The sequence below is a fragment of the Streptomyces sp. NPDC049954 genome, assembly GCF_040656295.1.
Lineage (GTDB): Bacteria > Actinomycetota > Actinomycetes > Streptomycetales > Streptomycetaceae > Streptomyces.
Genome location: NZ_JBFALS010000006.1, coordinates 488,163 through 538,310, shown reverse-complemented (window position 1 = coordinate 538,310; position 50,148 = coordinate 488,163). Strand labels below are relative to the sequence as shown.

40 protein-coding genes are annotated in these 50,148 nt (G+C 73.3%); 13 read left to right on the top strand and 27 right to left on the bottom strand.

Going from position 1 to position 50,148, the window contains the following annotated elements:
• From AB0J21_RS16860 to hemA, 4 genes are all read right to left on the bottom strand, one after another.
• Positions 1–4,692: beta-ketoacyl synthase N-terminal-like domain-containing protein (locus AB0J21_RS16860; protein ID WP_363146714.1), on the bottom strand; the 4,692-nt coding region annotated here is incomplete at its 3' end.
• Between the two features lie 316 nt (positions 4,693–5,008).
• Positions 5,009–6,076 carry an arylcarboxylate reductase gene (locus AB0J21_RS16855; RefSeq protein WP_363146713.1) on the bottom strand — a complete coding sequence of 356 codons (1,068 nt, stop codon included), beginning with the start codon at positions 6,074–6,076 and terminating at the stop codon, positions 5,009–5,011.
• 4 nt (positions 6,077–6,080) lie between these two features.
• Positions 6,081–7,019, bottom strand: a complete 939-nt coding sequence (locus AB0J21_RS16850) for an ACP S-malonyltransferase (RefSeq protein WP_363146712.1) — start codon at positions 7,017–7,019, stop codon at positions 6,081–6,083.
• Positions 7,020–7,273: 254 nt separating this feature from the next.
• On the bottom strand, positions 7,274–8,500 hold the full coding sequence (gene hemA, locus AB0J21_RS16845) for a 5-aminolevulinate synthase (protein ID WP_363146711.1): 1,227 nt from the start codon (positions 8,498–8,500) through the stop codon (positions 7,274–7,276).
• A 367-nt stretch (positions 8,501–8,867) separates the two neighbouring features.
• On the opposite strand from hemA, the gene AB0J21_RS16840 reads away from it, so the two are divergent.
• Together AB0J21_RS16840 and AB0J21_RS16835 are read left to right on the top strand one after the other, a co-directional pair.
• Positions 8,868–10,412, top strand: a complete 1,545-nt coding sequence (locus AB0J21_RS16840) for a fatty acid--CoA ligase family protein (protein ID WP_363146710.1) — start codon at positions 8,868–8,870, stop codon at positions 10,410–10,412.
• Positions 10,409–12,013 carry a long-chain fatty acid--CoA ligase gene (locus tag AB0J21_RS16835; protein WP_363146709.1) on the top strand — a complete coding sequence of 535 codons (1,605 nt, stop codon included), beginning with the start codon at positions 10,409–10,411 and terminating at the stop codon, positions 12,011–12,013. The genes AB0J21_RS16840 and AB0J21_RS16835 overlap by 4 nt, the downstream gene beginning before the upstream one ends.
• A 49-nt stretch (positions 12,014–12,062) precedes the next feature.
• Here the strand turns inward: AB0J21_RS16835 and AB0J21_RS16830 are convergent, their stop codons facing one another.
• The 5 genes from AB0J21_RS16830 to AB0J21_RS16810 form a co-directional block, all read right to left on the bottom strand.
• Positions 12,063–12,866, bottom strand: coding sequence for an alpha/beta fold hydrolase (locus AB0J21_RS16830; RefSeq protein WP_363146708.1), 804 nt, complete (start codon positions 12,864–12,866; stop codon positions 12,063–12,065).
• Between the two features lie 217 nt (positions 12,867–13,083).
• Entirely contained in the window at positions 13,084–13,761 is a 678-nt protein-coding gene (locus AB0J21_RS16825) for a 4'-phosphopantetheinyl transferase superfamily protein (protein WP_363146707.1), read from the bottom strand.
• Positions 13,758–14,612: a metallophosphoesterase gene (locus AB0J21_RS16820; RefSeq protein ID WP_363146706.1), complete on the bottom strand. Its 855-nt coding sequence runs from the start codon at positions 14,610–14,612 to the stop codon at positions 13,758–13,760. Before AB0J21_RS16820 ends, AB0J21_RS16825 begins: the two co-directional genes overlap by 4 nt.
• A gap of 176 nt (positions 14,613–14,788) precedes the next feature.
• On the bottom strand, positions 14,789–16,303 hold the full coding sequence (locus AB0J21_RS16815; RefSeq protein WP_363146705.1) for an aromatic amino acid ammonia-lyase: 1,515 nt from the start codon (positions 16,301–16,303) through the stop codon (positions 14,789–14,791).
• A 111-nt stretch (positions 16,304–16,414) separates the two neighbouring features.
• Positions 16,415–17,365: an ABC transporter substrate-binding protein gene (locus tag AB0J21_RS16810; RefSeq protein WP_363146704.1), complete on the bottom strand. Its 951-nt coding sequence runs from the start codon at positions 17,363–17,365 to the stop codon at positions 16,415–16,417.
• Positions 17,366–17,743: 378 nt separating this feature from the next.
• On the opposite strand from AB0J21_RS16810, the gene AB0J21_RS16805 reads away from it, so the two are divergent.
• The 4 genes from AB0J21_RS16805 (at position 17,744) to AB0J21_RS16790 (ending at position 21,805) form a co-directional block, all read left to right on the top strand.
• A complete protein-coding gene (locus AB0J21_RS16805) occupies positions 17,744–20,311 on the top strand; it encodes a sensor histidine kinase (RefSeq protein ID WP_363146703.1) in 2,568 nt (855 codons plus the stop codon).
• Positions 20,262–20,729, top strand: coding sequence for a roadblock/LC7 domain-containing protein (locus tag AB0J21_RS16800; protein ID WP_363146702.1), 468 nt, complete (start codon positions 20,262–20,264; stop codon positions 20,727–20,729). Before AB0J21_RS16805 ends, AB0J21_RS16800 begins: the two co-directional genes overlap by 50 nt.
• A 40-nt stretch (positions 20,730–20,769) precedes the next feature.
• Entirely contained in the window at positions 20,770–21,183 is a 414-nt protein-coding gene (locus tag AB0J21_RS16795; protein ID WP_363146700.1) for a DUF742 domain-containing protein, read from the top strand.
• A gap of 61 nt (positions 21,184–21,244) precedes the next feature.
• Positions 21,245–21,805 (top strand): ATP/GTP-binding protein, encoded by a 561-nt coding sequence (locus AB0J21_RS16790; RefSeq protein ID WP_363146740.1) that lies wholly within the window; start codon positions 21,245–21,247, stop codon positions 21,803–21,805.
• A gap of 69 nt (positions 21,806–21,874) precedes the next feature.
• Here the strand turns inward: AB0J21_RS16790 and AB0J21_RS16785 are convergent, their stop codons facing one another.
• The 5 genes from AB0J21_RS16785 to AB0J21_RS16765 form a co-directional block, all read right to left on the bottom strand.
• Positions 21,875–22,540 carry an ABC transporter permease gene (locus tag AB0J21_RS16785; RefSeq protein ID WP_363146699.1) on the bottom strand — a complete coding sequence of 222 codons (666 nt, stop codon included), beginning with the start codon at positions 22,538–22,540 and terminating at the stop codon, positions 21,875–21,877.
• Positions 22,537–23,241 carry an ABC transporter permease subunit gene (locus AB0J21_RS16780; protein WP_363146698.1) on the bottom strand — a complete coding sequence of 235 codons (705 nt, stop codon included), beginning with the start codon at positions 23,239–23,241 and terminating at the stop codon, positions 22,537–22,539. Before AB0J21_RS16780 ends, AB0J21_RS16785 begins: the two co-directional genes overlap by 4 nt.
• Positions 23,238–24,413 carry an ABC transporter ATP-binding protein gene (locus AB0J21_RS16775; RefSeq protein ID WP_363146697.1) on the bottom strand — a complete coding sequence of 392 codons (1,176 nt, stop codon included), beginning with the start codon at positions 24,411–24,413 and terminating at the stop codon, positions 23,238–23,240. The genes AB0J21_RS16780 and AB0J21_RS16775 overlap by 4 nt, the downstream gene beginning before the upstream one ends.
• A 121-nt stretch (positions 24,414–24,534) precedes the next feature.
• A complete protein-coding gene (locus AB0J21_RS16770; RefSeq protein WP_363146696.1) occupies positions 24,535–25,713 on the bottom strand; it encodes an FUSC family protein in 1,179 nt (392 codons plus the stop codon).
• Between the two features lie 70 nt (positions 25,714–25,783).
• Positions 25,784–27,607, bottom strand: a complete 1,824-nt coding sequence (locus AB0J21_RS16765; protein WP_363146695.1) for a thiamine pyrophosphate-requiring protein — start codon at positions 27,605–27,607, stop codon at positions 25,784–25,786.
• A gap of 520 nt (positions 27,608–28,127) precedes the next feature.
• Here AB0J21_RS16765 and AB0J21_RS16760 point away from each other — a divergent pair.
• Positions 28,128–28,577: an SsgA family sporulation/cell division regulator gene (locus AB0J21_RS16760; protein ID WP_363146694.1), complete on the top strand. Its 450-nt coding sequence runs from the start codon at positions 28,128–28,130 to the stop codon at positions 28,575–28,577.
• Positions 28,578–28,999: 422 nt separating this feature from the next.
• On the opposite strand, the gene AB0J21_RS16755 is transcribed toward AB0J21_RS16760, so the two are convergent.
• The 10 genes from AB0J21_RS16755 to AB0J21_RS16710 are packed head-to-tail and all read right to left on the bottom strand — an operon-like array spanning position 29,000 to position 39,562.
• Positions 29,000–29,983 (bottom strand): glycosyltransferase family 9 protein, encoded by a 984-nt coding sequence (locus tag AB0J21_RS16755; RefSeq protein WP_363146693.1) that lies wholly within the window; start codon positions 29,981–29,983, stop codon positions 29,000–29,002.
• Entirely contained in the window at positions 29,980–31,461 is a 1,482-nt protein-coding gene (gene rfaE2, locus AB0J21_RS16750; protein ID WP_363146692.1) for a D-glycero-beta-D-manno-heptose 1-phosphate adenylyltransferase, read from the bottom strand. Before rfaE2 ends, AB0J21_RS16755 begins: the two co-directional genes overlap by 4 nt.
• Positions 31,458–32,117: an SIS domain-containing protein gene (locus tag AB0J21_RS16745; RefSeq protein ID WP_363146691.1), complete on the bottom strand. Its 660-nt coding sequence runs from the start codon at positions 32,115–32,117 to the stop codon at positions 31,458–31,460. The genes rfaE2 and AB0J21_RS16745 overlap by 4 nt, the downstream gene beginning before the upstream one ends.
• On the bottom strand, positions 32,114–33,370 hold the full coding sequence (locus AB0J21_RS16740; RefSeq protein ID WP_363146690.1) for a glycosyltransferase: 1,257 nt from the start codon (positions 33,368–33,370) through the stop codon (positions 32,114–32,116). Before AB0J21_RS16740 ends, AB0J21_RS16745 begins: the two co-directional genes overlap by 4 nt.
• A complete protein-coding gene (locus AB0J21_RS16735) occupies positions 33,367–34,329 on the bottom strand; it encodes a glycosyltransferase (RefSeq protein ID WP_363146689.1) in 963 nt (320 codons plus the stop codon). Before AB0J21_RS16735 ends, AB0J21_RS16740 begins: the two co-directional genes overlap by 4 nt.
• Positions 34,326–35,330 (bottom strand): glycosyltransferase family 9 protein, encoded by a 1,005-nt coding sequence (locus tag AB0J21_RS16730; protein ID WP_363146688.1) that lies wholly within the window; start codon positions 35,328–35,330, stop codon positions 34,326–34,328. The genes AB0J21_RS16735 and AB0J21_RS16730 overlap by 4 nt, the downstream gene beginning before the upstream one ends.
• Positions 35,330–35,905, bottom strand: a complete 576-nt coding sequence (locus tag AB0J21_RS16725) for an HAD family hydrolase (protein ID WP_363146687.1) — start codon at positions 35,903–35,905, stop codon at positions 35,330–35,332. The genes AB0J21_RS16730 and AB0J21_RS16725 overlap by 1 nt, the downstream gene beginning before the upstream one ends.
• Entirely contained in the window at positions 35,902–36,906 is a 1,005-nt protein-coding gene (locus AB0J21_RS16720; protein ID WP_363146686.1) for a glycosyltransferase, read from the bottom strand. Before AB0J21_RS16720 ends, AB0J21_RS16725 begins: the two co-directional genes overlap by 4 nt.
• Positions 36,903–38,540, bottom strand: coding sequence for a carbamoyltransferase C-terminal domain-containing protein (locus tag AB0J21_RS16715; protein WP_363146685.1), 1,638 nt, complete (start codon positions 38,538–38,540; stop codon positions 36,903–36,905). The genes AB0J21_RS16720 and AB0J21_RS16715 overlap by 4 nt, the downstream gene beginning before the upstream one ends.
• A gap of 53 nt (positions 38,541–38,593) precedes the next feature.
• On the bottom strand, positions 38,594–39,562 hold the full coding sequence (locus AB0J21_RS16710) for an NAD-dependent epimerase/dehydratase family protein (RefSeq protein ID WP_363146684.1): 969 nt from the start codon (positions 39,560–39,562) through the stop codon (positions 38,594–38,596).
• 264 nt (positions 39,563–39,826) lie between these two features.
• On the opposite strand from AB0J21_RS16710, the gene AB0J21_RS16705 reads away from it, so the two are divergent.
• Positions 39,827–40,756, top strand: a complete 930-nt coding sequence (locus AB0J21_RS16705) for a polysaccharide pyruvyl transferase family protein (protein WP_363146683.1) — start codon at positions 39,827–39,829, stop codon at positions 40,754–40,756.
• Positions 40,757–40,822: 66 nt separating this feature from the next.
• Here the strand turns inward: AB0J21_RS16705 and AB0J21_RS16700 are convergent, their stop codons facing one another.
• Positions 40,823–41,809, bottom strand: a complete 987-nt coding sequence (locus tag AB0J21_RS16700) for a YafY family protein (RefSeq protein ID WP_363146682.1) — start codon at positions 41,807–41,809, stop codon at positions 40,823–40,825.
• A gap of 63 nt (positions 41,810–41,872) precedes the next feature.
• Between AB0J21_RS16700 and AB0J21_RS16695 the strand changes: the two genes are divergently transcribed.
• The 3 genes from AB0J21_RS16695 (at position 41,873) to AB0J21_RS16685 (ending at position 43,757) form a co-directional block, all read left to right on the top strand.
• On the top strand, positions 41,873–42,280 hold the full coding sequence (locus tag AB0J21_RS16695; protein WP_363146681.1) for a VOC family protein: 408 nt from the start codon (positions 41,873–41,875) through the stop codon (positions 42,278–42,280).
• Between the two features lie 60 nt (positions 42,281–42,340).
• A complete protein-coding gene (locus tag AB0J21_RS16690) occupies positions 42,341–42,904 on the top strand; it encodes a hypothetical protein (RefSeq protein ID WP_363146680.1) in 564 nt (187 codons plus the stop codon).
• 118 nt (positions 42,905–43,022) lie between these two features.
• Positions 43,023–43,757, top strand: a complete 735-nt coding sequence (locus AB0J21_RS16685; RefSeq protein ID WP_363146678.1) for a hypothetical protein — start codon at positions 43,023–43,025, stop codon at positions 43,755–43,757.
• Positions 43,758–43,816: 59 nt separating this feature from the next.
• On the opposite strand, the gene AB0J21_RS16680 is transcribed toward AB0J21_RS16685, so the two are convergent.
• Entirely contained in the window at positions 43,817–45,397 is a 1,581-nt protein-coding gene (locus AB0J21_RS16680; protein WP_363146677.1) for an IS1182 family transposase, read from the bottom strand.
• A gap of 227 nt (positions 45,398–45,624) precedes the next feature.
• Between AB0J21_RS16680 and AB0J21_RS16675 the strand changes: the two genes are divergently transcribed.
• Together AB0J21_RS16675 and AB0J21_RS16670 are read left to right on the top strand one after the other, a co-directional pair.
• A complete protein-coding gene (locus AB0J21_RS16675; RefSeq protein ID WP_363146676.1) occupies positions 45,625–46,050 on the top strand; it encodes an acyl-CoA thioesterase in 426 nt (141 codons plus the stop codon).
• Between the two features lie 217 nt (positions 46,051–46,267).
• Positions 46,268–48,511, top strand: coding sequence for an alpha-N-acetylglucosaminidase (locus AB0J21_RS16670; protein WP_363146675.1), 2,244 nt, complete (start codon positions 46,268–46,270; stop codon positions 48,509–48,511).
• Between the two features lie 182 nt (positions 48,512–48,693).
• Here the strand turns inward: AB0J21_RS16670 and AB0J21_RS16665 are convergent, their stop codons facing one another.
• Positions 48,694–50,103, bottom strand: coding sequence for an 8-oxoguanine deaminase (locus AB0J21_RS16665; RefSeq protein ID WP_363146674.1), 1,410 nt, complete (start codon positions 50,101–50,103; stop codon positions 48,694–48,696).
• Between the last annotated feature and the right edge of the window lie 45 nt (positions 50,104–50,148).

Below are 50,148 nucleotides of genomic sequence, written 5' to 3'. Positions count from 1 at the left end.
ACCCGCCACCACAGCGGACAACCCAGCCCCGAAACCAGCAACATCACCCGCCAGCACCACAGCACGATGCTCAAACACCGACCGACCGGACACCAGAGCAGACCCGACATCCACCGGCGACAAGCCCGGCCGCTCCGCCACGAACGACGCCAGCCGACCCGCCTGCGCCTCCAAAGCCGCCCCGGACCGACCCGACACCACCCACGGCACCACCGACAACGACGACACCGGAACCGAACCCGAACCCGGCTGCCCTGCGACCTTTGCTGTGTCAGGAACCTCAAGCACCTGCTCCAGCACCACATGCGCGTTCGTCCCACTGATACCGAACGACGACACACCCGCCCGACGAGGACGGCCGTTCTCGGGCCACGGCGTGCTCTCGGTGAGCAGTTCGACGGCGCCCTCGGACCAGTCCACATGCGAAGACGGCTCATCGACGTGCAGGGTGCGCGGCAGTACGCCGTGCCGCATCGCCAGCACCATCTTGATGATCCCGGCGACCCCGGCAGCGGCCTGGGTGTGCCCGATGTTCGACTTCACCGAACCCAGCCACAACGGCCGGTCCCCCGGCCGGTCCTGCCCATAGGTGGCCAGCAACGCCTGCGCCTCGATCGGGTCACCCAACCGCGTACCCGTACCGTGCGCCTCGACCGCGTCCACCTCAGCCGCCGCGACCCCGGCGCTCTCCAACGCCGCCCGAATCACCCGCTGCTGCGAAGGACCGTTCGGCGCCGTCAGACCATTACTCGCACCGTCCTGATTGACCGCCGAACCCCGCACCACCGCCAACACCCGATGCCCATGACGCCGGGCATCCGACAACCGCTCCAGCAACAACATGCCGACGCCCTCGGCCCAGCCGGTGCCGTCCGCGGCAGCCGCGAACGGCTTGCAGCGTCCGTCCGACGCGACGCCCTGCTGCCGGCTGAACTCCACGAAGATGCCGGGTGTGGCCATCACTGTCACGCCACCGGCCAGGGCCAGGGAGCACTCGCCCTGCCGCAGCGACTGGGCGGCCAGGTGCAGCGCCACCAGCGAGGACGAACACGCCGTGTCCACCGTTACCGCGGGACCCTCGAAACCGAACGTGTAGGAGATACGGCCCGAGGCTGCGCTGATGCTGCTGCCAGTGAGGAGGTAACCCTGAAGCCCGTCCGAGGCATCGTGCATCCGCGGCCCGTAATCCTGCGCCATCGCACCGGTGAAGACGCCGGTCCGGCTGCCCCGTACCGACGCGGGATCGATACCGGCACGCTCGAAAGTCTCCCAGGAGGTCTCCAGGAGCAGCCGCTGCTGCGGGTCCATCGCCAGCGCCTCACGCGGCGCGATACCGAAGAACGCGGGGTCGAACTCGGCCGCGTCGTAGAGGAATCCGCCCTCGCGGGCGTAGGTCCTGCCCGGCCTGGCGGGCTCCGGTGAGTAAAGGCCGGTCAGGTCCCAGCCGCGGTCGGCCGGGAAGGCGCCGATCGCGTCGCCCTCCGAGGCGAGGAGCTGCCAGAACTCCTCCGGCGACCGTACACCGCCCGGGAGTCGGCAGCTCATGCCCACGATCGCGATGGGCTCGTCGGACGGCATGACGGCCGGCGCCGGGGTGTCGTCCGGACGCTGCTCGCCGGAGAGCGCCGTCCGCAGATGGCGCACGAGTGCAGCCGGCGTGGGGTAGTCGAACAGCAGGGTGGTCTGGAGCCGCAAACCCAGGGCGGAGTTCAGGTGGTTCCGGAACTCGACGGCACCCAGCGAGTCGAACCCGAGTTCCTTGAACGTACGCTCGGGGTCGACGGCGCCCGGCCCGTCGTAGCCCAGCGTGGCGGCGACCTGCGCGCGAACGAGTTCCATGAGAGCGGCCGCCTGGTCCGTCTCGTCGCGCGGAGTCATCGTGCGCGACGGGGGCGCGGAGAGGGCAACCGGCTCACGTCCGGGCTGCTGCTTCCGCGTATCGGCCACCGTGTCCAGCCAGTAGCGGTCGCGCTGGAAGGCGTACGTGGGCAGCTCGACGCGGCGCGCACCCGTCCCCTCGAACACGGTGGCCCAGTCCACGGACGCGCCACCGACGAAAGCCTCGGCGGCCGAGGTGAGGAAGCGCTCCACGCCGCCCTCGCCCCGCCGCAGAGAACCCACCGCCGTCACCGCGACCTCATGCGCCTCGGCGGTCTGCTCGACCCCCATCGTCAACACCGGATGGGCACTGGACTCCACGAACAACCGGAAACCATCAGCCAGCAGCGCGTCCACCGTCTCCGCGAAACGCACCGTCTGCCGCAGATTCCGATACCAGTAACCGGCATCCAGACCGGCAGTGTCCAGCACCCCACCAGTCACCGTCGAATAGAACGGCACCGACGCCGAACGCGGCGCGACACCCGCCAACTCCCGCGCCAGAACTGCCTCGATCTCCTCCACGTGCGCGCAGTGCGAGGCGTAGTCCACCGCCACCCGCCGCGCCCTGATCCCGTCCGCCTCACAGACGGACAGCAACTCGTCCAGGGCATCCGCGTCACCCGACACCACCACCATGCCAGGGCCGTTCACCGCAGCCAGCGACAGCCGGCCCTCCCACCGGGCGAGCAGGTCACCGATCACGTCCGCACCCAGCGAGACCGACACCATGCCGCCACGCCCGGACAGAACGCGCAGCGCCCTACTCCGCAGCGCCACCACCCGCGCCCCGTCCTCCAACGACAGAGCACCCGCCACACACGCAGCCGCGATCTCACCCTGCGAATGACCCACCACCGCAGCCGGCACCACACCCACCGACCGCCACACCTCGGCCAACGACACCATCACAGCCCACAACACCGGCTGCACCACATCCACCTGACCCAGCCAGGCATCATCACCAGAGGCATCACGCAGAATCTCGGTCAACGACCAGTCCACGAACGGAACCAACGCCGCACCACACTCCGCCACCCGAGCAGCGAACACCGGGGACGAATCCAACAACTTCGCGGCCATACCCAGCCACTGCGAACCCTGACCCGGGAACACCAACACCACACGACCGTCCGCACCGACCGCATCGCCCCGCACCACGTCCTGCGATACGCCGCCCTCGGCCAGCGCACCGAGGCCGGCGACCAGTCCCTCGCGGTCCCCTGCCAGCACCACCGCGCGATGCTCGAAGACCGAACGGGTCGTCACCAGCGAGGACGCCACGTCCGCGACCCCGAGCTGCCCGAGGGCGCCCACGAACGTCCGCAACCGGTCGGCCTGTGCCCGCAACGCCGCCGGGGACTTGCCCGACACCACCCACGGAACCAGCGCCGACGACGCCACCACCCGCGAGGACACACCTTCCGAACCCGTACCGGCCCCCGTGTCGGCATCCGCGTCGACGACCGGGGCAGGTGCTCCGGAGAGGACGACGTGGCAGTTCGTCCCGCCCACGCCGAAGGCGCTGACTCCGGCGGTGAGCGGTGCGTTCGTGTCCGGGTCGGGGGTCCAGGGCCGGGTGTCGGTCTGGACCCGCAGGTTCAGGGCGTCCAGCGGGATGTCGGGGTGGGGGGTTTGGTGGTTGAGGCTGGGGAAGAGTTCGCCGTGCTTCATGCCGAGGGCCGTCTTGATGAGGCCGACGATGCCCGCGGCCCCCTCCAGGTGGCCGACGTTGGTCTTGGCCGAGCCGACCAGGAGGGGCGCGCCGGTGTGCCGCCGGGCCGAGCCGAGGACCGCGCCGAGCGCGGCGGCCTCCACCGGATCTCCGGCCTTCGTGCCCGTTCCGTGCAGTTCGACGTACTGGACCCGGGCCGGGTCCACTCCGGCCTGCCGGTAGGCGTGCCGCAGGACCTCCTCCTGTGCCGCCTGATGAGGCGACGTGAGGTGGGCTCCCCCGCCGTCGTTGTTGACGGCGCTGCCGCGGATGACGCAGTACACGGGATCGCCGTCGGCGAGGGCGGCCGGCAGGGGCTTCAGGACGACGGCGCCGCCGCCCTCCCCCCGGACGTAACCGTTGGCCCGCGCGTCGAAGGTGTAGCTGAGGCCGTCGGGGGACAGTCCACCGAACCTGGCGACGCTGACGCTGCTCTCGGGTGCCAGTACGAGGTTGACACCACCCGCGACGGCGAGCGTGCTCTCGCCCCGGCGCAGGCTCTCGCAGGCCAGGTGCACGGCCACCAGGGACGATGCCTGGCCCGCGTCCAGGGTCAGGCTGGGGCCGCGCAGTCCGAGGTGGTAGGAGACCCGGTTGGCGATGATGCTGCGGTGCAGTCCGGTGAAACTGTGCCGGTCGATGGCCTCAAGGCCCCGCCGGCGTTGCAGGGTGGCGTAGTCGTCGGCGATGACCCCGATGTACACGCCCGCCGAGCTGCCCCGGAGCCGGTCGGCGACGATGCCCGCGTCCTCCAGGGCCTCCCAGGCCAGTTCCAGTACGAGACGCTGCTGCGGGTCCATCGCGGCGGCCTCGCGGGGAGAGATGCCGAAGAAGCCGGCGTCGAAGTGGTCCACCTGCCTCTGTTCGAGGAAGCCCCCGCGCCGGGGGGTGACGGTGCCCGGCCCCGAGGTGTCACCACCGTCGTGCGGGTCGCCCGTGTTCCAGCGCTCGTCCGGCACCTCGGTGATGGCGTCGAGGCCGTTGCGGAGCAGGTCCCGGAAGGCCGCGGGGTCGGGTGCCCCAGGGAGGCGGCAAGAGACTCCGACCACTGCGATCGAGGTGTCCGCCGTGTGCGCGGAGGCGGCTTCGGAACCCTTCATGAGCGTGACTCCCTGGGACCAGGACGTGGAGGTGCCGGGCGCGGCAGGACGCGCTCCCGGCTCCGCCAGGCGTGATGATGGTGTGATTCCGACGTACGGGGGGGGCACCTCACGGTGCCCGGTCGGCGTAGGGCGACACGGTCGCCGACCTGTGAGGCGTACTCCACTGTGGCGAGGCGCGCCGTTGCGCCCCGTGAAGGGGATGGAGTGGTGGTGGGCGGGAGACGGTGACGACCGGCGGGCCCGTGAGGGAACCGCTGGGTGCTTGCGTCGGCCGTCGAGCCCGCGTGGGCCGTGTGGTCCGGACCGGGCCGGCTTAGTAGATGCCCTCAGGAGCCGCTCGTACGACCTGTAGCGGCCGGACGTTGGCGACGCCGTCGCACGGCCAGTCCTCGCCGGTGTCGTACCGCACGGCGAGATCGCGTTCGAGGACGTTCGGCAGGAAGAGGTCCTCGTGCAGGACGGTCAGCCGGACCTGGCCGTGTTCGCCGTACGCCACCACCTTGGACCAGTCGTCCTTGTCGACCACAGCCATGGTCACCTGCGGGTAGTTGGGCAGGTAGGGCATCAGGGCGCCCTCGGCCTCCACGGGCAGTCCCACGGTGTTGCCGAAGGTGTTGGCGTAGGTGACGACGACCGGGCCACCGCCGAGCGCCTTGCGGAAGGAGCGCCACATGGCGGGGGTGGCGTGGGTGCCGCTGAGTCTTGCTCCGCGCAGTCTCGCCACCAGGTCCGGTCTGGCCTTGACGAGGGCCTGTAGGAGCGCCGGAGTGGTGACGAGGTAGTCGACGGGCTGGCTTTCCAGCACGGCGGACATCTGGTCGACCAGGTGGGCCGTGTACTCCTGGGCCTCCTTCAGCCTGCCGTTGCGCAGGAGCCGCTTGACCCAGCGGGGGTCGAAGTCGATGCCGTAGACGCGCCCGTCGTAGAGCTGGGCCAGGTCCACGGCGCCGTGACCGATGAGGTGCGGGCCGGTGGGTGTGGCCTGGAGCCAGCAGCGGCCCCGCTCGAAGCCCTCGCGTTCGAGGACCCAGCGCCGCCAGGCGGCGCGCTGCACGAGCATCGGCTCGGTGTAGTAGACGCGGCACGGGCTGCCGGTGGTGCCGCCGGAGTCCCAGACCCGGCCGGTCAGGGGCCGGGGCACGGCCTGGGGTACCAGCTCGGCCGGGTCGAGCGTGCGCAGCTCGCCCAGCGGCATCGGGCCGAAGGCCGTCAGGTCGGTGTACCGGGTGATGTCCCGCGGGTCGAGCGCGAGTTCGGTGGCTCGCTTGAGCCAGTAGGGGCTGCCCGTGTCGGGGTCGAAGTGGCGGCGTACGACGCGGCGTGTCCACGCGTCGATGTCCTCGGCCAGCCATGCCTCGACGAGGGCGGTCTCGTGCGTCATCACGTCACCCCGCCAGCGCGTCGTCGGTGGGCAGTTCGATGCCGAAGTCGTAGACCGCGGTCATCGCCTCGAAGACGTGGTCGGGGCTTTCGACGTGAACCACCGGGAAGTCGGCGTTCTGGAAGGTGCCGAAGGCCGCGGGGCCGAGAACCAGCCCGAGCTGGGTGCCGGCGTCCTCCAGTCCGCCGATCATGTGCGGCACGCTCACCGGGTCGGTCGGGTTGCGGCGGAACAGGTCGCGGATCTCGTCCGCCGTGGTGAGCGTCCGGCGCTCCATACAGGAGTGGACGGGTACACGGGGGTCCTGGAAGGTCATGCTCTCCAGGACGGGTTCGAGGAAGTCCGTGACGTGTTGTTGCAGCGGCGAGTGGAAGGCCGCGCCGTGTTCCTCGGAGACGTGCAGGGCACCCGGTGGCAGAGTCGCGCCGAACTCGTCGAGGGAGGTCCGGTATCCGCCCAGCAGGACCATGCGTTCGCTGCCCGTGCCCACACGGCCGAGGTCGGCCGAGAGGTGGACGTCGCTGACGTCGGCGACCAGGGTCGCCGGGTCGGTGTCGAAGGGAATTCTCACCATGGCGACGGCTTGACGCGGAGTGCTGGCGGCGGGGGCGGGAACGTCGCGCAGGCGCATCAGGAGTGTGAAGAGTTCCTCGCGTTCCACAGCGCCCGCGAGGCAGGCCGCGACCAGTGCGCCGAAACTGAGGCCGCACGTGGAGCCGGGGACTATTCCGTATTCCTCGGCGAGTACGTCGGAGATCCCAAGAATGGCTGCCGCCTGACGAATGGCGCCGACTCCCTGGCGGTGTTCCTGTCCCGGCTGTCTCTGCTCGTTGAATATGCGAGGGACTTCTATACCGGTCCACTCGGCTATTCGCGTATAACTGCGCTGCACGCTCGGGAATAGCTCGTAAAGCTCGGCACCGGCTCCTGGTTGGTCATTCATGCCGCCGTCGAGAACATACGCAAGCGTCACCCAGAACCCCCGTTCCCGCTCTCCCCGTCGGGCAGAGCAACACCGCATTGCGGTGATTGTCGATCCAGCTCCCTCGTAGCGTCTCCCTCCGCCCGGAGGTCGCTTAGCTGTTCGGTTATTTCATCCAACCCCCGTACGTGATCTCGTGTCAAGGAAATATTGCCGCAGCCCAGCGAGGCATGCGCAACTACTGTGCCCAGGCGGGTAGTTGCGCTGCCCGCGGATCAGCCCTGTGCGGCCTCGGGGACCCGCGCCGCTCCCGACTCCTCCCACACCCGGTCCAGGGCGTCGACGAATCCCCGCACCTCCTCGGCGCTGTGCACGGCACCGGGGGCGACCCGGAGGATCTCCTCGCCGACCCGCACGCTCGGCGCGTTGATCGCCTGCACGTAGATCCCGTGATCGTCGAGGAGCCGCGCGGACATGTGCTTGCACAGCGCCTCGTCCCGCACGAGGACGGAGACGATGTGGGTCAGGTCCGAAATGAAGGGTATGCATCGCTCTTTCAGCAGTTGGTGCATCAACGAAGCGCTTTTCCACAGACGTTCGCGTTCGTCCTCGGCCGAGCGCAGATGCCGTACGGCGGCGAGGGCGCCTGCCGCGACCGCCGGCGGCAGAGCGGTGGTGAAGATGAACGAACGGGCGAACATGCGGACGGCCTCGATCACCTCGGTGGGCCCCGCGATGTAGCCACCGGTGGTGCCGTAGCCCTTGGCCAGGGTGCCCATGATGACCGTGAACTCCTCGGCCAGGCCCTCCCGTGCGGCGATACCGGCCCCTTCGGGCCCGTACATGCCCACCGCGTGCACCTCGTCGAGGTAGGTCATCGCCCCGTAGCGTTTCGCGAGGTCGGCGAGTTCGGCGAGCGGCGCGATGTCACCGTTCATCGAGTACACCGACTCGGCCACGACGAGCTTCGGGGCGTCCGGGTCCGCGGCCGCCAGGAGCTCTTCGAGGTGGGCGGTGTCGTTGTGCCGGAAGATGCGCTTCTGGGCTCCGCTGTGACGCAGGCCGTCGATGATGGAGGCGTGGTTGAGGGCGTCGGAGAAGACGAGACACCCCTCCATGCGGCCGGCGATGACGGACAGCGCGCCGTCGTTGGCGGTGTAGCCCGAGGTGAAGAGCAGGGCGTCGTCCTTGCCGTGCAGCGCCGCCAGCTCCTTCTCCAGCAGCACGTGGTAGTGGTTGGTGCCGCCGATGTTGCGTGAACCACCGGAGCCCGCGCCGTACTTGTCGACGGCCGTCTTCATCGCCTGGAGCACCGCGGGGTGCTGACCCATGCCGAGGTAGTCATTGCTGCACCAGACGCTGATGCTGCCCGCGTCCGTGCCTGCGCTCACGCTGGCCGCGGGGAACTTCCCTGCGAGCCGTCCGATCTCCAGGAACTCCCTCTTTCCGCCGTCAGAGCCTTCGACGAGGCGCGAAAAAAGGTCCAGGTATTGGGTCGTCACGTCTACTCGCTTCACTTTTGGGCTGTTTGAGGCCACGAGCAACTGCAGGAGACTGCGTGGAACCGAGTGAGGCCGCGGGGCGACGGCGGCTCTTTCCGGCCGCTTTCGCGCGGGCGTCACCAGCGAAATCGTGCGCGGATTCGCGGTTCGCCGTCGCCGATTCGAGGAGGCTCGGGGAAGTAGCGACTGTATATCATCGTTCCTTGTCGGTGTTCAACCGACGTACAAGAAAAAGGCTTTCGTCCCGGAGGAATAACGACCTCCGCTTATTGCGCGCTCGGTGATCACGCGGCGTCCACTGTTGTCAGGCCGTGGTGATCATGCAATCCTCTGGTCCGGAGAATGCAACCGGCGAAACGGAGTTTCGGTGTCCGCGAACGAGAATTACGCCCGCCGGGTCCTGGAGGCACTGGCCGCCGATCCCGACCGGATCGCCCTGTGGCGGGAGGGTGAGGAACTCACCGCCGGCCAGTTCTCCAGGACCGTTCGCGCGGCGGCGGAACTCCTGCGCCGGCACTTCACGGAGGGCGAGGCCCCGACTGTGGCGGTGCTGACCGTCACCAACAGCCCGGCCACCATCGTGCTCCGCTACGCGGCCAACCTCGTCGGCGCGCCCGTGGTGCACCTGCACTCGACCAACGCGGTCGATCCCACCGACCAGTTGGCCGCCGCCGCCCGCCACGAGATCCTCTCCGGCACCGGGGCCGCCTTCCTCGCGGTCGACAAGGAGAACCTCGACGCGGCCCGCGAGTTGTGCGACCGGCTGACCGACCCGCCGAGGCTCGCCGCGCTCGGGGCCCTCGCCCCCGACGTCCTGGACCTGTCGGCGGGGGACCCGGACGCCATCGATCTGGGCACCGTCGAAGCCGATCCCGAGCAGCCGGCCGTGGTGCTCTACACGAGCGGCACGAGCGGCACCCCCAAGGGGGTCGTCCTGCCCTACCGCGTCCGCAGTCTCTATCTCGCGGCGGGCCTCCAGTCGCCCGAACCCATCGTGTACCTGTCGACCCTGCCGGTGAGCCACTCCAACGGTTCGGGCGCCGACCTCGCCCTCGCCTCCGGTGGCACGGTCATCCTGCACGACGGGTTCGAGCCGGGCGAGGTGCTGCGGGCGCTGGGGCGCCACCGGGTCTCCGCACTGACCCTGACCCCGCCGCAGCTGTACATGCTGGTCGACCACCCGGACATCTCCACCACCGACCTGTCCGGCATCAGGATCATCTCGTACGGCGGTTGCTCCGCCTCCCCGGCCCGGCTCGCCGAGGCGGTCGAGGTGTTCGGGCCGGTGCTCCTGCAGTTCTACGGGACCACCGAGACCAGCGGCATCAGCGTGCTGATCCCGCCGGACCACTTCGATCCCGGACTGCGCGCGACCGTCGGCCGCCTGACCGCCGAGGTCCGTATCCGCGACCCGCACGACCACCACGACCTCGCGCCCGGTGAGGTCGGCGAGGTCTGCGTCCGCTCCCCGTTCAACATGCTCGGCTACTGGGGAGACCCGGAACTGACCGCCCGTACCGTCCGTGACGGCTGGGTGCGCACCGGCGACCTCGGCTCCGTCGACGAGCAGGGGCTGCTGCGCCTGCACGGCCGGACGAGCGAGGTGATGAAGACCAACGGGATCAAGGTCTATCCCGTGGATGTCGAGAACGCGCTGCTGTCCCACCCGGAGATCGCCCAGGCCGCGGTGTACTGCGTGGTGGACGACGACCGGGTGGAACACGTACATGCGGCCGTCGTGCTGCGGCCGGGCGGCACCGCCGACTCCGCGGCACTCGTCGGTCACGTCTCGGCGCAGTTGTCGCCCAAGCACGTGCCCGCCCTCGTCACGTTCCACGACTCACTGCCCCTCACCGGAGCCGGCAAGCCGGACAAGCAAGCGCTGGCCGCCCCGCGGGCCCGCACGGCATGACGCTCTCGGCGGCGTCCGTACTCGCCGAGTCCGCTGTGCGGCGCCCCGGCCACCCGGCGCTCGTCTTCGGCTCCCGGCGGATCACGTACGCCGGACTCTGGGAGGCCACCCGGCGGTACGCGGCCGTGCTGCGGGAGCACGGTGTACGTCCCGGTGACCGCGTCGCGCTGCTCCTGCCCAACACGCCGCACTTCCCGATGGTCTACTACGGTGTGCTGGCGCTCGGGGCCGTGGCGGTCCCGGTGCACGGGCTGCTGCGCGCCGACGAGATCGTCCACGTACTGCGCGACTCCGAGGCGAGGGTCCTGGTGTGCGCGGCCCCGATGCTGGTGGAGGGCGCCAAGGCGGCGGAGGTGGCCGGGGTTCCCCTGCTCACCGTCATGGCCGGGGAGGGAAGCGGTCCGCCACGTCTCGACGCCCTCGCCGAGGGGGCGCGGCCCGTCGACGCTCTGGTGCCGCGCGCGGCCGGGGACCTGGCACTGGTGCTCTACACCTCGGGCACCACCGGTACGCCCAAGGGCGCGATGATCACCCACCTGAACCTGGTGATGAACGTCAGCACCACCATGCGCTCACCGTTCGACCTCGGCCCGCAGGACGTGCTGCTCGGCTGTCTGCCGCTGTTCCACACCTTCGGCCAGACCTGCGGGATGAGCGCGTGCTTCCTGGCCGGCGGCACCCTGGTCCTGATGGACCGGTTCGACGGGCCCGCGGCGCTCGACCTCATGGTCACCGAGGGGTGCACGGTGTTCATGGGCGTCCCGACCATGTACCTCGCCCTGCTCGACGTCGCCGCGCGGGATGCCCGCCGCCCGCCCCTGGACCGTGCCTTCTCGGGCGGTTCCGCGCTGCCGGTCAAGGTGCTGGAGGACTTCGAGGCCGCCTTCGGCTGTCCCATCTACGAGGGGTACGGGCTCACCGAGACCTCGCCGGTCGTGGCGTACAACCAGAAGGCCTGGCCGCCCCGGCCGGGGACCGTGGGGCGCCCCATCTGGGGGGTCGAGGCGGAGATCGCCGCGGCCGACGTGGAGGACCGCGTCGACCTGCTGCCGGCCGGCGAGGTGGGCGAGATCGTCGTGCGGGGCCACAACGTGATGGCCGGCTACCTCAACCGGCCGGAAGCCACCGCGGCCGTGCTGGTCGACGGCTGGTTCCGCTCGGGCGATCTGGGGGTCAAGGACGCCGAGGGCTACCTGACCCTCGTCGACCGCAAGAAGGACATGGTGCTGCGAGGCGGCTACAACGTCTATCCGCGAGAGGTCGAGGACGTACTGATGCGCCACCCCGCCATCGCCGAGGTAGCCGTGATCGGGCTCCCCGACGAGAAGTACGGCGAGGAGGTGTGCGCCGTGGTGCGGACACGGGCCGGCACGCCCGCGGGAAGCCGGCTCGCCGAGGACATCGTGGCCTGGAGCAGGGAGCGGATGGCCCGGCACAAGTACCCGCGGCTCGTCGAGTTCGTCGACGCCTTCCCCCTGGGCCCCAGCGGGAAGGTGCTGAAGCGGGAGCTGACCGCGCGCTTCGGTGAGCGGAGCCCCGGGCGGTCCGCCCCGCAGGGTGAGGGCGGCGGCCCGCCGTCCTCGGGAGCGCACCGCGGCTGACCCCTGCGGGCCCCGCCGTGAGGCGGGGCCCGGAGCGTGCCGGAGCGGATCAGTCCCGGCCGATGCCGGGCGCGCTCGCGCCGGTGCGGGACCGCTCCCGGAACACCGCGAGGTCCTCGCGGAGCGCGGCGATCACCTGGTCCTGCTGTTCGGCCAGGTAGAAGTGCCCTCCGGGGAAGGTCCGCAGCCTGAAGCCGGCGCGGGTGTGCTCGGCCCACCCCCGGGCCTCGTCCCCACGTACCTGCGGGTCGGCGTCGCCGGTGTAGACGTGCAGGGGGAGGTTCAGCGCCGGTCCCGGCCGGTGGACGTAGTTCTCCACGACCGCGTAGTCGGCGCGCAGAGTGGGCACGATCATCCGCACGACGTCCTCGTCGTCCAGCAGTGCGGAGGCGGTGCCCTGCAGTTTGCGGACTTCGGCGATGATGCCCGCGTCGTCCCGGAGGTGCACGCTCTCGTGGCGGACCGCGCCCGGTGCGCGGCGGCCGGAGACGATCAGTCCGAGCAGCCGGCCGTCGAGCTCGCGCTCCATCCGCCGGGCGGTCTCGAAGGCGAGGGTGCCGCCCATGCTGTGGCCGAAGAACACCAGGGGACGTTCGGGCTCGTCCCGCAGGACCCCGGAGATCTCCCGCACCAGGGCTTCGACGCTGGTGAGCGCCGGCTCGGACCTACGGTCCTGCCGGCCCGGATACTGCAGCGCCAGCACCTCGACCCGAGGGGCGAGCCGGGCGGACAGGGGCAGGAAGTAGCTGGCCGAGCCGCCCGCGTGCGGGAAACACACCACGGTGACCTCGCTGTCCGGCGAGGGATGGAACCCCCGTATCCAGCGTTGCCTCAGTTCCTGCGTGTCAGCCATGTGTCTCGTCCCTTCTGTTGCCTGGCGGGCGCGCGCGGCCGGGGGACGCGCACAGGCGTCAACCCTTGCGGATCAACGCGCGATGATCAAGGTGTCCGCGGGACGGGCACGAGCGCGGGAACTCCGCCCCCATCGAGCCGGGGCGGGCCGCGGCGCGCCTGGTTCCCCTCGGGCGGAGCGCTGTTGACCGTCCCCGGGGCCCGGCGGGTGGACGTGGTCAGGGCTGGTGGGCGATGGCGGTCACGATCAGTCCGCGCTCGATCCGCCAGCGGCCCTCGAAGGTCTCCAGGAGCCGGCCCTCGTGGTCGTGTCCCTTCGACAGGAGCCGGGCGTGGAAGGTGCGCCGCTCCGGGTCGAGGTCCAGCTCGGCCTCCTGGAAATCCAGGGGCTGTCCGGTGAGCGGGAACCAGGTCTTGTAGACGGACTCCTTCGCGCTGAACAGCAGGCGGTCCCAGGCCGGAGCCGGGAAGTGGCGTGTCAGCTCCGCCACTTGGCGCTGTTCGCGCGGCCGGGCGATCGCGTCGAGGACCCCTTCGGGCAGGGGTGCGTGCGGCTCCGCGTCGATGCCCAGGGAGACGACCTCGGCCCCGGGGGCGACGGCACAGGCGCGGTATCCCTCGCAGTGGGTCATGGACCCGACGACGCCGCGGGGCCACACCGGTGCGCCACGGAGGCCGGGGACCAGGGGTCCGGCCGGCCGGCCCAGCGCCGAGAGGGCCTGCCGGGCGCAGTGCCGGACGGTCGTGAACTCCCGGCGCCGCTTGTCCACGGCCTTGGCTATCACCGCCTGTTCCTCGGGGTGGAGGAAGACTTCGGCGGTGTCCTCGAATGCCTCGGCGCTCCGGGCCTGCGGCGGCAGCAGCGAGGTCAGGAGGGTGGAGGTCCCCGGGCTCACCGGGCGTCCTTCCGGGGGTCGATCCTGCGCAGGATCCCCCGGGGATGGCCGTGCCGGCGCCACTCCCGCGGGTAGCCCACGGAGACCTCGTGGAAGGGCACGCCGTCGTGGACGGTGCGGCGCGGGATGTGCAGGTGGCCGTAGAGGACGCAGGAGACGGGGAAGCGGCGGTGCCAGTCCTCGGTGCGGCGGGTGCCGCACCACATCGCCAGGTGGGGGTGGTGCAGGACGCGGGTGGGTTCCCGTACCAGCGGATAGTGGTTCACCAGGACCAGCGGGAGGGCGGGGTCGACTGCGGCGAGGCGGCGTTCGGTGGCGGCGACCCGGGCCGCGCACCACGCCTCCCGGCTGGGGTAGGGGTCGGGATGCAGCAGGTACTCGTCGGTGAACGCGATGCCCTTGGCGTCGGCGATCTCCAGGCCGGCCGCCTTGGACGTCGCTCCGTCCGGCAGCCAGGAGTAGTCGTAGAGCAGGAACAGCGGGGCGACGGTGCACGGTCCGCCCTCGCCCCGGAAGACCGGGTACGGGTCCTCAGGGGTGAGGACGCCGAGGCCCCTGCACATCTCGACCAGGTACCGGTACCGCTCCTCACCGCGCAGCGTCAGCGGGTCGGAGGGGTGGGTCCACAACTCGTGGTTTCCGGGCGTCCACACCACCTGGGCGAAGCGGTCGGCCAGCAGGGCCAGGGTCTTCTCGATGTCCGAGGCGATCTCCGCCACATCGCCTGCCACGACGAGCCAGTCCTGTGGCCCGTCGGGGCGGAGGTCCTCGACGAGCTGCTTGTTTTCTCCCACGGCCGCGTGCAGGTCACTGACTGCCAGCAGACGACCGGGGGCTTGAGCACCAGTCACAGCGTCATGCTACAGATTCCGGTCACTCCTGACCCCCCTCTTTCGGTTCTGTGGGGCTCTGTACGAGGTTGTCCCGTAAGCCAGTTGGTACTGCCCCTCCTCCGTCGCGGCGAGAGAGGCGGTACTCGGCGGGCCCGTCGGCGCGCGTCAGTCGAGGCGATGACGGCGGTGCTGCCTCACGCGCAGAAGCCCGGCGCCGGGGGTGACAGCTCCTCAAGGGAGTCCAGCAGCTGCGCGGCTCTCGCGACGTCGCCGCTCAGCGGCCGGTCCGCCGTCTCCGGGTCCAGGGCGGCGTCGGCGAGCCGGAAGGCGCGGCCGGCGGGGAGGGCCGGGTCGGGCGGGGCCGGGCGCAGCCGCAGGGCGCGGACCGCGACGACGAGTTCGCAGGCGAGGACGAGCCGGTAGGCCTCGGCCGCGCGGCGGGTCTGGCGGACGGCCTGCGAGGCGAAACTCGCGGCCTCCTCGACGCCCCGGGAGAGCACGGTGTGGCCGCTCGAAGCGGGCGAGGAGGCCGCCGCGCGCAGTTCGGCCAGAGCCGAGTTGGCGCTGTACTCAAGGATCATCGTGCCGGAGTCGGCCGCGGGGTCGGCGGCGAGGAAGCGGGGCAGCCCGGTGATCGCCGGATCGCCGAGGGCGCTGAGCCGGGCGACGCTGAGCCGCGCGGTGCCGAGGACGGCGAGGCACAGGTGATCGAGTGCGAGGCCCAGCGGCGCCGCGAAGAAGCCGCCGTGGTGGTAGGCGGCCGGTCCTTCGTCCGGTCCGGACGCGCTGATCAGCGGATTCTCCGCGGCGGCGTTGATGTCGACGGCCAGGACCCGCAGGAGGGACACCGCCGCTTCCAGCGCGGGACCGTGCAGTTGCGGGAAGCAGCGGAATCCGTACGGGTGCTGGATGAGGCCCTCGGGGCGGCCGGGTCGGTCGGGGGCGCCGAGCTGGCGTCGTATCTCGGTGGCGACCTGGACGACGCCGGGGTGCGGGCGGGCCGCGTGGACGGGGGCGGCGTAGGCCTCCAGGGAGCCCTCGGCGGCGGCCAGCGACAGGGCGGTGACCACCTGGGACGTCCGCACGAGCCGGTCGAGGTCGTGGCCGACGAGCGCGGCCTGGCCGAGCGTGAGGGCGTTGCTGCTCATCAGGGCCAGCGCGTCGCCCTGCTCCAGGGCCACCGGTGCGGGCGCCGGGCCGCCCTGCCAGGGGTGCTCGCCGATCAGGGCGAGGCCGGTCTGGGCCAGCGCCGTGAGGTCCCCGGTGCCGACGGCCCCGAACTCGTTGACCACGGGGTGGACGCCCGTGGTCAGGGCGTCGGCGAGGGCCTGGACGAGGGCGGGCCGCAGTCCGGAGCCGGCGGCCAGCACCTGGTTGACCCGTACGGCCAGCATCGCCCGTACCTCGCGGGCCGCCAGCGGGGCCCCGATCCCCCCGGCGTGGCTGCGCAGCAGGCGCAGGTCGTGCCCCGGGGAGTGCTCGGGGGCCACCCCCATGCTGCGGTTGGCCCCGACTCCTGTGGTCCTGCCGTAGACCCGGCCGGTCGCCGTCAGGGTGCGGGCGGTGTCCCTGGCGTCCTCGACCCGGGCGAGCGCCTCAGGGTCGAGGACGGGGCGGGCTGTTCCTTCGGCGATGCGGACTACGGTGTCCGTGTCCAGCCTCAGCCCGTCGAGAAGCACGAGGGTGTCGTCCATGGGCGGTGCCGACATCACGAAACGCCCCTTCTCCGCACCTGGTGACTCCTGCCCTGCTCGCCGGCCGTACCGGTCCTGCGGTCCCCGCCTGCTCTGTCGCGGCCGCCGCGACCGTGGTGGGCCCGGTCAGCTCAGGCCCTTGTCCTTGAGCCAGCCCTGCGCGACGGCGAGCGCGTCCGCGTGCTCGTACTGCACCTTGGCGTCCAGCTCGCGCAGTTCGTCGGTGTCGAGCTTGCCCGACACGGTGTCGAGGACGTCCTGCCCCTTCTTCGACAGCTTGTCCTTGCGGATCAGCGGGGTCACGTTCTCGAAGGAGAAGAGCCGCTTCGTGTCCTTGAGGACGACGAACTTCTCCTTCTGGATCGAGGGGTCCGTGGTGAAGACGTCGGCGGCCTGGATGTTGTTCTTCTTCAGGGCGGCGACCGTCAGCGCGCCACCGGCGTCCAGGCCCTTGAACGACTTGAAGCTCAGGTTGTAGACCGACTTGAGGCCGGACAGCCCCTGGTGCCTGGACTGGAACTCCGGCGAGCCGCCGATGACCAGCTGCGGGGCGATACCGGCCAGGTCCTCGATCGTGGAGTCGGTGGTGAGCTTGTACTTCTTCGCCGTCTCCGCGTTGACCGCGACGGCGTCCTTGTTCTCGGCGGTGGACGACTTGAGGATGGCCAGCGCCGCGGGCAGCTTGGCGGTGATCTCCTTGTTCGTGTCCTCCACCGACGTCGGGACGGCCTTGGAGTCGAGATAGGCCAGGAGCGCGCCGTTGTACTCCGGGATGGCCGTCACCGAGCCGTTCTTGAGCATGCCGTACGTGGTCTCGCGGCTGCCGATGTTGTGCTTGTACGTGACGTCGATCCCCTTGGCCTTGAGCGCCTCGCCGTAGATGTCGGCGAGCAGGATGCTCTCGGGGAAGTTGTTGGAGCCCATGACGACCTTGCCCTTGCCCGCGGCGGCGGGCTTGAGCGGGTCGCTTCCCGAGTCGTCGGAGGAGCCACACCCCACCAGCAGTCCACCGGCCGTGAGGGAGGCAAGGGCGACGACGACGGTGCGGCGCCGGAACCTGTTCGCGGTATCAGTCACTTTTCCCGATCCTGGTGCTCAGCGATGACGGAGAGATGGCTAACGGGCCCCACGCGCACGGCGATCGGGCCGGAATGGTGCTTCCCCCGCCCCGCCCTGCGGCACTCGGAGGCCGCTCCCGACGATCCAAGCGATCTCCCTCGCTCATCGTCAAGAGCAGCCTGATCACCGATTGGCTTCGAATCACGACCGCCCGTGCCAGCGCATGAGAGGTATGACTTCATTTTGGTCGTTAACTGATCTCTTTCTGCCGGGGGTTGGCCGAACCGCACGGGGCGGCCACGGTAGGGTCCCCCTCGTTGTCGGTGCGCACACCGGCCCCAACAGTCCCGTATTTCACAGGTGTTACACCGTTCGCATCCCAGCCAAGGAGGCCAGGTGTCCTCGCACGAAGGGGGAGCTTCCGGTCGGCCGTCCACCTCGCCGCGCGAAGCGGGCCGCCGGATCGGCACGCTGCTGGAGCGGTGGCCGTTCGGCCGCAAGCTCCATCTCCTCGTCCTGGTACCGGTCGTGGTCATCGCCGCGATGCTCGCCTACGTCGTGAGCGACGAGCTGACGCAGGCGCGTGACGCCGCCGACACCGCCACGCTCGTGCGGGACAGCGAGAGCGTCGCGACCCTCATCGACGATCTGCAGAGCGAGCACCGCCAGGCCCTGCTGCTCTCCGTGCACCACCAGGCGGCGCAGACGGGCGCTGCCGCCAAGCCGTCGAAACGCGCCTACGTCGCGGCGCAGCGCAAGACCGACGCCCAAGTACGCGCGGTGCGGGCCACGTTCGGCTCCCGGCTGCCGGCCGCCGAGGCCGACGCCATCGACACGGTCGGCGGGCTGGACGATCTGCGGCAGATGATCGGCGCGCAGTTCCTGCCCGCCGACAACATCGACCCCACCTACATCGCCCTGGGCGACCAGCTGATCGACGGCCTCGGGCTCACCGGTTCCGGCACCTCGGCGCACGGCTCGGCGGGCAGCAGGCTGGAGGCGCTGCTCGGCGCCGACGCGGCCCACGCGGCTTTCGAGACAGCCGTGTTCGGCGCGCAGAGCGGCGACGCCAACGCGCTCAACGAGTTCCTGCGCGCGGTCGGGGACCACCGCAGGTTCGAGGACCGGTCCGAACTCTTCAAGTCGCTGTCCTCGCAGGACGAGGGCGCCCTGGTGGACGGCGTCGAGCGCAGCTCGCAGCAGCGGACCATCGAGGACCGGTTCAACGCGCTGCGCGTCGACCCCAGTGCGCTCCAGTCCAGTGGTACGCGGCAGTTGCGGGCCTCGATCGACGCGGCGCTGAGGGCGGAGCCGCAGTTCGCGCGGCAGGCCGAGGACCGGCTGCGGATCACCCACACCCTCATCGACCGGATCGCGGCCCAGGCCGACGACGCCTCCGGCGAGGCGTGGCGGCGCACCGTCCTCCTGCTGGTGGCGGCCGTGCTGGCGCTCGCCCTGTGGCTGCTCTTCTCGTTCCTGGTCCGCCGCTCGGTCGCCCGCCCCGTCCGGGTGCTGACCGCGGCGGCCCAGCAGGTCGCCGACGCGACCGGCCGGGAACTGGCCCGGGTCGCCGACGACGAGTCGGCCGAGACCCGGCCGCCGAGCCTGCGCGAGATCCCGGTCCCCGTACGCGACGAGATCGGCCGGCTCGCCGAGACGTTCAACCAGGTGCAGTCCGCCGCCTCGGCGCTGCTGGAGCGGCAGATCGTCGTACGCGGCAACGTGGAGAAGATGTTCGGCAACATCGGCCACCGGGTCAGCAACCTGGCCTCGCGTCAGCTCGACCTGATCGAGGGCCTGGAGAGGTCGCAGACCTCCCCCGAACTCCTGCGCCCGCTCTACCGGATCGACAACATCGCCACCCGGCTGCGCCGCAACGCCGAGAGCCTCCAGGTGATCGCGAGCAGGCGCGGGACGGCGGCGGACGTCGACGCGCAGGGGCCCACCGGCCTCGCCGACGTGCTGCGGGCGGCGCAGAGCACCATCGAGGGGTACGAGCGGGTCACGCTGCGCCCTGCGGCCGAGGTGGCCGTCGTACCGGCCGCCGTCGGCGACCTGACGCTGATGCTGGCCGAACTCCTGCAGAACGCCGTGTACTTCTCCCCGGCGCACACCACGGTCGACGTCGCCGTACAGGTGCGGCCGCCGGCCGAGGGCGCCGTCATCGAGATCATCGACCACGGGCTCGGCATGCCCGCCGAGCAGCTCGTCGAGGAGAACGCCCGGCTGCTCAGCAGGGAACGGCTCGACCTCGCGCCGACCAACGTGCTCGGGCTGTTCGTCGTGGGCCGGATCGCCCGCCGTTTCGGCATCGGGGTCGTCCTCAGCCGCACCCCGGGCGAGGGCCTCACCAGTACCGTCACGATCCCCTCCGGACTGCTCCTGCCCGCCGCGGCCGTCCCCGCACCGGCCGGTCCGCCTCCCGCGCCCGTCGCTGCCGCCACCGCCGGTCCTTCCGGGCTTCCCCGGCCGGCCCTGGTCGCGGCGACGCCGCACGAGAGCGGTCTGCCCAAGCGGGTCTCGCGCCGTGGCGGAGAGGAGACCGCGGGCGTGGGTGCCCCCGGGGCGGCCTCCACGACTCCCGGCGCCGCCCCGGCGCCCCGGGGGTCCGAGGACGACCCGCGGCACGACCACGCACGGCAGGACCCGGAAGACCCCGACGAGGCGCGCGGCGGCCGGGGCCCGGACGACGGTCCCCGGCCGCTGCGGCGACGGGTGCGCGGGGCGACCCTGGCCCCGGCCGCGGAGCGGCCGGCCGCCGCCGTCTTCGAGCGGCGCGACCCGGTCGACGCGGCCCGGGTGCGCAGCGAACTGGAGGACTTCGAGGCCGCGACGGAGCGGGCGCGACAGGACTCCACGCGCGACACGACAGTCGCGGTGCCTCGGGCACCGCTCACCCCGGAAGGATCTGGCAATGACGGACGACCGCACCACGAACCCGGCGGCAGCCGACGGGCTCGGTGAATCCGCGGCGAGATTCACCTGGCTCCTCGAACGCTTCGCCACCGAATCGGCGGGGGTCGTGGACGCCATCGCCGTCTCCTCCGACGGCCTGCTCATCGCCGTGTCCCGGCCGGACGGCCACGACGACTCCGAGCGGCTGGGGGCGGTGATCTCGGGCATGCTCAGCCTCGCGGCCGGGGCCAGCGCCAACTACGGGCTCGGCGATCTGGGCCGGATCATCATGGACTACCAGGGCGGACGGCTGCTGGTGACGGCGCTGGGCAGCGGCGCCGTGCTCGGCGTCGTCGCCTCCACGGAGGCCAAACTGGCCGACGTCGCCTACGAGATGACGCTCTTCACCGAGCGGGCCGGAGCGGTGATCAGCCCGGAGCTGATCGTCGAGTTGCAGAAGCAGGTCACCTCGGCGCCGGCGGGATGAGCCGGCGCAGGAAACCAGGGAGCGAGGAGGGCGTACCGCCATGCCGGCCGGTGAACCCGCAGCCGACGAGACCGGGGACGAGCGGACCGGGCCGGTCACCCGTGCCCCGGCGATCCGCCCCTTCCTGCTGACGGCGGGCAGGGTGGCCGACGCGAGCAGCGCGCTGCCCGTGGAGACCCAGGTGGTGGCCACGGCGCAGGCCCTCGCCATGCTCGGCACCCTCTCCTTCGAACCGCTGGCCATCGTCTCCGTCTGCCGGCAGCCGCAGTCCCTAGCCGAGATCGCGGCCCACCTCCACCTCCACCTCAACGTGGTCCGCGTTCTGGCCGAAGACCTCCGGGTCAGAGGACATCTGGCCGTGTACGAGCCGGGTACCGGAACCGCCCGGGACCCCTCGATTCTGCAAAGGGTTATCGATGGGCTACTCGCCATCCCCGACTCCCCAGAGGCATGACCCGTCGGGCGCCGGGGCCACAGCCGCCCGGCCGGCCGTCCAGCCGCCGCTGCCCGTGAAGATGGTGATCGCGGGCGGCTTCGGAGTGGGCAAGACCACCACGGTCGCCTCGATCTCCGAGATCACGCCGCTGACCACCGAGGCGTCGATCACCTCGGTCTCGGCCGGTGTGGACGATCTCGCCCATACACCGCGCAAGACGACCACCACGGTCGCCATGGACTTCGGCTGCATCACCATCGACCCGACGCTGAAGCTGTACCTGTTCGGCACCCCGGGCCAGGACCGCTTCAAGTTCATGTGGGACGACCTCGTGGAGGGCGCCCTGGGCGCGCTGGTGATCGTCGACACCCGCAGGCTGGACGACTGCTACGTGGCCGTCGACTACTTCGAGGCGCGGGGCATCCCGTTCGCCGTCGGGGTGAACACCTTCGAGGGCAGGACCAGCCACTCGCTGGACGAGGTGCGCTGGGCGCTGGACGTCGAGGCGCGGGTGCCGCTGTTCGCCTTCGACGCCCGGGAGCGGGGTTCGGTGCGCGACGCCCTGCTGACGGTCCTGAAGGTCGCGCTGGCCGGTGCGGTGGCGCCCCGCCACCGTGCCGGCCCCGAGGACGGCGGGTGAACGGCCGCTCGTACGTCAGGCACCCGGACGCGCCGGGGGCCTGACGTACTAGCGGCCCTGGGGCGGAGGTCAGCGTCGGCGGACGCCCGGGGAGACGGCCAGCCGCCCGGCCAGCCAGAAGATCGCCAGGGAGACCAGGGCGAGCAGCGCGACGAGGGTGGCCCCGCCCACGACCTTCTCGTAGTCGCGCTGGTAGAGGCCGTCCACGATGAACCGGCCGAGCCCGCCGAGACTCACGTAGGCGGCGATGGTGGCCGTCGAGATGATCTGGATCGCCGCGGACCGCAGGCCGCTGAGGACGAGCGGCAGCGCCGCCGGGAGTTCGACCCGCAGCAGCACACTCACCGGGTGCATGCCCATGCCGCGCGCCGCGTCGACGGGTGCCGGGTCGACGCTGCGTACGGCCTCGTACGTGGTCACCAGGATCGGCGGGATCGCCAGCACCACGAGCGGGATCATCACGGGGGTCAGCCCGATGCCGATCGCGACGAACATCAGCACCAGCAGGCCGAAACTGGGCAGCGCCCGCGCGGCGACGGAGATGACCGCGAGCACGTTGCCGCCCCGGCCGGTGTGACCGGTGATCAGCCCGACCGGCAGCCCGATCCCGGCGGCGATGCCCAGCGCGATCAGCGAGTAGTCGATGTGTTCCCCCACCCGGCGCGGGACGCCGTCGTAGCCGTGCCAGTGGGCGCCGTCGCCGAAGAACGCGGTGATGAAGTGGACGATGTTCACCGGGCACTCTCCAGTGCGGGCCGGGCGTCCGCCGCCGCCTCGGCGGCGGGGGCCGTGGTCCTGCCGCGCGGCAGCCACGGGGTCAGTACGTTCCGCAGCAGGAGCAGCAGGAGGTCGGCGGCGATCGCGAGCACGGCCGTGGTGACCACGGAACTGACGGCCAGCATGGGCCGGTGGTAGAACATCGCGTCGGCCAGCAGGTTGCCGAGCGCCCCCTGGTTGCCGATCAGCGCCCCCACGCTGACCAGGCTGATGCTCGCGACGGTGGCGCCGCGCAGCCCCGCGAAGATCGCCGGGACGGCGATGGGCAGTTCGACCCGCAGATAGCGGCGCCACGGACCGAAGCCCATGGCGGTGGCCGCCGCCTGCGTCTCCTCGGGCACCGCGCGGACGCCGTCGACGATGGCGGGGACGAGGACCACCAGGCTGTAGAGGGTCAGCGGGATCATCACGGTGATCTGGCTCTGCCCCGTGTAGTCGATGAGGATGACGAAGATCGCCAGCGAGGGGATCGCGTAGAAGATCGTGGTGCCCCACAGCACCGGCGGGTAGACCCAGGCGTACCGCACGCACAACTGGCCGATCAGCAGGGCCAGTACCAGGCCCGCGGCCACCGGGATCAGCGCCTCCTCCAGGTGCCGGGCCACGAGGCCCGCGTAGCTGTGCTGGAGGTCGCTCGGCACGTCGAAGAAGCTGCTCATCGGCCGGCCGCCACGGGCCGCCCGGACGTCGCCGCCGCACCCTCGTGCCCGGCGTGCGCGGCACGGATGGCCGCGGCGATCATCTCCTGCGAGGCGACGCCGACGACCCGGCCCGCCGTGTCCACGGCGACGGCCCAGCCGGTCGGGGACAGCACCGCGCCGTCCAGCGCGGCCCGCAGCGAGTCCTGGTGGACCGAGAAGGGCCTGCCGCACGGGATCAGTCCGTCGGGGCCGGTCCGCGGGGCCGCCGGGTCGGTCCAGCCGAGCGGCCGGCCCGCCGCGTCGGTGACCAGCAGGTACGGGACGGTGGCGCGCCGGGCCGGCGTCCCGGCGGACGGGTCCGGGTCCTCGGCGGTGGTCCGGGCCGACGCTTCGGCGCCCTGGACCACCGTGGGAGCGGACGCGAGCTCCAGTCCCGTCGAGCTGAAGAAGGACAGGCGCCGCACGCCGCGGTCGTTGCCGAGGAAGTCCTCGACGAAGGCGTCCGCGGGCGCGGAGAGCAGTTCGCCGGGGGGCGCCAGTTGGGCGATCCTTCCGCCGGTGCGCATCACGGCGATGCGGTCGCCGATCTTGATGGCCTCATCGATGTCATGGGTGACGAAGACGATCGTCTTGCCCAACTCCTGCTGAATGCGCAGCAGTTCGTCTTGCAGCCCTTTACGCACCACGGGGTCGACCGCCGAGAACGGCTCGTCCATCAGCAGGACCGGCGGGTCCGCCGCGAGAGCCCTGGCCACTCCGACCCGCTGCTGCTGGCCGCCGGAGAGCTGGTAGGGGTAGCGCTTGGCCATGCCGGGGTCGAGCCCCACCCGGCCCATCAGCTCCGTCGCCCGCTCCCGCGCGCGTTCCTTGCCCCAGCCGAGCATGCGCGGCACGGTGGCGATGTTGTCCAGGATGGTGCGGTGCTGGAAGAGCCCGGCGTTCTGGATGACGTAACCCATCGAACGACGCAGCGCGTTGACCGGCTGCTGGCGGATGTCGTGCCCGTCGAGCAGGACGCGTCCCTCGCTCGGCTCGATCATCCGGTTGATCATCCGCAGCGTCGTCGTCTTGCCGCAGCCCGACGGTCCCACCAGCACGGTGATCGAACCATCCGGTATCTCCATCGACAACCGGTCCACAGCGACCGCGCCGTCGGCATACCGCTTTGTCACCGCTTCAATGCTTATCAAGGTGTCAAGTACCCTTCGGCGTGGTCCAGTTCCGGCCTTCCCGGACGCCCGGGCCTACCGTATCGCGCCCTCGTCGGGGCCCGGCGGGCCGGACCGCCACCCGCGAGAGGCCGCGCCGGCGCTACTCCGTCCCCTGCGAGCCCTCCCCCGCGAGGGCGCTGAGCAACTGCCGGGTCTCGACGAGGAGTCCACCGCCCACCGCGGCGGCCGTGCCGCTCTGGCCGCGGAAGGACTCGGCGACCCCCTGGTACGCCTCGCGGACCTGCCGCGCGGTCTCCTCGCGTGTCTCCTCCTCCTGGCCCGCGTCCTCGCCCGGCTTCCCCAGCGCGCCCAACTCCCGCGCCTCGGCGGTGCACAGGTCCGCGAGTCCGTCGGCCAGGTCGGCGTAGCGGGCGAAGAAGACCTCCCCGGGCGGGGTGAGCGGGCTGTCCTCGCCCGCCACGGCCACCAGGGTGCGGGTGATCGCACGCAGGTGGTCGGCGACGGAACTCCACCGGTCCTCGGCGGCCGGCGGCGGCTGGAGCGTTTCGAGGCGTCGCAGCTTGCGGGCCGGGTTGAGCCGGGTGCTCTCGGCGCTGCGACGGCGGGCCTCCTCGACGGCCGACAGGATCGTCTCCAGTCTGCGCGCCCGGTCGTGCCAGCCCTCCGCGTCGGCCTGCGACCATCCCTCCCGGACGCCCCCGGCGACGGCGTGCAGGAGGTCGGCGCTCTCCCGGGGCAGCCGCTGGAGCTGGTCGCGCACGCTGCGCAGGTGCACGGGCGGCAGGATGAGCGCGTTGACGGCGATGCCGATGGCCGCGCCGACCGCGGTCTCCAGGAGCCGGTTCCCGATCTGCGAGGAGTCGTTCGAGCTGTAGGTGATCACGAACAGGGCGGTCGTCGCCCCGTAGATCCCCTGGGTGCCCAGACGGCGGTAGGTGCCGATCAGGACCAGTGGCGGCAGGACGAGGGCCATGGACCCGAGGGTGTTCTCGCCCGTGAGGGACAGCGCGGCCGCCGCCGCCAGCGTGCCCAGCAGGATGACGGCGAACTGCTGGAGGCCGGAGCGCAGCGAGCGGTAGACCGTCGCGTCGACCAGGGCGAGCGCGGTCCACGGGGCGAGCAGGGCCTGCGGCGCCTTCAGCCACCAGCCGACCAGCGCCCAGGCGGCGATCGCGGCCCCGGCCGCCTTCAGCGACTGCACCATGGTGTCGCGTTCGGGGCCCGAGTAGCGGACGGCGTTGCGCGCGGTGCGCCCCACGGCCGCCGTCTCCCAGCGCACCCGGCCCGCGGCGGCCGCCGCCTCTTCCCTGACTGTCACCCGGTCCCGTCCTCCACCTCAGGGCCGCGCCCAGGCGCGGCGACGCCGACATCCGCCCGGGGTGCGGCGCTCAGTGGCCCTCCCCGTCCCGCGGCCCGTCCTGCCCGCTCTTTCCGCCGGGCAGCAGGTCCTGGATCTTCGCCTTGATCCCCTGTTTGACGACGCCCTGGGCGGCGGAGTCGCCCTTCAGCAGGGCCTTGGCCGTCGCCTCCGCCTGTTCCCAGGTGGCGTGCGGCGGGATCGGCGGTACGTCGGGGTCGGTGACGAACTCGACGAGGAAGGGCCGGTCCGCCGCGAGCGCCTGCCGCCAGGCGTCCTCGACCCCGTCGGGCGACTCCACTCGGATACCGCCGAGGCCGAGGGAGCGGGCGAAGTCGGCGTAGCGCACGTCGGGCAGGTGCTGGGACTCCAGGAACTGCGGGGCGCCGGACATGGACCGCATCTCCCAGGTGACCTGGTTGAGGTCCTGGTTGTTGAGGACCGCGACGATCAGCCGGGGATCGCTCCACTCCCGGTAGTACTTGCTCGCGGTGATCATCTCGGCGAGGCCGTTCATCTGCATGGCCCCGTCCCCGACGATCGCGATGGCGGGGCGGTCCGGGTGCGCGAACTTCGCGCCGATCACGTACGGGACCCCGGGGCCCATGGTCGCCAGTGTCCCCGACAGCGAGCCCCGCATCGATCCGCGCATCCGCAGGTGCCTGGCGTACCAGTTGGCGGCCGAGCCCGAGTCGGCCGCGAGGATCGCGTCGTCGGGCAGGAGCGCGTCCAGGGCGTGCACGACGTGCTCGGGGTTGACCGGGTCGGCCTCCAGCGCGGCCCGGCGCTCCATGACCTCCCACCACCGCCTGGTGTCCGACTCGACGCCCTCGCGCCAGGAGCCGTGCTTCTTCGGTGTCAGCAGCGGCAGCAGCCGGTCGAGGGTGGCGGCGGCGTCGCCCACGAGGTTGACCTCGAAGGGGTAGCGCAGGCCGATCATCATCGGGTCGATGTCGATCTGGACCGCACGCGCCTGCCCGTACTCCGGCAGGAACTGGGAGTACGGCAGGTTGGAGCCGATCACCAGCAGGGTGTCGCATCCCTGCATCAGCTCCCAGCTCGGGCGGGTGCCGAGCAGGCCGATGGAGCCGGTGACGTACGGCAGTTCGTCGGAGAGGACGTCCTTGCCGAGCAGTGCCTTGGCGACGCCCGCGCCGAGCACGTCGGCGATCCGCTCGACCTGGGCGCGGGCCCCGCGGGCGCCCTGCCCGACGAGGACCGCCACCTTCTCGCCGGCGTCGAGCACCTCGGCGGCGCGCCGCAGGTCCTCCTCGGCGGGGACGGCGGTGGAGTGCGCCATGCCCAGGCTGGAGGGCACCATCTTGAAGGCGTGGCCGGGCGGGGTGTACTCCAGTTCCTGCACGTCGGCCGGGATGATGACGGCGGTGACGGTGCGCCGCCCGTAGGCGGTGCGGATGGCCCGGTCGATGACGTTGGGGAGCTGTTCGGGGACGGTCACCATCTCGCAGTAGTCGGAGGCGACGTCCTGGTACAGGCTCAGCAGGTCCACTTCCTGCTGGTAGGAGCCGCCCATGGCGCTGCGGTTGGTCTGCCCGACGATCGCGACGAGGGGCACGTGGTCGAGTTTGGCGTCGTAGAGGCCGTTGAGGAGGTGGATCGCGCCGGGCCCCGAGGTGGCGGCGCACACACCGACCTTGCCGGAGAACTTGGCGTAGCCGACCGCCTCGAACGCGGCCATCTCCTCGTGGCGGGCCTGGACGAACTTGGGCTGGTTGTCGGCGCGTCCCCAGGCGGCGAGCAGGCCGTTGATGCCGTCGCCCGCGTAGGAGAAGACGTGCTCGACCTCCCAGTCGCGCAGCCGCTGGAGTACGTAGTCGGAGACTTTCATCGACATGGCGGGTCCTCTCGGTGGTGGGCGCGCACGGCGGGCCGGGCCGGGGGCCGGGCGGCGTCACGGCGAGTGCGCTGGTGGGGCACGGCGCTCGCGGTGGCCGGGCCCCAGCCCGGGTACCCAGCAGGGCGCGTACCTCACCACGGCACGGGCGACCGCCTGTACGACACCGACCACTCGCTCAAGGCCGGGGGGCTCCTCCACGCTCGGGGGCACGGTGGAGGGAACGCCGGGGATCTGCTGCTCGCCACTGCCGTCCTGCGGTTGTGCTGGCATTGAGTGGTTCCGGGTCTTTCGGTGGCTGGGCAAGCTCACGAAGGCGATCGCTTCATGCTGCCGGGGTGGTCGAGCCCGGGGTACCCCCGTTGTCGGGTGTTCACGCGTCCCGGCTGCTGCGGGCGGGTGATGCCGCACGGTTTCCCGCTCCGCTGCCGCATCGGCATGTTTCGACTCGTGAGCGGGGGCACTCAGTGGGGGACGGGGAATGACAGTCCGGGCGTGCCCGGCCGGGAGGGAGAGCCGTATGGCGGAGCCGTCGAGTCACCCGGAGGTGCGCGACCGGGAGGGGCGCGGGGCCGTCCTGGAGACCGTCTTCCGGCAGGTCCAGCCCACGGGACTGCGGGTTCCGCTGCCGGCCCGCCTGGACTACGACGTCTCCCGCCCGTACGAGGTGACCCTCGACCTGCTGCCCCCGGGCGGCCCCGCCGTGCGCTGGGTCCTCTCCCGCGAGCTGCTGCGCTCGGGCACCCGTGTGCGGTGCGGCGCGGGGGACGTGCGGCTGGCGCCGGTGCCCGGTCCCGGCCGGGCCGGGCTCGTCCTCCTGCGGCTGGGCCCGCCCCAGGCCGACGCCCTCTTCTGCGCCGACCGCGCCGAACTGGCCGACTGGCTGGGGCGGACCGAGGAAGTCATGCCGCCCGGCGAGGAGTTCGCGAGCGTCGACTGGGACGCGCTGATCGGCCGGTTGCTGCGCTGACCGCCTCTGCCGGACGTTCGCGCGGGGCCCGGCGGGATGCGGCGGGGGAAGAGGGCCGCGAGGATGGGCGCGAGGGCGGTGCACGGGGCATCGGACACGTGGGGGCGCGGGCGCCGTGCGCCCGGGCCGGTCCCGGAGGGAGGACGACGGCATGACGAGCCCCGTACCGCCCGACGACGGACGGGAGGAGACCGAGGAGCAGCGCGCCGACCGCGAGCGGGCCGATCTGCTCCAGGAACTGCGGTGGCCCGGACCGGCCGGGAGGCGGGCGGCGGGCGGCGGCCGGGTCCTCGCCGTTGTCCACGACGATCACCGGTGGGCGCGAGGGCAGGGCGCGGAGCCGGTCGAGGGTGCGCAGGAGGCTCTGGGGGCGGTTGCGGGTGATCACCGCGACGGTGACGAGTGCGCTCGGCCGGCCGGGGTCAGGCACGGGGCCCCGGCTCCGGTGCGCGCAGCCGGTCGCCGGCCGCGTCCAGCACCTCCTGGACGGTGATGCCCAGCAGTCGTGGGTCGGTGCTGCGGCCGTGCGGGTCGCCGGGCGGGCCGGGGTGCCACAGCGCGGCGTGCCGGGGGTGCTCGGGCGGCCCCCACCGGGAGGGCGCCACGGGGCCGAAGAGGGTGACCGAGGGCGTCGCGTGGGCGACCGCGAGGTGGGCGGGGCCGGTGTCGGAGCTGAGCAGCAGGGCCGCGCCGGCGACGAGGGCGGAGAGGCGCGCGAACGGCAGCCCGCCGGAGAACAGTCCGGCCTCCGTCAGCCCGGCGGCCCGTCCGAGGGCGGCGACGAGGTCCTCCTCGCCGGGGCCGCCGGTGACCACCACGCGGTGTCCTCGCGCGCGCAGGGCGCGGATCACCTCGGCGTACCTCTCGACGGGCCAGCGGCGGGCGGCGGCGTCGGCGCCGGGGTGGACGACGACGGCGCCGGGGGCCGGGGAGCGCTCCTCGGGGGCCGGGAGGCGGACGTCGTTCTCGTCGCCCGGCATGCCGTAGGCGCCGACCAGCCGGCACCAGCGGACCCGTTCGTGCTCGCCCTCCCGGGGCCGCAGCCGCTCGCCGGGCGGGGGCGGCTGGGCGTACGACAGCAGGCGGCCCGGTGCGAGGGCGGCGAGGGCGCGGTGGCTGGCGACGCCGGTGCCGTGCAGGTCGATGGCCAGCTCGGGCGGGGCCTGCGGCCAGTGGTCGAGGGAGGGTACGGCGCGGCCGGGCGCCTCGGCGGGGAAGAGGGCGTCGACCGTGCCGGTGGCGAGGGCGGCCTCGCGCAGCGCGGGCGGGGCGGCGAGCACGATCCGGTGGCCGGGCAGCGCGCGGCGCACTCCGCGCAGCGCGGGCACCCCGGCGAGCAGGTCGCCCAGGCCCAGGGCCCGCAGCACGAGCACGGCCGGGGCGCCCTCGCGGGCGGGCGCGCTCACCGTCCTCCTCCGCGTACGGAGGCGGGCGGGTCGTGGGGCGCGGCGGCCCGGCGGGCGAGGGCGGTGGTCGAGCGGCCGTCGAGGTAGGGCACGAGCAGCACCTGTCCGCCCCAGCTCTCCACGAGGTCCGCCTCGGGCAGTTCGGCGCGGACGTAGTCGCCGCCCTTGGCCCACACGTCCGGGCGCAGGGAGCGCAGCACCCGCGCGGGGGTGTCCTCGTCGAAGACCAGGACCGCGTCGACGCATGCGAGGGCGTGCAGCACCCGCGTGCGGTCGGCCTGGGCGACGAGGGGACGCCCGGGGCCCTTGCCGCGCCGGACCGAGGCGTCGGAGTTGACGCACACGACGAGGCAGTCCCCGGCCTTGCGCGCGGCCTGGAGGAGCGCCACGTGGCCCGCGTGCAGCAGGTCGAAGCAGCCGCCGGTGGCGACGACGCGGCCTCCGGCGGCGCGGGTGCGGGCGGCGACCTCGTACGCGTCCTCCGCGCTCTGGCGGCCGTCCCCCGGGGCGCCGGCCGGGCCGGGGCGGACGGCGGCGGCCCCGCCGTCGGCCACGTGGCGCGCGGCGGCGGCGACGGCGCCGACGACCGCCTCCTCGGTGAGCGCCCCGTCGGCCAGGAGCCCCGCGGCGGCCGAGGCGAAGCGGTCCCCGGCCCCGCAGGGGTCTCCGTCCGCCTCCCAGGGGGCGGGTACGTAGAGGGGCGCGTCGTCCCCGTGGGTGAGGACGGCGCCTCTGCGGCCGAGGGTGACGCAGACGGAGGCGGTCTCCCAGCTCCGTACGAGGACCCGGCCCGCGCGTACGGCGGCGTCGAGTTCGTCGGGGGTGCGGGGCGCCTCGCGCGGGCTCGCGGCGGGGCGGGTGCCGGGCCGCTCCTGGCCGGCGTCCGCCCCGTCCTGGCCGGCGCGGGCGGCCCAGTGCGCCGCCTCCGCCGCCGAGGGGGTCACCAGGCGGGCGCCGGGCACCGGCCGGGCGCCGAGCGGGTGCGGGTCCCACACGACGGTGGCCCGGACGGCCGCCGCCGCCAGCGCTGCGTGCAGTACGTGGGCGGTGCCCCGACCGTAGTCGGAGACCAGGACGGTCGCGGCCCGCTCCAGCGCGTCGAGGGCCTCCTGGGTGCTCTCCCGGGCCCGGCCGTCGCCCTCGTCGAGCCGCAGCAGGCAGTGCCCGTCGCCGCGTACCCGGGTCTTGCGCGCGAGCGGTCCGCTCAGCGGGAGGGCGATCACCCGCAGTTCGCCGTCCAGCATGCGGCGCAGTGCGGTACTGGCGGGGTCCTCGCCGAGGGCCGTCACGAAGGTGACCTCGCGGCCCTCGCGGGCGGCGAACAGCGCGGCGAGCGCGGCGCCGCCCGGCCGTCTGTGGCTGACGGCGCGGTCGAGCACGGGGACGGGGGCGTCCGGGGCGAGGCGTCCGACGTGGCCGTCGAGGTCCTCGTCGAGCAGCGCGTCGCCCACCACGAGGAGCGGGGCGGGGCCACTCATGCCGGCTCCCCGGTGGTCTCGGTCAGTTCGGCGGCCACGGCGGGGCGGTGGGCGGCGACGGCGGTGTCGAAGGACTCGCACAGCAGGTGGACGGCGACGAGGTGGAGTTCCTGCACCGTCGCGGAGACCGGGGTCTCCACGCACAGCGCCTCGTCGCTCGCGGAGGCCAGCGGGTTGGGGGCGGGCCCGGTCAGCGACCACACCGGGAGGTCCAGGGCGCGTGCCTCCTCGGCGGCCGAGACGAGGTTGGCGCTCGCCCCGCTGGTGGACAGGAGCATGAGGACGTCGCCGGGCCTGCCGTGTGCGCGTACCTGGCGGGCGAAGACGGCCTGGACGCCGTAGTCGTTGGCGATGGCCGTCGTGGACGAGGTGTCGGCGTGCAGGGCGAGCGCCGAGTAGGCGGGGCGGTCGTCGCGGTAGCGACCGACGAGTTCCGCCGTGAGGTGCTGGGCCTGCGCGGCCGATCCGCCGTTGCCCGCGACGAGCAGCCGGCCGCCCGCGGTGAGGCGCTCGGCCAGCGTCGTGCCCCAGGAGTGGAGCAGATCGGTGCGGGCGCTGAAGTGCCGCAGGGCGCGGCCCAGTTCCGCGCAGTGCGCCGCTCCGGGGCGGTGCCCGGGGCCGGGATCGCGCGAGGAGAGTGAGGAGAGCGAAGTCATCGTGCGGCCTCCGGTACGGGAGAAGTCTTCACGGCCAGCTCGTAGACGAGGCTCGCGTCGCGGGCGACGCGTTCCCAGGTGTAGAGGTCGAGGGCGCGGCGCCGGCCGGCGGCGCCGAGGCGGCGCAGCCGTTCCGGTTCGGCGAGCAGGGAGCGGACGGCGGCGACCAGGCGCGGGTCGCCGCCTGGCCCCTCGTGGTCGGCGGTGGGCGGGACGTGCGCCCCGGTCACCCGGTCGACGACGGTGTCGAGCTGTCCGCCCACGGCGGTGGCGACGACGGGCGTGCCGCAGGCCATCGCCTCGACGGGGACGATGCCGAAGGGTTCGTAGCGGGGCAGCGACAGCACCAGGTCGGCGCGGGACATCAGCGCGGGCAGGTCCGCGTGCCGTACGGCGCCCAGCAGCGTCACCCGGTCGGTGACCCCGCATTCGGCGGCCACCTTGCGCAGCCGCTCCGCCTCCGGGTCGGCCGCCAGTTCGCCGTCGGGCGGGCCCCCGGCGATGACCAGGTGGGCGCCGGGCAGTTCGCGCAGGGCGCGGATCGCCCGGTCGAAGCCCTTGCGCGGTACGAGCCGGCCGACCGAGAGGAGGGTGACCGGACGGCCGGGGCGCGCGGTGTCGTCGGGGCGTGGCGCGAAGTGGTCGGTGTCGACGCCGCAGGGGACCACGGTGATCCGCTCCGGCGGCAGGCCCATCGCGAGCAGTTCGCGCACCTCGTCGGCGCAGGTGGCCAGGAGGTGGCGGGCGGAGAGTCCCACGGTGGTTTCGATGGACTCCCGCTGCGCCGGGCTGGTGTCGGCCTCGCCCTGGTGGCGCCGCTTGACCGTGCCGAGCGCGTGGTACGTGTGCACGACCGGCACGTTGAGGGTGCGGGTCGCGGCCACCGCCGCGAGCCCCGACATCCAGAAGTGGGTGTGCACCAGGTGCGGGGGCCTGATGCTGAAGTCGCGGTGCAGCCGGGCGGCGAACGCCGGTATGTGGGGCAGGAGTTCGTCCTTGGGGACGATGCCGGGCGGACCGGCGTCCACGAGGGCGACGCGCACCCCTTCCGGGGTCGTGACCAGCGGCGGCAGCCGGGGGTCGTCCCGCCGGGTGTAGACGGTCACCTCGTGGCCGCGCCGTACGAGGTGTTCGGCGAGGCGTGCGACGTAGACGTTCTGGCCGCCCGCGTCGGCGCCGCCGAGGGCCGCCAGGGGGCTGGCGTGCTCGGACACCATGGCGATGCGCCGGTGGAGGAAGGACGGTTGCCTCATCGCACGACCTCTTTCATCAGCTGGTCCCAGTCGTCCAGGAAGCGCCGCAGCCCGTACCGCTCCAGTACGGCGGCGCGGGCCGCGGCGCCCGTCACCTGGGCGTACGCCCGGTCCGCGAGGAGCCTGCGGACTGTCTCGCGCAGCACTTCGGGCCGGTTGGACACCGTTCCCGCGCCCGGTGGCACCGCCTCGCGGGCCTCCGTGGTGTCGAGGGCGACCACGGGCATCCCGAGGAACATCGCCTCCAGGAGGGACAGTCCGAGCGAGGTCCAGCGCACGGGGTGCAGGTAGAGGCGGCGCCGGGCCATCGCCCCGTGCAGCGCGGACTGCGGCAGGTCCTGCGGGCGGCACCGTTCGGGGCTGAGCCCGAGGTGTTCGGGCAGCCCCTCGGTGCCCATGCCGAACACGTCGAGCGGTACCTCGCGGGCGAAGCCGGGCAGCAGGTCGGTGCCGGTGGTCCGGCCGCGCCGTACCGGCTCGTTGACGACGACGGCGGCGCGTTCGATGTCCCCGGTCCACTGCGGTCCCGGGTCCACGATGCCGTGTTCGACGACCGCCGTGGGCGCCCTGCCGGTGTCCCACATGAGGCGGTTGAAGTGGGTGACGTGGACGACGGGGATGTCCGGGCGGTCCGCGAGGGGGTGGCGGGTGCGTGCGGCGGGCCCCTCGGGCGTGTTGTGCTCGACGTAGACGGCGGGGACGTCGCGCCCCGGTGCCCGGCCCGTCCACCGGTGGGCGAGTTCCCGTTCGTGGGGGCGTTGCAGGACCATCAGGTCGATGTCGGCCTCGCGCAGTCGCGCGGGGCTCACCTCCCGTGCGGACTCGGGCCAGTTCCAGGTCCTGGCCCGGCCGAGTCCGTCGCCGTCCCGGTCGTGGGTGACCGGCAGCAGGTAGGTGTGGCTCCCCTGCACGAACGAGGTGAGCCACGAGCCGTGGACGTGCCAGACGAGGATGTTCACGCCGCCTCCATGAGCTTGCCGACGGCCGCCACCACGTCCTGCGCGGTGACGTCCTCCAGACAGGGGTGGCCCGGCACCGGGCAGACGCGCGCCCGGGTGTCGGCGCACGGCGCCCGCTGGTCGCCGAGCAGGACCGAGTCGACTCCGTACGGCGCCCAGCGTTCGGCGGGCACCACCGGCGCGTACAGGGAGACCACGGGCACGCCGACCGCCGCCGCGAGGTGCGCGGGGCCGGTGTTGCCGCACACCACGACGTCGGCGCCGGCCAGCACTCCGGTGAGGGTGCGCGGATCGGTGCGCCCGCCGAGGTCCACGGCCGCCGCCCCGCTGACGTACCGGGTCAGGGCGCGTTCGCCGCCGGTTCCGGTGACCACGACGCGGTGGCCCGCGTCGGCGAGGGCGAGGACGGCCTGGGCGCATTTGTCGGGGCTCCAGGCGCGGGCCGGGGCGCTCGCCCCGGGGTGCACGACGACGTACGGTCCGTTGCCGGTGAGCGCGGCCGTGTCGGGTCCCGGCAGGACCTTGAGGCGTCCGGTGTCGCCGCGCGGCGGGGTGAACCCGGTCGCGACGGCGGTGTCGAGCGCGGCCTCGGCCTCGTGCCGTCCGGGGCGGCGGTGGTGGCGCACGTCGAGCAGTCGCCCGGGGGCGTCGACGCAGTCCGCCCCGATGTGCCGCACTCCGGCCAGCCGCAGCAGGAGCGCGGCCGGGAGGGGGCTCTGGTGGAAGGAGGTCAGGATCACCGCGGTGTCGTGGCCGCCCGCCCGCAGCCGCTCCGTCACCCGGGCCACGTCGTCCGCGTCCACCGGCGGCGGGTCGACGCCCTCCCAGGGCGCCTCCCACTCCAGGATCTCGTCCACGCCCGGCAGCAGGCGCGCGGCGGGCGCCCCGCGCGGTCCGCACCACAGCGTGACGTGCGCGGAGCCGGCCGCGACGGCGCGCACGGCGGGGCCCGCGAGCAGGACGTCGCCGAAGCTGTCGAGCCGTACGACGAGGGAGCGCATCACGACCACCTCCCCGCGCGGGCGGCGGGCCGCACGGTGGGCCGCTCGCCGAGCAGGGCGCGTACGGCGGTCAGCAGATCGGGGTGCCGGTGCCGGGCGGCGGCCACTTCCTGCGGCCGGGTCACGGCGTTCGGCACGAGCACGCCCGTGGCCCCGGCGGCCTCGGCCGCCGCGAGGTCGGCTGCGATGTCGCCGACGACGGCGCAGCGGTGCGGCCGGACCCGGAGCCGGCGGGCGGCGGCGAGGACGAGTCCGGGCCGTGGTTTGCGGCAGGGGCAGCCCGCGTCGGGGGCGTGCGGGCAGAACTCCCACACGTCGAGCCCGCCGAGCAGTTCGTCGACGCGCAGGTTGACGCTCAGGACCTGCTGGGCGGTCAGCAGGCCCCGGCCGACGCCGGACTGGTTGCTCACCACTCCGGTGCGCACGCCCCGGCGGCGCAGCAGTTCCAGTGCCTCGACCGCGCCCGGCCGCAGGGTGACCCGGGCCGGGTCGCCGTTGTAGGGGACGTCCTCGATCAGCGTGCCGTCGCGGTCGAAGAGCACCGCGGCGGGTCCCGGTGGCCGCCACTCGTTCACGACACCGCCTCCCAGGCCGGGGCGTGACGGTGCCGCAGCCACCCTGCGAGCCGGTGCCGTACGGCGAGCGGCGGGATGACGGCGCTCGTGGCGAGCATCGTCACGGCCTCCTCCCGGGTCCAGGGGCCGGTCCGCAGCCGGGCCCACGCGAACTCCGCGGTGCCCAGCGCCCACAGGGTCCCCGCGAGGGCGGCGGTGCCGCGTCGTCCGGCGAGGGCGGACAGGCCGGCGAGGAGCCCGGCCCCGGTCACGGCGAGGTGCCGCCGCAGGCGCCCGCGCGGCGCCCCGGCCCGTTCCCACCAGTCCGGGCCGTGCAGGCGGCGCATGAGCGCGTCGTCGGCGTTGCCGCGCTGGGCGCGCACCGACACCCAGCGGTCCGCGGGGCGTACCGGGTGCAGCGTCCGCCGGGCGCCCCGGGACAGTTCCCAGCCCGCGTCCATGACGCGCAGCGCCAGGTCGGCGTCCTCGCGGAAGGCGCGCGGGAAGCGTTCGTCGAAGCCGCCGACCGCGCGCAGCGCCTCGGCCCGGTAGGCCATGTCGGCGGTGGCCCAGGCGGCTCCCTCCAGGCCCGCGGTGCCCCGTTCCCAGTCGGTGGGCGCGCGGTCGGCGGGCAGTGGGACGCGCAGGACGCCCTGGACCCCGCCGGTCCGCGCTCCGGCGGCGGCCAGGTCGGCGGCGAGCCTCTCGGCCCAGTCCTCCCCCACCCGTACGTCGTCGTCAAGGAACACCACCCACGGGGCGTCGACGGCGCGCAGCCCCGTGTTGCGGGCGGCGGCCGGTCCACGCCCGGCGCTGCGCAGGACCCGGACCGGGCGGCCGTCGACCGGCGGGACCTCCAGAGGCGCGGGCGCGTCGGGCCGGTCGTCCACCACGACGACCTCGCGCGGCCGGGGTCCGGTGGAGCGGTCCAGCGCCTGGAGGCACTGCCGCAGACAGGGCCGGCCGATCGTCGGCACGACCACGCCGTACGTCACCGGGGACCTGCCTGCCGGGGCGCTCACGCGAACATCCCGGCGCGCCGTACGGCGAACGGGCCGAGCGCGAGCAGGTCGACGGGCGCCGACCCGAAGCACTCCAGCGCGTCCCTGGGGTCGTCGACCATCGGGCGGCCCGCCGTGTTGAGGCTCGTGTTGACGACGGCGGGCAGCCCGGTGCGGCGTTCGAAGGCCCGGATCATGCGGGCCACGAGGGGTTCGTCGGCGGCGTCCACGGTCTGCACGCGGGCGGTGCCGTCGACGTGCACGACGGCCGCGAGGCGCGGGCGCCACTCGTCGGCGACCTCGTGCACGAACAGCATGTAGGGGCTGGGCAGCGGGCCGCCGGAGAACAGTTCGGCGGCCCGCTCGGCGAGCACCATGGGCGCCACCGGCCGGAACTCCTCGCGTCCCTTGACCGCGTTGAGCCGTTCCAGGTTCTCGGCGTGGCCGGGGTGGGCCAGCAGGGAGCGGTGTCCGAGGGCGCGCGGTCCGTACTCGCTGCGGCCCTGGAACCAGGCCACCACCCCGTTGTCGGCCAGTACCTCGGCGACGGTCTCCGCGATGTCGTCCGGCTCCTCGTAGGGCACTTCGGCCCGCTCCAGCCAGCCGCGCAGTTCCTCGTCGTCCCAGCCGCGCCCGAGCGCCGGTGTGCCCATCGGCTTGACGGGTCCGCTCTCCCGCGCCACGTGCAGGGCGGCGCCCAGCGCGGTGCCGGCGTCCCCGGCGGCGGGCTGCACCCATATCTCGCGGAACGGCGAGTCGCGGTGCAGACGGGAGTTGGCCACGCAGTTGAGGGCGACGCCGCCGGCCAGGCACAGCACGTCCTCGCCGGTGCGTGCGTGCAGTTCGCGGGCCAGGGCGAGCTGGGTCTCCTCCAGGACCTGCTGGGCGCTCGCCGCGAGGTCCGCGTGCTCCTGGCGCCAGGGGACGGTGGCGGGGCGGTGCGCGGTGAACTCGGTCCACGGCACCGGGTGCGCCCGGAAACCGCCCTCGGGCCGGGCGCCCACGTACGCGGACAGGCCGCGCGCGAACCGCGGGGTGCCGTACGAGGCGAGGGCCATCACCTTGAACTCGTCGCTGCTGCGCAGGAAGCCGAGGTGCTCGGTCAGGTCCTCGTAGAACAGGCCGAGCGAATCAGGCAGTTCCTGGGCGGCCAGCACCTCCAGCGCGCCGTCCCGGTAGTGCCCGGCCAGGTGCGCCCCGCACTCCCCGCGCCCGTCGAGGACGAGGACCGCGCTGTCGGGGTGCGGGCCCGCGAGCCCGGCCGAGGCGGCGTGCGCGACGTGGTGGGGGACGAAGCGCACCGTCTCCGGATCGAGTCCGGGCAGGGCCTCGGCGAGGAAGCCGGGGACCTGCCGGGCGTAGTCCTGGCGCAGCCAGTCGTACGGGTCGTGCAGTCCCAGCTGCTCGACGGGGCGGGCGAGCGCCGGATCGTAGGAGTAGGCGACGGCGTCGAGGTCCTCGGGGCCGAGCCCCGCCTGTTCCAGGCACCAGCGGGCGGACAGCTCGGGCAGCTCCCACGCGGAGAAGGGCAGCGGGCGCTTGCCGTGCTTGCGGCGGCTGAAGCGCTCCTCCTCGGCGGCGGCCACCACCACCCCGTCGATGACGAGGGCGGCGGCCGGGTCGTGGAAGAGGGAGTTGATGCCGAGTACGCGCATGGGGACTCCGTGGAGGACGGGGACGCGGGACGGGCGAGAGGGGGCGCGGTGTCTCAGCCGACCGCGGCGAAGTGCGAGATCGTGCGCTTGAGCCCTTCCTCCCAGCCCACGGACGGGGACCAGCGCAGGAGTTCACGGGCGAGAGTGGTGTCGGCCTGGCGGCGCTCGGGGTCGTCGACGGGGCGTTCCACGTAGCTGATGCGGGACGTGGAGCCGGTCAGTTCGAGGATCTTCTCGGCGATCCGCCGCACCGAAACCTCCTCGCTCCCGCCGATGTTGACGGGGCGCACGGCGCGGCTCGCGGCCACCAGCAGCACGCCGTCCACCGTGTCGTCCACGAAGCACAGCGACCGGGTCTGGCTCCCGTCGCCCGCGACGGTGAGCGGCTCCCCGGCGATGGCCTGGCACACGAAGGTGGGCACCACCCGGCCGTCGGCGCGCCGCATCCGGGGGCCGTAGGTGTTGAAGACCCGCACGATGCCCGCGTCGGTGCGGCGCTTCGCCGCGTGCGCGGTCACCAGGGCCTCCGCGAAGCGCTTCGACTCGTCGTAGACGCTGCGCGGGCCGATCGGGTTGACGTTTCCCCAGTAGCTCTCCGACTGCGGGTGGACGAGCGGGTCGCCGTACACCTCCGAGGTCGAGGCGAGCAGGAAGCGCGCCCCGTCCCGGTGGGCCAGCTCCAGGGCGTTGCGGGTGCCCGAGCTGCCCACGTCGAGGGTCTCCAGCGGGTGGTTCAGGTAGTCCACGGGCGAGGCCGGGCACGCGAAGTGCAGTACCAGGTCGTAGGGGCCGGCGAGCGTCTCCACGCTCTCGGGCGCGGAGAGGTCGCACTCCACGAAGCGGAAACCGGGGCGCTCCACGAGGTGCGCGACGTTCGCGCGGTCACCGGTGAGCAGGTTGTCGGCGCAGTCGACCTCCAGCCCCGCTTCCAGCAGCCGTTCGCACAGGTGCGAGCCGAGGAAGCCCGCCCCGCCCGTCACCACGGCGCGACGCCAGTCGGCTCGGCTGAGCGTGGGAGACATGGAAGCCCCTTTCTCGCGGACAGGGTTGTCCGGGTCTTCGTCCCGTCCCGCGCGGCCCGCTCCCCGCGCGGCGCGGACCGGCCCGTTCCGCACGGAACAGGCACGCCGGGGAGGTGTTCCACGGGCCCCGGTTCCGGCGGCCGTGCACGGGGACGACCAGCACGTCGACCTTGGCACGGGACCACTCGACCCTGCCTTCCCAAGTTCCGGTCACCGAACGTGATTTCCTCGCGACGCGCGCCCCTGAACTGGAGGAACACCGAGATGGACGCGATGGATGAGATCGTGCGCACGCTCCGCACCCACCCGAACGGCCCAGGCCGGGTCCTGCTCACCGGGTGGTTCAGCTTCCTGGACGGCGAGGTGACCGCGGGGGACCTGCTCGCCCGCTCGGCGGCGGCCGCGGCGCTCGACGCGGCGGGCATCGCGCACCACTCGGCGTGGAGTGCGGGCTTCGCGCCCGGTGCCCGGTCGCTCGACGCGGCCGACCCGGCCGACTACCGGCACCTGCTCTTCGTCTGCGGACCGCTGCACGGCGAGCAGATCCTGCGCCTGCACCGCCGCTACGCGAGCTGCGTACGCCTCGCCGTGGACGTCAGCGTCCTGGACCCGCGCGCCCCGGAGACCACCGGCTTCCACCGGGTGGTGGCGCGCGACGGCGATCCCGCGTCCCCGCCGCGCGCCGACCTCGCCTCGCTCGCCCCCGTCGGGCCCGCTCCCCCGCTGGTCGCGGTGGTGCTCACCGGGGGGCAGGGCGAGTACGGGGGGCGCCGTCGCCACGAGGAGGTGACAAAGACCCTCACGGCCTGGGTGGGCGCCCAGGACTGCGCGCGCCTGCCGGTGGACACGCGGCTGGCCGTGGACGACTGGCGGCTGTGCGCGACGGCCGAGCAGTTCCTGTCCGTCGTCTCGCGCTGCGACGCCGTCCTCACGACGCGGCTGCACGGGCTGGTGCTGGCCCTGCGCGCCGGGGTGCCGGTGCTCGCGGTGGACCCGGTCGGCGGCGGCGCGAAGGTCACCGCCCAGGCCCGCGCGCTGCGCTGGCCGGCCGTCCTCGGGGCGCGCGAGGTGAGCGCGGACACGCTGGAACGGTGGTGGGGGTGGTGCCTCTCCGGGCGGGGTCGTACGGCCGCCGCCCGGCGTGCGCGGCTCATGGACCGGACGCGCGCGAGGGCGACGGGGCGCGGGCGGTGAGCGGGGAGGCGCGGTGGGCGCGGGGGCCGTCACGCCAGTGGTGATGTCCTGGCGGTGGCGCCGCCGTCAGGTGGGCGGAGACTCGTCCGCGTCGCCCGCTCCGTCGGCGTTCACCTCGATCAGCCCCCGCGCGCGGCGCAGCAGCGCCTGACGTACCTCGTCGGGTGCCAGGACGCGCAGTGGGGTGGCGAGGCCGAGGAGGTAGCGGGCCAGGCCGTCCGCGTCGGGGCCGCCGACCTCCACGAGTGTGGCGTCCGGACCGTCCGCGCGGTGGCTGCCGACCGTGGACGGGATCAGCCGGAGCGCCTGTTCCAGCGGGAGCGGCAGCCGGACGGTCACGGTGAGCGGCCAGGGGGCGGCCCGGACGGCGCGGGAGACCAACTGGGCGGCGTCGGGCGGGTCGGGGATCTCCACGGGGCGCCCCGTGGACCGTATCCGGGTGACCCGGTCGGCCCGGAAGGTCCGCCACTCGCCGCGCGCCACGTCCCTGGCGACGAAGTACCAGCGGCGCCCGGTGTGCACGAGGCGGTACGGGTCGGCCTCCCGCACGGTCGCCCTGCCCTTGCCGTCCTCGTACGCGAGACTGCACCGTTGCGCCTGGCGGCAGGCGGCGGCGAGTTCGAGCAGGAGGCCGGGCGCGATCTGCGGTTCCTCGGGGCGTGGGGTGTGCGCGAGTGCGGCGTCCATCGCGCCGAGCCGCTCGGCGATCCTGCGGGGCAGGACCTGACGGAGCTTCAGCAGTGCCGTCAGCGCCTCCTGGCCGCCGCCGAGCACCCCGCCGAGCGCGGCTTCGCGCAGGCCCACCGCGACGGCGAGCGCCTCCCCGTCGTCGAGGACCAGGGGCACCACCCCGGCCCCGGGACGCAGGCGGTAGCCGCCCCAGGGACCGGGGTCGGACTCGACGGAGTAGCCGAGTTCGCGCAGCCGGGCCACGTCGCGGCGCACGGTGCGTTCGGTGACATGGATGCGTTCGGCGAGTTCCCGGCAGGTCCACGAGGGCCGGGCCGACAGCAGGGAGGCGAGTCGCAGCAGACGCGCGGAGGTGCTGATCACCCGGCCCAGTTTTCCGCACGACCCGGACCGGAACTGTCCGGGTCACGTCGTAGCGTCCCGTCCATGAGTGAAGAGAGCAACTCCACGACCGTTCCCCCCACCGCCCCCGCCGCCTTCCGCTACGCGGCCGTCACCTTCGACTGCCCGGACCCGGGCGAGCTGGCCCGCTTCTACGGGGAGGTCCTCGGTCTGCCCGTGGCCTTCTCCTCCGAGGAGTTCGTCATGCTCGGCCGGGAGGGCTCCCCCGGCCTCGGGTTCAGCCGGCTGGCCGGCTACCGGCGTCCCACGTGGCCCGAGCCCGCCACGGAGAAGCAGGCCCACCTCGACTTCGGGGTCGACGACCTGGACACCGCGCAGGAACGGCTGCTCGCCCTCGGCGCGACCGAGCCCGCGCTCCAGCCGGAGCCCGGCCGGTGGCGGGTCCTGCTGGACCCGGCGGGCCACCCGTTCTGCGTGTCGGCCATGGTCTGACGGGAAGCCGTGGCCCGGCAGGAAGGGTCGCGGGGCCCGCCGGGCGGGTAGGACCCGGTCATGACGGACACCGCTCCCGGGCCCTCGGTCCGGCCCCTGCTGCTGATCGACGTCGACGGACCGCTCAACCCCTACGGCGCGCGCCTGACCCGGCACCGGGGCTACGCGCGCCACCGGATGCGTCCGGCGAACTGGTTGGCGCGCCAGGAGCCCGGCTCGCGCGCGCTGCGCCGGGGGCTGCTCGTGCGCCTGCACCCGGGGGACGGCGGAAGGGTCCTGGACCTTCCCTACGAACCGGCCTGGGCGACGACGTGGATGCACGAGGCGAACGAGCTGATCGGCCCGGCGATCGGGCTGCCGGAGCCGCTGCCGGTCATCGAGTGGCCCCGGATGTTCGAGGCGGATCCGGACGGGCTGTACTGGAAGACGCGGCATCTGGTCACGTGGGCGGCGGGGCGGCCCTTCGCCTGGATCGACGACATGATCACCGATCTGGACTCGGCGTACGTGGCCCGCGAGCACGGCGCGCACGCGCTGCTGCTGCGCGTCGATCCGCGCAAGGGACTGCGCGCGGCGGACTGGGCGGCCCTGCGCGGGTGGGCCGAGGAGCTGCGGGAACGCTGAGCCGAGCCCCCGGCGCCGGCCGTACGGCGCCCGCGTTGTCAGTGCCGTGCGGCACCATCGGCAGGAGAGCGGCGGTGCGTACGGGCGGACCGTGAGCCGAGTGCGGAGGGAGCACGTCGTGGTGGGTCATGTCACCGTCGCCCAGCGGCGGGTCGTCGAGGCGGCCGAGCCGGTGACCGGGCGGCTGCGGGGCGCCGCCACGGTCCTGGAGCGGCTGACGAAGCTGGGGCTGGCCTTCCGTCATCCCCGTCCCCCGCACGCGTACTTCCTGACTCCGGCGGGGCACCGGCTGCGCGAGGGGCGGGCGGAGAGCGCGCCGGCGCCCGAGGCCCCGGGCGCCGGTCCTTCGGCAGGGGCGGCGCCCGGCCCCTCCCCCGCCGAGCCGTCCGCCGCCTCCGCCGGCTTCGCCGCGCGCACCGGCTACGAGGAGGGCGGGCAGGGTCCGGGTCCTGGCCGCGAGCGGGAGGTGCACAGCGCGTGGCAGGGGCTGCTTGAGCTGCGCCGGATGACGAATCGCGACGGGGCGACCGACCGGCCCTGCGACTGGGAGCGGGCGCATCTGGTGCGGGCGGCGGCGCTGGCCCTGGAGGCGGCGGGCTGCACACCGGCGGGCGCGGGCGGCGTGGGCTACCGCGTCGCCCTGTCCCCGCAGCCGGAGGCGGTGGCCGTAAGGGGCGGTCCGGGCGGGGCGGCGCAGGGCGCCTCGCCGCCCGAGAGCGCCGGCGGGAGCGCGGTCGAGGGCGCGGTCGAGGGCTGGGCGGCGGCGCTGACGGCGGCGGGCTGGCAGGTCAGCGAGCACCGGGAGCCACGCGGCGGCGCACGCTGGCTGCTGGCCTCACCGCGCCGCGTCTAGAAGACTGCTGAAAATCTTGTGGTGGGGTTGTCCGGCCGTGGGCCGGGCGGCCCCTTTTGCTATGTGGTGGCCGGGATGAGGTGCCAGGTGCTGCCGGTTCGGGTGAGTCCGAGGTGGATGAGTCGGCGGAGGTTGAGGGCTGCCGCGCGGTGGTGGAGCCAGGTGTCGTTCTTCAGGACGCCTCGGTAGGGCACTCGTCGGTTGCCGCGGGCGACGAGCCAGGCGATGGCCCGTTCGACCGGTGGCCGCCAGCGGCGGTACTCGGCCTGCCAGTCGGAGCTGGTGGCGGCTTCGTCGCGGGCAGCTTTGAGCAGGTCGTACTTGGCGTGAACGGTGAGGACCCGGCCGGTCTTGGACTTCGTGCAGCGCTCCCGCAGCGGACAGTCGGCGCACAGTTTCCTGAACTGGGCCTGACGCTCGCCTCCCTGACGGACTTGGCCGAGCAGAACGGTGTGTCCGGCCGGGCAGGTGACCTGGCCGGCTGTGGTGTTGATGTCGAAGTCGTCGGTGGTGAATCCGCCTGGGACGGCCGGGCGTAGGGGCGGGGGTTTGAAGACCGGGTCATGGCCCTGCGCTTGGAGGTGTTCACGTAACTCGCCGGTGCTGTAGGCGGCGTCACCCAAAACGGTGACCGGGCTTTCCTCGTCCGCGAGGAGGTCCTGGGCGACGGCGGCCTCGTGGTTGCCTGCCCCGCTGCCGGCGGTCAGCGCGACTTCGGTGAACAGCCCTTCCTCAGGCTCGAACGCCACATGGGCGCGGAACCCCTCCTGGTGACGGGAGCGGTTCTTGTGGATGTGCCGGGCCTGGGAATCGACCGTGGATACGGTGCGGTCGTAGACCGTGCGACGGGCGATGCGCCACCGCCCGTCCCGCCCGTCGGAGCCGTCGGCGGGTTCCACGTCCTGCCCGGCGACCAGCGCGAGAAGGCCGACCGCGTGCGCCGCGGCTTCGCCCAGCTCCTGATCGGGCAGCCTGCCCAGCAGGTTCACCGCATCGCTGACCAGGGCGTCGACCAGCTCGGCACGGGCCTGCTCGTCGTTCCAGGCGATCTTCGGTTTGCCCGGGTCGGTGTAGTCGTGGGCGGTGCACCATTGGTCGGCGACCTGCTGGGCGCTGGGGACCTCGCGGATCACCCGGCGGATCGCGGCGACCAGCTGCGTCACGGTGTCCTGGGTGGCGACCGCGTCGTCCAGCACCGTGGAGTCCAGCGTCCGACGCTGCTTTCCCTTGAGGACACCGGTGGCCGCGACGACCTCCCTGACCTTGGTGAACAGCCGGTTCGGGTCGCTGGAGCGCTGCAATCGGCGCCGGAAATACGTCAGCAGCGAGGGATCGAAAGCGGTGTCGTGGAGCCCGAGTCCGCACGCGGCCTTCCACCGCAGGTCACAACGCAACTCCTGCACCGTCTCGAAGTCAGAGAGTCCGTACAGACTCTGGAGCACCACCGTGGCGGCCAGCATCTGCGGCGGCAGCGACGGACGCCCGTTCGCCGAGGGATACATGTCGGCGAACATCATGCCGGGAAAGATGACCTCGCGATGCTCAGCCAGGAAAGCGAACACGCTCCCAGCCGGGATCAACTCCCGGCACGACTCCCACACGTCCTCGCCGACGCTCTCCCCATCCCATTCCCCCAGCATGAACACAAGACTGGCCCCACTCCACCCGGAGCGGGGCCAGAACCCAATATTTTCAGCAGTCTTCTAGGTCCACTCCCTCCCGGACCCGGGGCGCACGCGCGCCGCGTCCGGGACGACCCCAGGACCCGGTGTCCGCGCCGCGTCCAGGACACCCCCCGGCCCCGGCGTCCGCACCCCGATGCCGTAGGACTGAGCCGTCGGATTCCCCAAGAGCACCAGGAGTTGCCGTGTCCGAGTCCCCCTTCACCGTCACGCTCGCCGTACGCGGGTACGAGACCGATGTCCAGGGGCATCTCAACCAGAGCGTGTATCTCCAGTACGCGGAGCACGCGCGCTGGTCGCTGTTCGAGGCCGCCGGCATCCGGCAGCAGGACCTGCTGGCGGCGGGAGTGGGGCCCGTCGTCCTGGAGACCACGATCCGGTATCTGCGCGAGCTGCGGGCCGGTGAGGACATCGAGGTGAGCTGCGCGTTCCTGTGGGGCGAGCGGAAGACCTTCCGGGTCGAGCAGACGGTCCGCAAGGCCGACGGAACGGAGTCTGCGCGGGTCGAGGGGGTCACGGGGCTGCTGGACCTGCGGGAGCGGCGGCTCCTGGCGAATCCGGCGGACCGCCTGCGGGACCTGGCGCGGGACCCGTCGGTTCTCGGCCTGTGAGCACTCGCCGCCCGCCGGTCCCGGAGGGACGCCGATCGCCCGTCTGACGAGGCGTCATGACGCGGCCCGCGCCCGCTCGCGGTGGCCTTCGGACGGCCATCCGGCGGACGTTCCCGGGGTGGAGGCGCGCACGGGCGGCCCGCCGGGGGTATCCCTGGCTGCGGCAGGCCGGTCGCCGGCAGGAGGCGGCCGGGGCGTCGATTCGAGGAGCCGTCATATGTCGTGGGGACGCCGCACTTTCCTGGGGGCGCTCGCCGGTACGACCGGGGCCGTCGTCGCGTGTTCACCGGCGGCCGCCGGGGACGGGGGGCCGGCGGCCGGTCGGCCCGCGACCGGCGAGGCGCGGGGCCGGTCGGCCGCTACGGGGGCCGCGCACGCCGCCGTGCGCAGGCTGCTGCCCGGCCACGCGGACCAGCTGGCCTTCGAGGACCTCGCGCGGGCGGCGGACGGCGGCGACCGGTTCCGGGTGAGCGGCCGGGAGGGCGCGATCACCGTCGCGGGCACCACACCCGCCGCGCAGCTCACGGGCGTCCGGCACTACCTGAAGCACGTCGCGCACGCGACCATCGGCTGGGCGGGCAGCCAGACCGATCTGCCGCGCCTGCTGCCCGCGCCGGGACGCCCGGGCCCTGAGGGGCGCGCGGACGTTCCGCACCGCTTCGTGCTCAACGACACGAGCGACGGCTACACCGGCCCGTACCACGACTGGTCGTACTGGGAGCGGGAGATCGACGTCCTGGCCCTGCACGGCTTCAACGAGGTCCTCGTGTACGCGGGTGCCGACGCCGTCTACCACCGGCTCTTCCAGGAGTTCGGCTACGGCGAGGAGGAGCTGCGGTCGTGGATTCCGGGGCCCGCGCACCAGCCGTGGTGGCTGCTCCAGAACCTCGCGGCCTTCCCCGCGCCGCTGTCGCGGCAACTACTGGACCAGCGGGCGGCGCTCGGCCGGCGGATCGTGGGCCGGTTGCGGGAGCTGGGCATGACGCCGGTCCTGCCGGGCTACTTCGGGACGGTCCCGCCCGGCTTCGCGGACCGCAACCCGGGGGCGCGGACCGTGCCGCAGGGCACCTGGATGGGCTTCGACCGGCCCGACTGGCTCGACCCGCGCACGGACGGCTTCGCGCAGGTGGCCGCCGCCTTCTACCGCGTGCAGGCGGAGGTGTTCGGCGTCAGCACGCTGTACAAGATGGATCTGCTGCACGAGGGCGGCAAGGCCGGTGACGTACCGGTCGAGGAGGCGACGCGGGGCGTGCAGCGGGCGCTGCTCGCGGCCCGGCCGGACGCGCTGTGGGTGATCCTCGGCTGGCAGAAGAACCCGCCGAAGGCGGTGATCGACGCGGCGGACCGCTCGAAGATGCTCGTGGTGGACGGTCTCTCGGACCGCTTCCCCGAGGTCACCGACCGGGAGAGCGACTGGCGGGGCACTCCGTACGCCTTCGGTTCGATCTGGAACTTCGGCGGGCACACCGCGCTGGGCGCGAACACCCCCGAATGGGTTTCCACGTACGGGCGTTGGCGGGACCGGCCGGGCAGCGCGCTGCGCGGGACCGCGCTCATGCCGGAGGCGGCGGACAACAATCCGGCGGCCTTCGAACTGTTCAGTGAACTCCCCTGGACGGAGGGGGAGATCGATCTGGCCGACTGGTTCCGCCAGTACGCGCGGTCCCGTTACGGGGCGAGCGATCCGCACGCCGAGGCGGCCTGGGACGTCCTGCGCCGCACGGCGTACGGGACGACGCGCGAGGACCGCTGGTCGGAGCCCGCCGACGGACTGTTCGGGGCGCGGCCCGCGCTGAACGCCGTGTCGGCCGGCAAGTGGTCGCCGAAGGCGCTGCGTTATCCGCCGGAGTCCTTCGAGCCCGCGCTCGGCGAACTACTCGCGGTACGGGCCGGGTTGCGGGGTTCGAGCGCCTACCGGCGGGACCTGCTGGACGTGGCGCGGCAGGCGCTCGCGAACCGGAGCAGGGTGCTGCTGCCCAAGCTGAACACCGCGTACGGGGACGGGGATTCTGCGGAGTTCGCGCGGCTGACGCGGCGCTGGCTCGGCCTGGTCGACCTGCTGGAGCGGCTGGTCGCGACGGACGCGGACCATCTGCTGGGGCGCTGGGTCGAGCAGGCGCGGGTGTGGGGCGCGGACGGCGCGGAGAAGGACCGGCTCCAGTACGACGCGCTGTCCCTGCTCACGACCTGGGGCACCCGGGAGGGCGCCGACGCGGGTCTGCGCGACTACGCGAACCGGGAGTGGTCGGGGCTGGTCGGCGGGCTGTACCGGCTGCGCTGGTCCACGTACTTCCAGGAGTTGGCGCGGGCCCTGGAGGAGGGCCGGGAGCCGGCCGCGGTGGACTGGTTCGCCCTGGAGGACCGCTGGACCCGCGCCCCGGGCCGGCTGCACGTCGAGCCGCAGGGCGACACGTACCTGGTGGCGGGGGAGGTCAGGGACGCGCTGGCCCGCAAGGACTGAGACCGGCGGGTGGCGCGGGGGCGGGCGGGCCCTCCTTCCCTGTGGGTGACTCCCCCACCAACCCGTCGCCCTAGGGCGGGTGTTGGGGTGGCGTGCCGTGGGGCCCCGCCCGACGTGGTGCGCACGGACACTCACGCGGGCGGGGGCGGCTCTCCCCCGGTCACTCGCGGGCGGCGGATGGTTCAGTTCGCCGCGAGGCGGGCGAGCCGTCGGGCCTCGTCCCGGGTGTCGCGGGCGATGGCCTCCTCGTCGGCGTGCACGAGACGACCGTGTTCGACGAGGGGCCGGCCACCGACGAGGGAGAGCGTGACGGGGGCGGGGGCGCCGAGGACGAGCGCGGTGACGGGGTCGGCGATCGAGGAGTGCGCGAGGGTGTCCATGCGCCACAGCACGAGGTCGGCGAGTTTCCCGGTTTCGAGGGAGCCGGTCTGCCCGGCACGGCCGAGGACCTGAGCGCCTCCGTACGTGCCCAGCCGCAGCGCCTGCCGCGCCGTCATGGCGGCCTCGCGGTGCGGGCCGAGCCGGTTGACCAGTACGGCGTTGCGCAACTCGGTGTGCAGTTCGCCGGCTTCGTTGGAGGCGGTGCCGTCCACCCCGAGGCCGACCGGGACACCCGCGGCGAGCAGGTCGGGGACGCGGGCGATACCGGCGGCGAGCCGGGCGTTGGACGAGGGGCAGTGCGCGACGCCGGTGCCGGTACGGGCGAAGGCGGCGATGTCGGCGTCGTTCATGTGGACGCAGTGCGCCATCCACACGTCCTCGCCGAGCCAGCCGGTGGAGTCGAAGTAGTCGGTGGGGCCCATCCCGAACAGCTCCCGGCAGAACTGCTCCTCCTCGCGGGTCTCCGAGCCGTGGGTGTGCAGCCTGACCCCTTTGCGCCGGGCGAGTTCGGCGCCCTGCTTGAGCAGGTCGGTGGAGACGGAGAACGGGGAGCAGGGGGCGACGGCGATCTGGGTCATCGCGCCGAAGGACGCGTCGTGGTGCCGGTCGATGGCCTCCTCGGTCGCTGCGAGCGCCTCGTCCAGGGACTCGACGGCGAAGTCGGGGGGCAGCCCTCCCTCGGAGGCGCCCCGGTCCATGGAGCCGCGCGCGAGCGTGAAGCGGACGCCGAGTTCCCGGGCGGCGGCGACGATGGCACCGGCCAGGTCGCCGCTGCCGCGCGGGTAGACATAGTGGTGGTCCATGGCGGTGGTGACGCCGCCCTTGGCCATCATGGCGAGGGAGCCCTGCGCACCGGCCCGCACCATGGATTCGTCGATGCGGGCCCAGGTCGGGTAGAGGGCCACGAGCCAGTCGAAGAGTTTGTGGTCGGTGGCCAGGCCCCGGGTGAGCCACTGGTAGAAGTGGTGGTGGGTGTTGACGAGCCCCGGGGTGACGAGGTGTCCGGTGCCGTCGACGCGGCGGACGACCTCGCGCAGACCGGCGGGCGCCGGCCCGGGGCCGATCGACTCGATGCGCTCACCGGCGACGACGACGTGGCCCGAGGCGTACTCGGTTCCGGCGGCGTCGACGGTGGCGATCGCGGCGTTCTCGATCACGAGGCGGCCGGCCGGGGCCTCGGTGCGGCCGGGCTCGGTACTGGCTGGTGTCACGAGGTGTCCCCTCGGTGCTGGCGCGGACTGCGCGGAGCTTGCGGG

Excerpts from the sequence above, each read along its gene's own strand:
- AB0J21_RS16760 (WP_363146694.1), top strand. The coding sequence starts at position 28,128 with ATGGCGGAGCCGTCGAGTCACCCGGAGGTGCGCGACCGGGAGGGGCGC.
- AB0J21_RS16690 (WP_363146680.1), top strand. The coding sequence starts at position 42,341 with ATGACGGACACCGCTCCCGGGCCCTCGGTCCGGCCCCTGCTGCTGATC.
- AB0J21_RS16790 (WP_363146740.1), top strand. The coding sequence starts at position 21,245 with ATGGTGATCGCGGGCGGCTTCGGAGTGGGCAAGACCACCACGGTCGCC.
- AB0J21_RS16815 (WP_363146705.1), bottom strand. The coding sequence starts at position 16,303 with ATGTCGGCACCGCCCATGGACGACACCCTCGTGCTTCTCGACGGGCTG.
- AB0J21_RS16780 (WP_363146698.1), bottom strand. The coding sequence starts at position 23,241 with ATGAGCAGCTTCTTCGACGTGCCGAGCGACCTCCAGCACAGCTACGCG.
- AB0J21_RS16715 (WP_363146685.1), bottom strand. The coding sequence starts at position 38,540 with ATGCGCGTACTCGGCATCAACTCCCTCTTCCACGACCCGGCCGCCGCC.
- AB0J21_RS16765 (WP_363146695.1), bottom strand. The coding sequence starts at position 27,607 with ATGTCGATGAAAGTCTCCGACTACGTACTCCAGCGGCTGCGCGACTGG.
- AB0J21_RS16705 (WP_363146683.1), top strand. The coding sequence starts at position 39,827 with ATGGACGCGATGGATGAGATCGTGCGCACGCTCCGCACCCACCCGAAC.
- AB0J21_RS16855 (WP_363146713.1), bottom strand. The coding sequence starts at position 6,076 with ATGACGCACGAGACCGCCCTCGTCGAGGCATGGCTGGCCGAGGACATC.
- AB0J21_RS16730 (WP_363146688.1), bottom strand. The coding sequence starts at position 35,330 with ATGCGCTCCCTCGTCGTACGGCTCGACAGCTTCGGCGACGTCCTGCTC.
- rfaE2 (WP_363146692.1), bottom strand. The coding sequence starts at position 31,461 with ATGAGTGGCCCCGCCCCGCTCCTCGTGGTGGGCGACGCGCTGCTCGAC.
- AB0J21_RS16670 (WP_363146675.1), top strand. The coding sequence starts at position 46,268 with ATGTCGTGGGGACGCCGCACTTTCCTGGGGGCGCTCGCCGGTACGACC.
- AB0J21_RS16800 (WP_363146702.1), top strand. The coding sequence starts at position 20,262 with ATGACGGACGACCGCACCACGAACCCGGCGGCAGCCGACGGGCTCGGT.
- AB0J21_RS16850 (WP_363146712.1), bottom strand. The coding sequence starts at position 7,019 with ATGAATGACCAACCAGGAGCCGGTGCCGAGCTTTACGAGCTATTCCCG.
- AB0J21_RS16695 (WP_363146681.1), top strand. The coding sequence starts at position 41,873 with ATGAGTGAAGAGAGCAACTCCACGACCGTTCCCCCCACCGCCCCCGCC.
- AB0J21_RS16795 (WP_363146700.1), top strand. The coding sequence starts at position 20,770 with ATGCCGGCCGGTGAACCCGCAGCCGACGAGACCGGGGACGAGCGGACC.
- AB0J21_RS16830 (WP_363146708.1), bottom strand. The coding sequence starts at position 12,866 with ATGGCTGACACGCAGGAACTGAGGCAACGCTGGATACGGGGGTTCCAT.
- AB0J21_RS16710 (WP_363146684.1), bottom strand. The coding sequence starts at position 39,562 with ATGTCTCCCACGCTCAGCCGAGCCGACTGGCGTCGCGCCGTGGTGACG.
- AB0J21_RS16740 (WP_363146690.1), bottom strand. The coding sequence starts at position 33,370 with ATGAGGCAACCGTCCTTCCTCCACCGGCGCATCGCCATGGTGTCCGAG.
- AB0J21_RS16835 (WP_363146709.1), top strand. The coding sequence starts at position 10,409 with ATGACGCTCTCGGCGGCGTCCGTACTCGCCGAGTCCGCTGTGCGGCGC.
- AB0J21_RS16680 (WP_363146677.1), bottom strand. The coding sequence starts at position 45,397 with ATGCTGGGGGAATGGGATGGGGAGAGCGTCGGCGAGGACGTGTGGGAG.
- AB0J21_RS16745 (WP_363146691.1), bottom strand. The coding sequence starts at position 32,117 with ATGACTTCGCTCTCCTCACTCTCCTCGCGCGATCCCGGCCCCGGGCAC.